30 protein-coding genes are annotated in these 42,174 nt (G+C 60.3%); 26 read left to right on the plus strand and 4 right to left on the minus strand.

The annotated features are described in order from the left end of the window. Nucleotides 1-357 precede the first annotated feature (357 nt). Nucleotides 358-2,604: a methyl-accepting chemotaxis protein gene (locus GT019_RS12420; protein WP_235947833.1), complete on the plus strand. Its 2,247-nt coding sequence runs from the start codon at nt 358-360 to the stop codon at nt 2,602-2,604. Nucleotides 2,605-2,701: 97 nt separating this feature from the next. Here GT019_RS12420 and GT019_RS12425 read toward each other — a convergent pair whose 3' ends face one another. Continuing rightward, on the minus strand, nt 2,702-4,702 hold the full coding sequence (locus GT019_RS12425) for a S9 family peptidase (protein WP_161743496.1): 2,001 nt from the start codon (nt 4,700-4,702) through the stop codon (nt 2,702-2,704). A 461-nt stretch (nt 4,703-5,163) separates the two neighbouring features. Between GT019_RS12425 and GT019_RS12430 the strand changes: the two genes are divergently transcribed. The 15 genes from GT019_RS12430 to GT019_RS32470 all read left to right on the plus strand — a co-directional run bounded on the left by GT019_RS12430 (nt 5,164) and on the right by GT019_RS32470 (nt 26,544). Then, nucleotides 5,164-7,008, plus strand: a complete 1,845-nt coding sequence (locus GT019_RS12430; protein WP_161743497.1) for a sensor histidine kinase — start codon at nt 5,164-5,166, stop codon at nt 7,006-7,008. Continuing rightward, entirely contained in the window at nt 7,005-8,540 is a 1,536-nt protein-coding gene (locus GT019_RS12435) for a response regulator transcription factor (protein WP_161743498.1), read from the plus strand. The genes GT019_RS12430 and GT019_RS12435 overlap by 4 nt, the downstream gene beginning before the upstream one ends. 156 nt (nt 8,541-8,696) lie before the next feature. Then, nucleotides 8,697-9,650, plus strand: a complete 954-nt coding sequence (locus GT019_RS12440) for an ABC transporter permease (RefSeq protein WP_161743499.1) — start codon at nt 8,697-8,699, stop codon at nt 9,648-9,650. 12 nt (nt 9,651-9,662) lie between these two features. Beyond that, the gene (locus GT019_RS12445; RefSeq protein ID WP_161743500.1) at nt 9,663-10,538 is read left to right on the plus strand and encodes a carbohydrate ABC transporter permease; all 876 of its coding nucleotides are present in this window, start codon (nt 9,663-9,665) and stop codon (nt 10,536-10,538) included. 46 nt (nt 10,539-10,584) lie between these two features. After that, nucleotides 10,585-12,252, plus strand: a complete 1,668-nt coding sequence (locus GT019_RS12450; protein WP_161743501.1) for a type 2 periplasmic-binding domain-containing protein — start codon at nt 10,585-10,587, stop codon at nt 12,250-12,252. A 302-nt stretch (nt 12,253-12,554) separates the two neighbouring features. Continuing rightward, nucleotides 12,555-15,530 carry a sugar-binding protein gene (locus tag GT019_RS12455; RefSeq protein ID WP_161743502.1) on the plus strand — a complete coding sequence of 992 codons (2,976 nt, stop codon included), beginning with the start codon at nt 12,555-12,557 and terminating at the stop codon, nt 15,528-15,530. A gap of 248 nt (nt 15,531-15,778) precedes the next feature. Next, a complete protein-coding gene (locus GT019_RS12460) occupies nt 15,779-16,378 on the plus strand; it encodes a histidine phosphatase family protein (protein ID WP_161743503.1) in 600 nt (199 codons plus the stop codon). 208 nt (nt 16,379-16,586) lie between these two features. Continuing rightward, entirely contained in the window at nt 16,587-17,489 is a 903-nt protein-coding gene (locus GT019_RS12465; protein WP_161743504.1) for a hypothetical protein, read from the plus strand. Between the two features lie 56 nt (nt 17,490-17,545). Beyond that, nucleotides 17,546-18,313, plus strand: a complete 768-nt coding sequence (locus GT019_RS12470) for an ABC transporter ATP-binding protein (RefSeq protein ID WP_161743505.1) — start codon at nt 17,546-17,548, stop codon at nt 18,311-18,313. Further along, a complete protein-coding gene (locus tag GT019_RS12475; protein ID WP_161743506.1) occupies nt 18,285-19,037 on the plus strand; it encodes an ABC transporter permease in 753 nt (250 codons plus the stop codon). Before GT019_RS12470 ends, GT019_RS12475 begins: the two co-directional genes overlap by 29 nt. A gap of 11 nt (nt 19,038-19,048) precedes the next feature. After that, the gene (locus GT019_RS12480; RefSeq protein ID WP_161743507.1) at nt 19,049-20,548 is read left to right on the plus strand and encodes a sensor histidine kinase; all 1,500 of its coding nucleotides are present in this window, start codon (nt 19,049-19,051) and stop codon (nt 20,546-20,548) included. Next, complete coding sequence (locus tag GT019_RS12485; RefSeq protein WP_161743508.1) at nt 20,526-21,212, plus strand: response regulator transcription factor; 687 nt, start codon at nt 20,526-20,528, stop codon at nt 21,210-21,212. The genes GT019_RS12480 and GT019_RS12485 overlap by 23 nt, the downstream gene beginning before the upstream one ends. 271 nt (nt 21,213-21,483) lie before the next feature. Further along, nucleotides 21,484-23,556, plus strand: coding sequence for a serine hydrolase domain-containing protein (locus GT019_RS12490; RefSeq protein WP_161743509.1), 2,073 nt, complete (start codon nt 21,484-21,486; stop codon nt 23,554-23,556). A gap of 305 nt (nt 23,557-23,861) precedes the next feature. Then, nucleotides 23,862-24,971 (plus strand): betaine/proline/choline family ABC transporter ATP-binding protein, encoded by a 1,110-nt coding sequence (locus tag GT019_RS12495; protein ID WP_161743510.1) that lies wholly within the window; start codon nt 23,862-23,864, stop codon nt 24,969-24,971. Nucleotides 24,972-24,984: 13 nt separating this feature from the next. Next, entirely contained in the window at nt 24,985-26,544 is a 1,560-nt protein-coding gene (locus tag GT019_RS32470) for a glycine betaine ABC transporter substrate-binding protein (protein ID WP_161743511.1), read from the plus strand. A gap of 154 nt (nt 26,545-26,698) precedes the next feature. Here the strand turns inward: GT019_RS32470 and GT019_RS12505 are convergent, their stop codons facing one another. Further along, nucleotides 26,699-27,769 carry an ABC transporter substrate-binding protein gene (locus GT019_RS12505; RefSeq protein ID WP_161743512.1) on the minus strand — a complete coding sequence of 357 codons (1,071 nt, stop codon included), beginning with the start codon at nt 27,767-27,769 and terminating at the stop codon, nt 26,699-26,701. 409 nt (nt 27,770-28,178) lie between these two features. On the opposite strand from GT019_RS12505, the gene GT019_RS12510 reads away from it, so the two are divergent. The 7 genes from GT019_RS12510 to GT019_RS12540 all read left to right on the plus strand — a co-directional run bounded on the left by GT019_RS12510 (nt 28,179) and on the right by GT019_RS12540 (nt 37,934). Beyond that, complete coding sequence (locus GT019_RS12510) at nt 28,179-30,032, plus strand: sensor histidine kinase (protein WP_161743513.1); 1,854 nt, start codon at nt 28,179-28,181, stop codon at nt 30,030-30,032. Further along, a complete protein-coding gene (locus tag GT019_RS12515; protein WP_161743514.1) occupies nt 30,007-31,557 on the plus strand; it encodes a response regulator in 1,551 nt (516 codons plus the stop codon). The genes GT019_RS12510 and GT019_RS12515 overlap by 26 nt, the downstream gene beginning before the upstream one ends. A gap of 256 nt (nt 31,558-31,813) precedes the next feature. Then, nucleotides 31,814-33,205: an ABC transporter substrate-binding protein gene (locus GT019_RS12520; RefSeq protein WP_161743515.1), complete on the plus strand. Its 1,392-nt coding sequence runs from the start codon at nt 31,814-31,816 to the stop codon at nt 33,203-33,205. Nucleotides 33,206-33,299: 94 nt separating this feature from the next. Beyond that, nucleotides 33,300-34,166: a carbohydrate ABC transporter permease gene (locus GT019_RS12525; RefSeq protein WP_161743516.1), complete on the plus strand. Its 867-nt coding sequence runs from the start codon at nt 33,300-33,302 to the stop codon at nt 34,164-34,166. Further along, nucleotides 34,163-35,068 carry a carbohydrate ABC transporter permease gene (locus GT019_RS12530; protein WP_235947837.1) on the plus strand — a complete coding sequence of 302 codons (906 nt, stop codon included), beginning with the start codon at nt 34,163-34,165 and terminating at the stop codon, nt 35,066-35,068. The genes GT019_RS12525 and GT019_RS12530 overlap by 4 nt, the downstream gene beginning before the upstream one ends. 177 nt (nt 35,069-35,245) lie before the next feature. Next, a complete protein-coding gene (locus GT019_RS12535) occupies nt 35,246-37,378 on the plus strand; it encodes a GMC family oxidoreductase (RefSeq protein WP_161743517.1) in 2,133 nt (710 codons plus the stop codon). Between the two features lie 7 nt (nt 37,379-37,385). Next, the gene (locus GT019_RS12540; RefSeq protein WP_161743518.1) at nt 37,386-37,934 is read left to right on the plus strand and encodes a GNAT family N-acetyltransferase; all 549 of its coding nucleotides are present in this window, start codon (nt 37,386-37,388) and stop codon (nt 37,932-37,934) included. Nucleotides 37,935-38,110: 176 nt separating this feature from the next. Here the strand turns inward: GT019_RS12540 and GT019_RS12545 are convergent, their stop codons facing one another. Beyond that, nucleotides 38,111-39,091, minus strand: a complete 981-nt coding sequence (locus tag GT019_RS12545; RefSeq protein WP_161743519.1) for a GntR family transcriptional regulator — start codon at nt 39,089-39,091, stop codon at nt 38,111-38,113. A gap of 191 nt (nt 39,092-39,282) precedes the next feature. Between GT019_RS12545 and GT019_RS12550 the strand changes: the two genes are divergently transcribed. The 3 genes from GT019_RS12550 to GT019_RS12560 all read left to right on the plus strand — a co-directional run bounded on the left by GT019_RS12550 (nt 39,283) and on the right by GT019_RS12560 (nt 41,264). Next, nucleotides 39,283-39,771 (plus strand): HPP family protein, encoded by a 489-nt coding sequence (locus tag GT019_RS12550; RefSeq protein WP_161743525.1) that lies wholly within the window; start codon nt 39,283-39,285, stop codon nt 39,769-39,771. Nucleotides 39,772-39,788: 17 nt separating this feature from the next. Beyond that, nucleotides 39,789-40,694: a pyridoxamine 5'-phosphate oxidase family protein gene (locus tag GT019_RS12555; protein ID WP_161743520.1), complete on the plus strand. Its 906-nt coding sequence runs from the start codon at nt 39,789-39,791 to the stop codon at nt 40,692-40,694. A 72-nt stretch (nt 40,695-40,766) separates the two neighbouring features. Continuing rightward, nucleotides 40,767-41,264 (plus strand): hypothetical protein, encoded by a 498-nt coding sequence (locus tag GT019_RS12560; protein WP_161743521.1) that lies wholly within the window; start codon nt 40,767-40,769, stop codon nt 41,262-41,264. Between the two features lie 79 nt (nt 41,265-41,343). Here the strand turns inward: GT019_RS12560 and GT019_RS12565 are convergent. Then, the coding region (locus tag GT019_RS12565; RefSeq protein WP_161743522.1) for an S-layer homology domain-containing protein at nt 41,344-42,174 on the minus strand (831 nt) is incomplete at its 5' end.

Raw genomic sequence — 42,174 nt, forward strand, 5'->3', positions numbered from 1 at the left:
CCCTCCAAGTGGCACTCAAAACTTCATGTTAACACGAGGTTTTTTTGAGTGTCTACTTGAAGGGGATAATACCACTGAGTCAGCGGCTTTTTTGCGTGTAAGAAGCGGGTTTCCCGGTTATGGCCGGTTAGAAGAGAGCGATCTCGCCTCACGCAGTGTTATGCATGTTAGATAAGATTACATAAATTTCGCGAAATAAGCACCGCATTTATTGTTTTAGATGATTTAGTGGATATATATGGAATAATGCAAAGCAATAACGCTGTGATGCGATAAGGCGATGTACGATTTAATACTCCGAAAATATTCCATGTTATAATCAATAACATGTCTCGCAACATTAGGAGCAGTTTTCAGATGAAAGAATGGGAGTGGACCATGTTCGACTGGCTTGGTTTTCAACAGAGAATGAAATTGCGGGCATCGTGGCGGCTTAACCGCAAGCTGAAGGACGACGTGAAGGAGGTTTTCGAAGGCATCGCGGAGACGCGCAAGGAGCTATTGACTTCCTGGACCCAAGATTATTGGCGGCATCTCGATTGGCTCGGAACGCAAATCGCATCCGCTGCCGATCTATCCGAAGATCGGAGCAGCCCGACCGGCGCGACGGATAAAATGCTGGCATCCGCTTATGCCAAAGGTTCGGATTGGACGGAACTGTTCGTGCTGGACGAGGAATGTCGGGTGATCGCGAGCACGTTCAAGCCGCACGTAGGAACCGCCTACGGCAACGAAAGCGCGCTGGCGCCGGGTTTGAAACATGCGGGAGGCGCAGCCGCCCGCCGCTGTCTGTTCGGCCCGTTCGTCGATGCGCGGACGCTGGAGATCGGCCCTCGTTCTTCTTCCTTCCACGACAAAGTGACCTTGATGTTCATTTATCCGCTCGTCGCCGATGGCCGGACGCAAGGTTATTTGTGCGGACGCGTGCCGAACGACGTCATCGGCGATTTGATTCAACGGGAGTCGGGGCATATCTACCCGGATTCCGGCGATAATTACCTGTTTATGGCCAAGCCGTCCTTGAACGGCGGCGTCGCGCCGGGGACGGCGCTTTCGCGGAGCCGCTTCGAGGACAGAACCTTTACCGGCGGGGAAAATTTGAAGGACGGCGTGACGACGGCTTGGGGGATCGTGTCCGTCGCGGAGCATACGGAGCTGGAGCTGGTGTTTACCGACCCCGCGGACGGCGAGCTGCATACCGGCATTCGCAATACGATCCGGGACGGCAGCCATTTGTACGTGGAGCATCCGGGCTATTGCGACTACCGGCATATACCGGTCATCGGCAAAGGAGTGACGTTCCAGCTTCCGCACTGTCCCGACGTGTGGGGAATGATGTGCGAAGCGGATCTGGAGGAAGTGTACCGCATTCGGAGCATCGGCTGGCGCCATTTTCGCCTGCAGGGAGCAGGGCTTGCCGTTCAGAGCCTGTCGTTTGCGGCGGCCGGTTATTTCATCGCGCGCGCGGATTCGCCGGCATTGGCCGCGGTGACGATGTTCGCGCTATGCCTGCTGTCTGGGCTGATCATCGCGCGGCTGGTGAACCGCAAAGCAACCGCGCGCGTGACGGGCAATTTGCGCGGCATCATCCGCTTCATCCGCAGCAACGCGGAAGGCAAGGGCGACTTGACCCAGCGCTTGGCGCCGGGCGAACTGGACAACGACGAGACCCGGGAACTCGCGAAGTGGATCAACAATCTGATCGACACCATCGAAGGGATCATGATTCAGGTCAAAGCCGCTGCGGGAGACGTGATGTCCAGCCAGCAAGTGCTGCTGGAGACCGCGCAAACGACGGAGCAGTCGACCGAGCAGGTGGCGCACAACGTGAACGGCATGATCAGCAGCATTCGGGGACAACTGGAGGACATCGACGTGGCGACGGATGCGTTTGACCGCATGCAGGTCACGCTGATGGAGCTGGAGCGGGAGTCGTCGAGGCAGATCGGGGTCGTGCTTGAGGAAGTGGATCGCATCGGCGGGGAAATGCATCATATCTCGACCAAAGTAGGCGAAACCCATGTGACGATCCGTCAGTTCATGGCTACGATACAACAGATCAGCGGCATCTTGCTCGCGATCGAGGACATCTCCCAGCAGACGAACCTGCTGGCGCTCAATGCGTCCATCGAAGCGGCGCGCGTCGGCGAGCAGGGCAAGGGCTTTGCCGTCGTCGCTTCGGAGATTCGCAAGCTGGCCAATCGGACCCGCCAGTCGACGGATGAAGTCGTGTCGATCATTCAGCTGATTCAGCAAAATGCCCATCAGGCGTATGCGTCGATGGACGAGGGCTCGCTCGTCATCGAACAGAGCAATCGGCTTGCGGAAGCGGCTTCCGACAAGCTTGCGGCCGTCAAAGCCGAGGAAGGCAAACGCTCCCGTGCCGTGGAAGAGGCCATAAGCGAAGTAGTCGGCTTGATGAACCGCATCTCGGCCATCAGCCAGGAGAATCGGCGCGTCTCCCGCAGCGTGGAAGACAACGTTCAACTGTTGACCGGGGATATCTCCCAAGTCCGTCATACGTCGCAGAGCGTCAAAGCGATTACGACCTTGCTGCAGCATCTCGTCGGCCAGTTTCGCATGACGGAATCCCGGCTGCGGTAACCGATGCCACCGAGTTTGGATCGGCAAAGTCGACAACATCAAGAGGCAGCCGCGTTCGGCTGCCTCTTGATGTTCTATGCCCGGTGAGCAGAATGGCTTATCGTTCGATATGCTCCTCGAACCAGCGGACGATATGATGCAGCCGCCTTGTCCGCAGATGGGGATGGCCGCTTCTCGACAGGTTATGGTCCGCGCCGGGAAAGCGGATCAGCTGCGTTTGCTTGCCGAGCCGCTTCAAGGCGACGAACAATTGCTCGCCCTGCTCGATCGGGCAGCGGAGATCCTGCTCGCCATGAAGGATGAGCAGCGGCGTGTCGATATGCTTGACGTAGGCGAGCGGCGAATGCCGCCACAGCTTGTCCAGATCGTCCCACGGGTTGCCCCAGATTTGATCCTCCGTGAACATAGGGCCGATATCGCTGACGCCGTAGAAGGAAATCCAGTTCGAGATCGAGCGCTGGGTGACCGCCGCGCGGAACCGGTTGGAATGGCCGACGATCCAGTTCGTCATGAAGCCGCCGTAGCTGCCGCCGGTCACCCCGAGCCGGGAAGCGTCGATGAACGGGTAGGCATCGAGCACGTAATCCGCGGCTTCCATGAGATCCTGGTAATCGCGTCCGCCGTAATCGCCTCGGACCGTATTGACGTGAGACTGGCCGTAGCCGTGGCCGCCGCGGGGATTCGTATAGAATACCGCAAAGCCGGCCGCCGTCAGCAGCTGGAATTCCAGCATGAAGGTATGCGCGTACATCGCTTGCGGGCCGCCGTGAATCTCGAGCACGGCCGGAACCTTGGCGCCTTCCTTGAAATCGTTCGGCTTCATGAGCCAGCCTTGAATCGGCCAACCGTCCGAGGCTTGGAACGTAAAGCTTTCGGGAACGCTGAGCGCGAGCTCCGACCACAGATTCTCGTTGCAGCGGGTAAGGCGACGTTCCTCCGAAGAAGAGGAATCGAAGCGGAACAGATCGCCGGGCTGCAGCGGATCGGCGGCGGCGAATACGATATTTTCCTCCGGGGTCAGGTCGAATTGATAAATCTCGCGTTCGCCGGCGACGACGAACTCGCAGGATGAGCCGTCAAGCGCGAAGCGGCCGATATGGACGCTGCCGTCCCGGCTCAATTGAAGATAGACCGACCGGCCGTCCTTGCTGAACAGCGGAGGGGAGCCCGCGCCGGCTCTCATGTCGCTGATGGCGACATGGCCGAGCTGGACGTCCAGCTCCTGGAACAAGACGCGGACATCTCCGCCGGTCACCGGCACCAAGCGGATTCTGTCCAGCGTGGCGAATCCGAAGCCCAGATCGCCGGCGATCAGGAGGATCCGCTCGCCGTCCGGCGTGAAGGCGAGCGAATGAATGTCCAACGTTCCGTCGGTGATCGCGGTTGCGGACCCGCCCGCACGATCCATGACGAACACCTCGCCCGTCAGCCGGAGATCCGGATCGGGATAACGTTCGGAAGCGACGCTCGCGCTATAGGCGATGCGCGCGCCGTCCGGGGACCAAGCGAAGGCGCTCACGTCGAAGTTTCCTTCCGTCAGCCGCGTGCAGGCTTCCGTTGCCCGATCGACGAGATGCAGGTGGGTTCGGCGGCCGTTCCATAGCCCTCGTCCGTCGGCCTTGAAGTTCAACCGGTCGAAGATTTGCTCTTCGAGGGGCTTGGCTGTCCCTTCGCCTGAGCTTTCTTGATCGGCGGCATCGCCAGGCGCGGCGGCTTCGCCCTTGACGAGCAGGAACCTGCCGTCGGGCGACCATTTGAAGGCGCCGGCGCCGTGCTTCAGCGCGGTGACGGGACGCGCTTCCCCGCCGCGGGCGGGCATGACCCACACCTGCGGCTTGTCGTCCTTCTTGCGCAGGAACGCAAGCTCCGAGCCGTCCGGCGACCAAGCCGGCGCGGCATCCGCCTCGCCGGACGTGAACGGAATCGATTCGCCTCCCTCGGCGTCGAGCAGGCGGATATGAGAGCGGTAGCCGTCATGCTTCTCGTTGACGGACTTCAGCACGTAGGCGATCGCCCCGCTCGCGGGAGATACCGCCGGATCGTTGATCCAGTTCATCTTGTACAAATCCTCTGCAGTCAAGTAACGTTCGTTGCCCATGAATCTTCCTCCTCGTCGTCTGATCCTCTCCATTATCCCAAATTCGCATGCAAAAGGCACTAGTTTATCCCAATTATTACCATACTAGATGTCATTTTATCTAACATCAATATCGAGGCGTCGAGATTGTCCATCCTGCCGCGAGCCGGATGGGGGGGAGGAGATGGCATGCATCGCCGCGAACCGGCATAAACGGATCGGGAGCGAATATACATGAGGTGCGGAGATCGCGGCGAGCGCTTAGGGGCCTGGCTGCGGCAAGCCGGATTCGGAAAGCGCTTGCGCGCCATGCCGGGGGCCGGCAATCGAATATGCGATCGATGTCCATTCGACCATTTGTCCATACGACCATAAGACCATACGACCATACGACCATACGATCATACGAACCGTGCGGCAGTTCATGCCGCACGGTTTTTGAATCGTGAAGGCCAACCCTTGATGCGAGGCGGTGCGGGGCGTTGCGTAAACCATGGAAAAATAGCTTTAAAGTCAAGCTGCTGCTCGGCATATCGGCGATCATCCTCTGTACGTTCACGATGGCCGGCGTCGTCTCGTACCGGACGCATCTGCGGCTGTTCGAGGACGAGGTAAGCGGCCGGTACGTGAAGGCGAGCGAACAGGCCATGGCCCAGCTCGACCTGCGCCTCCGGGAGCTGACGCGCATCTCCAGCTACGTCGTCTTCAACCCGACGATCGAGCGGAACGTGACGAAGCTCTCGCGCGACCGCAATGTCGCGCCAGCGGACCGCTACGCGATGCAGAGCCAGATCAGCACGGAGCTTGGCCAAGTGAAATTCGACGCGCCGCAGGTGCTGTCGCTGTACTTGTTCGATTTGACCGGCCGCAATTATTACTACGGCTTGATGCGGGAGTCCGTCGAATCGATCGAAGGCGACGCGTTCCGGGACATTCTCGGCAAGGTGCAGGCTTCGGGCGGCGAGATGGTGTGGATGAACAAGCGGCTGCCGAGCCATATCGAGAAGAGCGGGTACCGCGACGTGATTATCGCCGCGCAGTGGATGCGCAGCAAGTTCATCATCGAGAGCGATTCGGAGCAGCTGGACGCCGGCTATGCCGCGGAAGGCGAGGGGGGCATGTACGGCATGATGGTGATGGTGATCGATCAATATTTTCTGGCGCGCTCGTTCCGCGAGATCATCGGGACGGACGGCGCGGGAAGCGTCTATTTGTTCGACCGGCACGACAACCTGCTGTATACGAACGACGAACGAACGGGCGCGGTCGAAGCGGCGGCATTAAGGCAGAGCAGTGCCGACGGGATCGAGAAAGCGGGCGGAGCCTCCTATTACGTGACAACGCATGAATCGCCGGAATCGGGGTTCACGCTCGTCAGCCGCATCTCGATGGCGGATTTTCTCAAGAAGAGCCAGCTGATTCTGAAGATCAGCCTCCTCTCCGGAGGCGTCAGCGTCCTGCTCAGCGCCGTGTTGATCTTCCTGCTCAGCCACCGGCTGCTTCGCCCGCTGCGGGAGCTGGTGCCCGCGATGAAGACGATGCGGGAGGGCAAGTTCGACATCCGCGTCGAGCCGCGTTCGAGCGACGAGCTCGGGCTGATCGCCGACAGCTTCAACGCGATGGCGGCGAACGTGAGCTCGCTCATCAAGGAGGTCTACCTGCGCCAGATCGGCGAACGGGAGGCGGAGCTGAAGGCGCTGCAGGCGCAGCTCAATCCGCATTTTCTGTATAATACGCTGAACGGCTTGTACTGGAAGCTGTACCTGCAGGACGACCGCGACACCGCGGGACTCGTGTCCTCGCTGTCCGGTCTCCTGAAATATTCGCTCGAGCGGGTGCGGACGCGGACGACGCTCCGTCAGGAGATGGAGCAGATCCGCCAGTATCTGCACATTCAGGAAGCGTTCGTGAGCAGCGGCTTCGTCGCCCGCATCGAGATGGACGAGGAGGTTGCGGATTGCTTGACGCTGCGCCTCTTCCTGCAGCCGATCGTGGAGAACGTGTTCGTGCATGCGTTCCGCGATTCCGGCAGCGAGCCGAAGGCGCTGCTCATTCGGGCGTACCGGCTCGATGCGTGGTTGAAATTGGAAATCGCCGACAACGGCTGCGGCATGAGCGCGGAGGAGATCGGACGCATCCTGTCGGACGAGCCGGCGGATGGGCGGATGCCGCTTGGCGTGCGCAGCGTCATGCGCCGCATCGATCTGATGTACGGCCCTCCTTGCCGGCTGGATATCGAGAGCGTGCCCGGCGCGGGAACGACCGTGCACCTGCTGCTGCCGTTCGAGACGGCGGGAGCGGACCAAGAAGGGGAGGCGGACGCATGAACGGGACGCTGCTGATCGTCGAGGACCAGGCGTTTTTTCGCAAAGGCCTGCGCAAGCTGATCGAGGAGCATGCCATCGGCTGGACCGTGATCGGCGAGGCGGAGAACGGGAGGGAGGCGGTCTCGCTGATCGCGAGCCATCCGCCCGACCTGATCCTGACCGACATCCGGATGCCCGGCATGGACGGAATCGCGCTGGCCGAGCACGTGCACCGCAACCGGCTCGACATTGCCTTGATCATGTTGACCGGGCACGAGGATTTCAAATACGCCCAGGCGGCGCTGCGGTACGGGGCGATCGATTTCCTGCTGAAGCCGTGCAACGAGGAGACGCTGATCGGCGTGCTTCGCAAAGCCTACGAGCATGTCCAAGGAAAGCGGCAGCAGCAGCAGCGTCTGCTGGCCGGCGAGCGCTCCAATCAGGAGAGCCTGCTGCGGGCGCATCTGCTGCGGCTCCCGCACGATAAGGCTGCTGCCGCCCAAGCGGTGGAGCGCTGCCTGCGCCGGGAGCTGCTGTTCGTGCGCGTGGCGAGTTACCGTCCGGCGGATAAGCAATACCGGCAGCAGGATATGGGGCTGCTTCAATTCGCGCTGTTCAACATTATCGCGGAGCTGCTCGAAGGAAGCGGTTCCCGGTGGTCGTCGATTCCGCTCGCGTTCGATCGCTTCGCGCTGTTCGTGGACGGACCGTACCCGGAGGGATTCGAAGCGTCCGCCGAAGCGAGCGTGAGGCGGTTCTTGGGTCTGCGCATGGAAGTGATGCCGGCCGGCCGCCTCGAGAAGCCCGGGGACCTGCTCGCGGCCTACGAACGGTTTCTGCCGGGTCCGGAGCCGCATGCCGGATCGTCGGATATAGCGGCCGGCCCCGCGCTGGACGCGCCGGAGCGGCAATCGAAGGCGAAGGAGCTGCAGGTGCAGTTGTCCTCGGAGATCGCGCTCGGCCGGCCGGACCGCCTGAAGCGCATGCTCGAACAAGCGATTCGGCGCCTGTCTTCGCTTGTCCCCGAGGACGCCAAGCTGGAGGCGCTGACGCTTGCGCTCGCCATGAAAGCGGCGGCCAGGCAATCGTTCGACGCCGGCGCGGACGACCCCGCGTTCGGCGGAAGGCTGGAGGTGCTGCGCCAGACTTCCGGATCGGCCCAAACCGCGGCGTGGGCGGAACGGGAGGCAGAAGCCTTTCTCGCGGCGTACGGGGACTGGAGATCGGGCAAGAACCGGAACGCCGTGATGCGGGCGCTCGATTACCTGGAGGGGCATTATATGGAATCCTGCACGCTGAACGAGATGGCCGAGCGGTTCTACATCAGCTCCGCCTACTTCAGCAAGCTCTTCAAGAAAGAGACGGGCGACAATTTCAGCACCTACTTGACCCGGCTCCGCATGCGCAAGGCCGCGATGCTGCTGCTCAATACCGACATGAAGGTGTTCGAGATCGCCTCCGCCGTCGGCTACGACGATCCGAACTATTTCACGAACGTGTTTCGCATGCTTTACCGTCTCTCGCCCAGCGATTACCGCAAGCGGAAGCCATGATGCGATCGGGCACGGCCGCGTCGTTCCCGCGCGCGCCGATGCGCAAATATTTATAGGTTTTCGGCAATTAATTCAAGGTTGCCGCGCCTGCGCTCCCTTAAAATGAAGCCATGCACGAAACGGTGCATCCATGCTCCGAGGGGGTGAGTGCCAACGATGGGCGTACACGCGACCGGAACGGAACCGGCTGCGCCGAAGGCGCGGCGGCGCGGCGGCGGGATCGGCGCGATCAGGCGCAGCGTGCCGCTGTATATCATGTTCGTCCCGGGAGTCGTCTTCTATCTCCTGTTCAAGTATTATCCGCTCGGCGGCCTCGTGATCGCCTTCAAGGACTACAACATGTACGACGGCATCCTCAAGAGTCCGTGGGTCGGGCTCGATAATTTCCGGATGCTGTTCAACCAGGCGCAGACCGTGCAGATCATCGGCAATACGCTGCTGCTCAGCGTGCTCGGCATCGCGATCGGGTTCCCGGTGCCGATCCTGCTGGCCGTCATGCTGAACGAGGTCCGGCGGACGTGGTTCAAGCGGTTCGTTCAGACGCTGGTCTACCTGCCGCATTTCTTCTCTTGGGTAATCGTCTCCGGCATCGTGCTCGAGATGTTCTCGCAGGAGTCGGGGATTATCAACCATTGGGTCGCGGGCGTCTTCGGGGAGCCGTATCCTTTCCTCTACAAGCCGCTTTCCTGGCTGGCGGTCTTCATTGGTTCGGGCGTTTGGAAGGAAATGGGGTTCTCCGCGATCATCTATCTCGCGGCGCTGACCGCGATCGATCCGCATCTGTACGAATCGGCAAGCATCGACGGCGCGAGCAAATGGAAGCAAATCCGCCATGTGTCCATCCCCGGCATCATGCCGACGATCGCGCTGCTGCTCATCCTGCAGGTCGGGAAGGTGATGGACGTCGGCTTCGATCCGGTCTATATGCTCTCGAACGAAAGCGTATCGAGCGTCGCGAACGTCATCAGCACCTACAACTACTCGGTCGGGATTCAGCGCGCGCAGTTCAGCCTGACGACCGCGATGGGGCTGTTCGAGAATGCGGTCGGGTTCGTCCTCGTCACCTTCGCGAACCGGATCGGGCGCCGGTTCAATCAACAATTATGGTAGGAGGCGAGGTCCGTGAAAAGCACATTCGGCGATAAGCTGTTCTACGCGTTCAATTATGCCGTGCTGACGCTGATCGGCCTCAGCTGCCTGTTCCCGCTGCTCCACATCGTCGCCTTGTCGCTGAGCGAAGCCCATGCGGTCGATTCGGGACGCGTATCCGTCGTACCGGTCGGCTGGGCGACGGCGTCGTACAAGGCGCTGTTCGACAACACGCGGATCCTGCCCGCTTTCTGGAACAGCCTGGAGATTACGGTCGTCGGCACGGCGCTGTCGATGGCGGCGACGGTACTGACCGCGTATCCGCTGTCGCGCGCGTTCTTCTACGGGAGGCGGCCGCTGACGCTTGCCATGGTGTTCACGATGCTGTTCGGGAGCGGACTCATCCCGAACTACCTGGTCATGAGCCAATACGGGCTGATTAATTCCTATTGGGTACTCTGGCTGCCGGCGCTCATCAATACGTTCAACGTGCTCGTCATGCGCACCTTCTTCGAGGGGATTCCCGGCGAGATCGAGGAGGCGGCGCGGATCGACGGCTGCGGCGAATGGACGCATTTGTTCCGGGTCGTGCTTCCGCTGTCGCTGCCGGTGCTCGCGACGATCACGCTGTTCAACGCCGTGGGCTTCTGGAACGCGTTCATGAACGTGCTGATCTACATCAACGAGACGCGGAAGTACAACCTGACGGTGCTCGTGCAGCAGATGATCCGGCGCGATTCCATCTTGGCCGGGGTGATGTCGGCCGATCCGGGCGATATCGCGAACGTGACGAACGAAGGCATCAAGGCGGCGGGCATCATGGTCATGATCGTGCCGATGCTGCTTATCTATCCGTTTCTGCAAAAATATTTCGTCAAAGGCGTCATGCTCGGCGCGGTCAAAGGCTGACGCTCAGCGCGGACCGGCTGTCCGGACGTCCCGAAAGGAGTACCCGATGATACGGAAACGAAGACAATGGCTGTACGCCGCCACGGTGCTGGCGCTGGCGATCGCCGCGGGATGCGCGAATAACAACGAGCCTGCCCCGCAGCGGCAGAACGAGCAGCAAAATCAACCGGATAACGGACCGGACGCGCCGACGGCCGAGCGCAAGGCGATTTCCTCCACGATCTACGACCGTTCGAACGTGCCGTCCACCGAAGGTACGACCGAAGAGAACCGCTGGACGAAATGGATCAACGCGAACGGGCCGGTGGACGTCAAGTACGTCGCCGTTCCCCGTTACGAATCGCGCCAGAAGCTGAACGTGCTGTTCGCCTCGGCGAGCGCGCCGGACCTGATCTTCGAGTACGACCAATATATCAAGAATCCGCTGTACGACCAGAAGCAGCTGATGCCGATCGACGACATGATCGACAAGTACAGCACGGATTACAAGGCGATGCTGGCGGAGTATCCGATCCTGAAGAAGGTCGGCACGAAATCCGACGGCAAGCTGTACGAGTTCGCGCGCTTGAACGAGGTCGTCCCGATACACGCCATCCTGATTCGCGAGGACTGGCTGAAGAAGCTGAATCTGCAGGTGCCGACGACGACGGAGGAGATGTACCGGGTCGCGAAGGCGTTCACGGAGCAGGATCCGGACGGCAACGGGAAGAAGGACACCTATGGCATGGCGCTCAGCCTCCAGTCGGGGATCGTCATCGACCAGGTGTTCCAGGCGACGAACTGGATCGTCAAGGACGGCGGCGTGACGCGGAACTGGGATAATTTCAAGGCGGTCGCCGAGTTCAAGAAACGGCTGTTCGACGAAGGCATCGTCGACAAGGATTATTTGAACGACAAGAACGGCGTGAAAGCGAAGCAGGACTTCATCAACGGCAAGATCGGGATCTATCCGATCCAGCTCGATTGGTACAGCTTCACGATCAACGAGCTGGCCTCGCTCAAGAAGAACGTGCCGGACGCGGTCGTGACGCCGATCCCTTATCCGGCAAGCCCGGCGGGGCAGTTCAATCCGGCGTATACCAATCCTGTGCAGGCGACGGCAGTCGTCAACGCGCATGCGAAGGACCCGGAAGCCGTCATGCATTACGTCGATTTCCTCGTTAAGCCGGAGACGGTGAAGATGCTGAAGTACGGCGTCGAGAACGAGCACTGGAAGCTGGGGCCGAACGGATGCCCGCAGGTGATCGACACGGACAAAACCAAAACGGAGGTCAGTTACGACGTCGACCTGCAGATGCTGAGCTCCGGCATTCTGGACGCCAAATGCGGCAAGATCGCAAATAAGTTCAATCCGGACAATCCGATCGAGAAGGAAGGCCTCGCCATGTTCACGAAGGCGATGGACATCTACATGGATCCGAATAAGCCTTACGTCGAGATCACCCATCCGGAGCATATGCCGCAAATTCCGAAGGACATCGACGCCATCTCGGCGAATCTGACGAAGCCGATCGCCGATATCTGGGTCAAAGCGATTCTGGGCGGCAAGGATTATACGCCGGAGAAGGCGCTGGCGGATGCCAAGGCGACGTGGGAGAAGGGCGACGGCAAGAAGGTCGAAGCCTGGTTCTCGAATTGGTGGACCAACGACAGCCAGAACGCGTTCTTGGCGAAGGACATCATCGACATGATGAGGCAGCAAACCGGCAAATAGCGACTGTGTTGCAAGAGGCGGAGCGGGAGCAATAAAGCCGCGGCGGCGGGGCTGGTACGTCGAGCGTCAAACCGCGGCTGGCGGCGTTGCGAAACCTAACGCGCGAGGACCGGGGGGAACAGCTCCCCTGCGCGCGGCTCGGCACGGCTGGCGCGCGGGCGCAGGCGGTTCGGCCCGTCACGCGCAATGCGGGAAGCCAGCGGGAGGCAGCGACTTGTCTCCCTTTTGTTTTCAGCAACATTGCAAACGCTTACAAACAAGCTGTGCGGCATCTGGAGAGACTGATAATGGGGGAGTTCGACATGGTTCGAAAAATAGGATGGATGATCGCGTCTGCCGTTATGGCAGCGATGCTGCTGCTGCCTTCGGCGGCGTTTCTCGCGGATGAACCGGCCGCGGATGAGCCGGCCGCCGAAAGGACGGCCGCACCCGGCGCCGCCCAAGCGCCGAACGGTTTCGTCGACGACTTAAACGGCTTTGGCATGGCGTACCAGCGCGGCAACCTGTACACGGAAAGCGGGACGCCCGCTTACTACGGCAACGACGCGAACCGCGCGGTCCGCAGCACGACGAGTACCGGTTACGTCGTCTATAAGACGGATTACGACATGACCTCGTTCGCGGTATACAGTTACTTTTTCACCGGCGTTACGGTCGTGCCCCATCGCATATTCGCATCCGTCGACGGAACGGCCTACGCGGAAGCGGAGGCGAACGTCTATACGTCGGGGGAGCCGGCGAGCAACTGGCAGCTTTACGCGTTCGAGGGGCTGTCGCTGCCGGCAGGAACGCGGTACTTGAAGATCGAATTCGCCGGCGACGAGAAGTCGTGGACGCCGCAGCTGGCCAAGGTCGTGATCAACCGCAATACGGTCTCGGTCACGGCAAGCCCGAATACGGGCGTCATCGGCTCCGAGCCGATCTCGGTATCGCTGCAGACGCCGTCGGTCGGCGCCGCCGTGTATTATCGAACGAACGCCGACCCCGTATTCAAGCCATATGCGGAGCCGCTCTCTCTGACGGGCTTCACCAAGCTCGACGCTTACGCCCAGCTGGACGGCATGGAGCCGAGCCCGATTCGCGGCTATACGTTTTTCTCGCAAGCCGATATGCAGATCGACCGGTACGGTCAAGTCATCGGCGCGAGTTTCGCGGCGAAGGTGACGAGCGACGAGCAGCTTCGGCACGATGTCTCGGTCGACCGGGCGTATTACGGCAGCCTGCGGAAGCCGGCCGATTTCGACGGCTTGGGCGGACTCGCCGGAAGCCGGAAGCCGCTCAAGCTGAAGGCTACCGGGTTTTTCAGCGTTCAGCAGGTCAAGGGCAAGCCGCAGCTGGTGACGCCGCAGGGGAACGTGTACTTCAGCATGGGCGTGAACGGCATCACGAACAACGAGACGTATACCAAAGTGACCGGCACGACCGACCGTCAAAAAATCTTCGAGTGGGTGCCGGACTTCAACGGCGAATACAACGGCGCCTTCATCGGCTCGAAAGACAACTTCTCGTACTTCATGGCCAATAAGTACCGCAAAGCGGGCGAGATGCCGACGTTCAACCAATTCTTCGCGGAGGCGACGGACCGGATCAAGAAGTGGGGCTTCAACGGCATCGGCGCATGGACGCCTTCTCCGCAGGCGCAGGCAAGCGGCATGCCCTATACGCTCGTGCTGCCCTTGAACGGCATGGCCAAACCGGCGGAACTCAAGGTGTTCGACATCTTCGCGGACGGCGCGGCGCAAGCGATCGACGCTGCCTTCGCGAATGCGCTGCCGGCATTGAAGGACGATCCCAACCTGATCGGGTATTTCGTGGACAATGAATACGCCTACGAGAAATTCATCAGCACCGTGCCGCGGCTGAAGGCCAGCACGACGGGGCTGAAGAAGCGCCTCGTGCAAATGCTGCAGGAGAAGTACGGCGATATCGCCGCGTTCAACGCCGGCTGGAATACGGCGTTCGCCGGCTTCTCCGACCTGAACGAAACGCCGCTGTACATCGATACGCAGCAGGCGTCCGACGACGTCGATCAATTCTTCCGTCTCTATCTGGACACGTATTACGGAACGGTGAAGCAGCTGTTCGAGAAATACGATCCGAACCATCTGCTGCTCGGCGACCGCTGGCTGACGCTGCCGATGCAGAGCACGAAGATCCGCGGCATCCTGGCCGAAGAGGCCGGCAAGCACATGGACGTCATCAGCATCAACCATTATTCGCCGAACCTCGATACCGCCATGCTGAAGGACGTGTACGAGAAATCCGGGCACCGGCCGATCCTGCTGTCCGAGTGGAGCTACGGCACGGCCGAACAGGGGCTTGCTCCGATCGTGCCGGGGTCGGCCGCTACCGAGCAGGACCGCGGCTGGCGATACCGCAACTACGTGGAAGGCGCCGCGGCGCTCGGCTTCGTCGTCGGCGCGCATTGGTTCGATTATGTCGATCAGGCGGCGGGCGGAAGGTACTTCCAGGGCATCGGCGGGGAGCATTACAACACCGGGCTCGTCAACGTGGCCGACCGGCCGTACAAGACGTTTCTCGACGCCGCGATGAAGACGAACAAAAGCGTCTACGACGTGCTGCTCGGCAAGAAGCAGCCGTTCTATCACGATTTCGGGGATACGCCGGGCGGCGGCGAAGGGAAGAACCTGCAGATCGAGATCCCCTATACGTCGGAGCCGATACCGATCGACGGCGTGTTGAACGGCTATGCCGGCGAAGCGGGATCGTTGACGCTGACGGCGGAGAATCTCGCATCGGGAACAGGCGGCGAAGGCATCACGGGCGACTATCATTTGGCCTGGGACGAGAACAACCTTTACCTGACGGCGCTCGTGAAGGAACCGACGCCGATGATGAACGGCTACCAGAACGGCAATCTGTGGAAGGGCGACGGCATCGAGCTGTTCACGGGCCCGGGCGAATTGGCGCTTGGCGGCAGCCTGCAGTTCAGCGACCGGCAGCTGATCATCAGCGCCGCCGCCGTGAACGGCACGAATTACTGGCAGTGGTTCAATACGGGCCATCAGCCGGCGATTACGATGAACGTCCAGCCGACCGGCGACGGCCTAGGCTACGTGCTCGATGCGGCCATCCCGTGGACTTCGCTGAACATCGATCCGGCGAACGGCCGGGAGTTTCTGTTCGACGCGGGATTCGACGACAGCGAGGACGGCATCAACCGGGCGCGCCAATGGGTCTGGAACGGCACGAGCAAAGACAATCTCGACCGCGGCTTGTGGGGATTGGCGAAGCTTGTCGGGGAGCCGGCGCCGTAACCGGAAACGGGCAATCCGCTTCTCGTGCCGCTGGCGCAACAGGCTGCTTCTTGTAAATGATAGGCCGAGTAGAGTCCGCGTGAATCGCGCGGGCTCTATTCGTTGTCGGCGATGCCGGAGGGGATCGTCATTTCGCGCTTGGCAGAAAGAGGGAAAAGAAGTAAATTAGAAATATATCTAATTAGATGGATATTTAATTAGCTTGTGATTTATTCTTTTTCCAAACGATAAACGAAGGAGTTGAACCAATGGACACGGATTTTTACCTCGTCAGGCATGGCAAAAAGGAACCGGGAACAGGCGATGTTCCGCTATCGACCGAAGGCATCTCGCAGGCGCAGGCGACCGCGCGCCATTTTCGAGCCATGCGGATCCATCGAATCGTAAGCAGTCCTTTATTAAGGTCTGCGCAAACCGCCGTCATACTCGCAAAAGAAACCGTGGCGCAAGTATCCGAGGATATTCGCCTGCGCGAGCGCGCCAATTGGGGAGACTTGCCCGGACAGACATTCGAAGCATTCGTCGAGTCGTGGGAACGCTGCACGCTTGAACGCGACTTCTCCCCTCCGGCAGGCGATTCCGCGAGGAAGGCTGGCGAACGCTTAGCTTCGTGCTTGTCGGACTTGGCCGCGGAACATCCCGGGGAAACGATCCTGCTCGTGACGCACGGCGGGTTGATTACCGATTTCTTGGTGAATGTAATTCCCGAGGCAGCGCTGATGGCGATACGCCCGAATTTTATCGCGGAACAAAGCAAATTGGTATCCGAGTGCTCGATTACGATCGTAAGCTGCCGTAACGGGACGTTTGCGTTGCGCGATTTCGCTTCCGTCAATCACTTGCCGTAAGCTCGATCCTGTCTGAGGACGCTCCCCGCGGAGTGTCCTTTTTTTCTGCTGACGAGACCTTCCAACAAACTTCTCGCGGCAGTTTAGAATTTTTTAAGCATTTGATTAGCTCGCCTTAATCTCGCTTTCTCGGCAGTTTAGAATCGAAGGCTATCCTATGTCGTAGGGAGCAGAGAGCGCTCCATAACCATTTGGGAGGGAAAACGGTATGAAGAAGAAAGTCATGTTCATCGGCGCCGGCCTGACGATCGGCAGCGCGCTCCTGGTCACGTCCGCGTTCGCGAATATGGGAGGGGCGGACGGCTACGAAGCTTACAAATCCGCCATTAAACAGACGGCCTCGGTCGCGAGCGCAACCCACGGGATCACGTTGTCGGTTCAGGATAACGGGAACGAGCTGATCTCCGCGACGACGACGGTCAAATCAAGCGAGACGGACGGCGGCGTCAGCGGCCAAGCGGTCATCCGGGCCGGAGCGGAGCCGCAAACCTTCGATTTCTACGATCAAGCGGGCGAGCAAGTGTTCAAGGCCGGCGGCAGCGACACGTACTACGTGGGTTCGAACGCGGACTGGTCGGATCGCCGGGACCATGCGCCGAAGGATGCCGCGTTCGGCAAGGAGATGGAGAACGTCGTCGACGCCCTCGTCGGCAATTTGAAGAACCAAGTCGCCCTGAGCCGGTCCTCGGACGGCGGGCAGACGGTCGATCTGAAGCTGACCGGCTCGCAAATTCCGGCGGCCGCCAATATCATCGGCTCGATCCTCGCGAAGCAAGCGATGAACGCGCATCCGGAGCAGGCCGGGCAAGGGACGCCGGGCTCCAACCCGTTCGGACTGGATGTGCGGCAGATCGCCGCGGCGCTGCCGAAGCTGACGGACGACATCAAGATCGCCGAGGTCGCGCTGCATGCCGAGATCGACGGAAGCAATTACCTCAGCAGCCAGAAGGTCGACTTCACGATTACCGGCAAAGACGCATCCGGCTTGGCGCATAAGGTCGTCGTCGGCGCGGACATGGCGCTGTCGAACATCGACGCGACGACGCCGGATCGGATCGACCTGAGCGGCAAGAAAACGGAAGCCATGAAAGAATGGCACCGCGGCCGTTGATCGGAAGTCGGGAGGGCGGCCGCAAGGCCGTTCTCGCCATATTAGGAGGGATCACGATGAACGCAGAGATCGCGTTGGACATTCAAGGGCTTTCCAAGACTTACCGCAACAAGCGCGGCATCGACGATATCACGCTGCAGGTCGCGCGCGGCGACGTGTACGGCTTCTTCGGGCCGAACGGCGCCGGCAAGTCCACGGTCATGAAAATCATCGCCGGCCTGATCAAACCGGACCGCGGGCATGTCCGGCTGTTCGGGCACGACGTGGGCGACCAGTACGAGCTCGCCATGAGTCAGGCGGGCGTGCTGATCGAGAAGGCCGAGGCGTTCGAATATATGAGCGGCCGCCGCAATCTGGAGCTCGCGGCCAGGCTGTACCCGGGGCTGCCCAAGACGAGGATCGACGAGGTGCTCGAGCTGGTCGGCCTCGCGGCAAGCGGCCGGGAGAAGGTCGGCCACTACTCGCTCGGCATGAAGCAGCGGCTCGGCATCGCCTGCGCGCTCGTGTCCAAGCCGAAGCTGCTTATCCTGGATGAGCCGACGAACGGCCTCGACATCGAGAGCATGGTCGAAGTCCGGGAGCTGATCAAGCGGTTGGCGGCGCAGGAGCGGACGACGTTCTTCGTCTCGAGCCATCTGATCTCGGAGATGGAGATGATCTGCAACCGGATCGGCATCCTGCACGAAGGCAAATTGATCCGCGAAGGCGGCATGGCGGAGCTGCTGCAGGAATCGGGACAGTCGCTCGAGACGTACTTCGTCGCGCAGCTTCGGATCGAAAGGGAGGGCGCGCGCCATGAATCTGCTGCTGTCCAGTACCATTAACGAGTGGACGAAGCTGCGGTCGCGGAAGAAGACGGTCTTCTTCCTGGCGTTGATCGCGCTGCTGCCGTTCCTCGGCCTGCCGGCCGTCATGAAGCTGCAGGGCGGCTTCGGCATCGCGGCCATCGCCGGCTCGGACTATCCGATCACCGTCTTGAACCTGCTTGCTTCGTTCGTGCTTCCTCTGCTGATCTTCATGTCGGCCGCGGATATGTTCTCGGGCGAGTTCGGCGACAAGACGATCCGGTCCGTGCTCGCCAGGCCCGTGAGCCGGTTCAAGATCTTCTTCGCGAAGCTGATCGCCGCGTTCTCGCTCGTCGCCGCCGGCCTGCTGCTCGGCTGGATCTCCTCGGCGATCGCCTCGTTCTTCCTGCCGCATGCGGACGGCCTGCCGCGCGCGCTCGCCGAATCGGCGCTGGCGCATGCGGTCACCGCCTTGCCCCTGTTCGCGATCTGCGCGGCCGCCGTCGTCGTCGCGATGTTCTTCAAGCATGCAAGCGGGGCGCTGGCGATTTGCATCCTGGTCTATGCGGCCGCCAAGCTGCTCGGCTTCGTGCTGCCGCAATACGCGGCGTGGCTTCCGACCGCCTATATGGATTGGCACGAGCTTTGGATCGGCAGCGCGGCGACCGCCGGGAGAATCGCGACCGTCTTCAGCTATTTGCTGGGCTGTGGTATAGTTTTGAGTACGCTTGGCTATTGCGCGTTCGATAAAAAAGAAGTGTAGGGGACTCGTCTATGTCGATCCGGATTCGGCTGTTGTTATCTTACCTGGCGATGCTGATCGTGCCGCTAGCGCTGCTCGGCATATCCGTCGTTGTCATCGGCTTCGCCGTGTTCGGCGACCTGCGCTCCGTGTTCCCTTTGGATACCAATAACAAGAACATCGTCGCGGCGATTCTGACCGAAGAGGCGGATATCGCCGCCGACATCCGTTTGCGGATAAGCGGGAATCCGGATTCGCTGCGGGACGAGACGCTGATGCAGGCCTATAGCGACAGGCTGGGCAAGCTCAACATGGGACTGGTCGCCCGGATCGGGGGCCGGGAGGCGTTCGCGTCGCCCAAGTTCCAGGGAACGGACATCGCGGCGGAGCTGCCTGCTTACGGCGCCGTGCAAGAACACAGGAGAGACATGGCGGCCGGACACAAACGGGATTGGATTCTGACGCGACAATACGACATTGCCTTCGCGGACGGTTCCAAAGGTAGCTATTACATCCTGATGAACCTCGATTTCGTGGGCTTTCTCTTCGCCAAGTTTTTCAAGCTGTTCTTTATCGTGCTGCTCGTCGTGCTGGTCGTGATCAACGGCATTCTGACATATTTCGTTTCGCGCAGCATCATCCGGCCGCTCCGGGCGCTCAAGCGAGCCGCCGGCGAGATCAAGGAAGGCAACCTGAGCTACCGGGTGACGCCGGAATCCCGGGACGAGATCGGGCAGCTGGCCGCGGCGTTCGAAGAGATGCGGCTTCGGCTGCAGGATTCCGTCGGCGTGCAGCTGCAGTACGAGGATAACCGGAAGAACCTCATCTCGAATATTTCGCATGATCTGAAGACGCCGGTGACCGCCATCAAGGGATACGTGGAAGGTATCATGGACGGGGTGACGGACACGCCGGAGAAGCTGGACCGGTATTTGCAGACCATTCACGCCAAGACCGTCCAGCTGGACCGGATGATCGACGAGCTGTTCATGTTCTCGAAGCTGGATCTGAAGCGGCTCCCGTTTCATTTCGAGGCGGTGGAGCTGCGTTCGTTCCTCCAGGATTGCACCGACGAGCTGCAGATGGACGTCGAGAAGCGCGGCATGAAGCTGATCTACGAAACGTCCGGACCGCTGGAGCCCGCGCCCGTCACGGCGGACCGCGACAAGCTGAAGCGGGTGCTCGTGAACGTCATCGAGAATGCGGTCAAGTACATGGACAAGGAAGACGGCCGGATCTGGATCGGGCTGAACGACGAGGACAATGCGTACCGGATCGTGATCAAGGATAACGGGCCCGGCATCCCGGCGGACGCGCTGCCGCATATCTTCGATCGGTTCTACCGGGCGGATCCGGCGCGGAACGCCAATACCGGCGGCAGCGGACTGGGGCTTGCGATCGCGGCGCATATCGTGGAGGAGCACGGCGGCACGATCAAGGCGGCCAGCGAGCCCGGCATCGGCACGGTCATCATGATTTCCATGAAGAAACTCGAAGGGGGCGGCGGGCGTGAAGCGAATCTTGATCATTGAAGACGATACCAGCATCGCCGAGCTGGAACGGGATTACTTGACGATCCACCAGTTCGACGTGCATATCGAATCGAGCGGAGACAAAGGGCTGCGGCAGGCGCTCGAGGGACGGTACGATCTGATCATCCTCGATCTGATGCTGCCGATGGTCGACGGCTTCGAGATCTGCCGCACGCTGCGCGGCCAGCTGGATATCCCCATCCTGATGGTATCCGCGAAGAAGGAAGACATCGATAAGATCCGCGGATTGGGTCTCGGCGCGGACGATTATATCATCAAGCCGTTCAGCCCGAGCGAGCTGGTCGCCCGCGTGAAAGCCCATCTCGCCCGCTTCGAGCGCCTGTCCGGCGGCGGGCAGAAGCGGGAGGAGATCCGCATCCGCGGTCTGCTGATCGACAAGGCGGCCCGGCGGGTATTCGTCAACGACAAGGAAGTCGCTTTCACGACGAAGGAATTCGATCTCCTCGCCCACCTCGCCGCGAATCCGAACCGGGTGTTCAGCAAGGAGCAATTGTTCGAGCAGCTGTGGGGCATGGATTCGATGGGCGACATCGCCACCGTCACGGTCCATATTCGCAAGATCCGGGAGAAAATCGAGGTCGATCCTTCGAATTCCCAATATATCGATACGATCTGGGGCGCGGGCTATCGGTTCAAAGTGTAGGCGCAAGCAATCTTAATAGGAATGCGAAGGACGTAACCCGAGCCTAGGCGCGGAAATGTCCTTTTTTTGTTGGGCGGAAGGTAGGCTCCCTGCTAGGGACGCAGGGTTATAGAGCGAAACGGGGTTTACGGTCATCTATTTTACAACCTATTCAAATAAAGGGATCTTTTAGGCGGTAATCTCGTATTACTAGAGACTCTGCCCAAGCGAATGCTTTCAAAGGAGGATGGTAGATTCGGGGAGCATCGCAAAACAATTCGAGGAGGTTCGCATGCGAAAAAGAAGATTCTGGATGCCCATCGCCGCGCTTGCGGTAACGATGCTCGTTCCGCCGGGGGCGATGGCCGCAGGCCAAAGCGATACGACGACGACCTATGAGGCCACGCGGAAAGCCGCGACGGAGAAGGCCGCGCTGCTCACGGGAACCTACAATACGACCAGCGTTCAGTATGCGCTGATCGATCAAGGACGCATCGTCGTCTCCGGCCAGTCCGGCCGCAACGACGAACAAGGGCTTAAGCCGCTTACGAAGAAGACGATGTACGGCATCGGATCGACGAGCAAAATGTTCATCGCCGCTGCCGTGATGAAGCTGGCGGACGAAGGCAAGATCGACCTGGACGCGCCGGTCGTCCAATACATCCCGAATTTCACGATGAAGGACGAGCGGTATAAGCTGATCACGCCGCGCATGCTGCTGAATCATTCTTCGGGGTTGTACGGATCGACGTTCGTCAACGCGTTTCTATTCGAGGACAACGATACCTACGCGCACGATACGCTGCTGACGCAGCTGGCGGATCAGAAGCTGAAGGCCGATCCGGGCGCTTACTCGGTGTACAGCAACGACGGCTTCACGTTAGCCGAGCTGTTGGTGGAGCAGGTCGGCGGCTTGGATTTCACGACCTATATGCACCGCAATTTTACGGAGCCGCTCGGCATGGAAGATACGAAGACGCCGCTCGATCCGATCGATGAATCGCGGACGGCGGGGCTCTATTACCCTACCTATAAGGGCCAAATGCCGAACGAGTCGGTCAATGTCATCGGGACCGGCGGCATCTATTCGACGGCGGAGGACTTGGTCCGATTCTCCCAAATCTTCAACGGGCATGCCGAGGACATCCTCTCCGCCAAGGCGTTGACCGCCATGGAGCAGGAAGAGTATAAGCGCGGGATGTGGCCCGATGATGCGGATACGTCCATTAATTACGGGCTCGGCTGGGACAGCGTCAACCTGTTTCCGTTCAGCGATTACGGCACGCAAGCGCTTACGAAGGGCGGAGACACGATATTCTACCACTCTTCGCTCGTCGTGCTTCGCGAATATAACATGGCGGCCGCCGTGGTCTCTTCGGGCGGCTCCAGCACGACGGATCAGCTGCTGGCCAACGAGATCCTGCTGAGCGCGCTCAAGGAGAAGGGCGCCATTGCCGACATCAAGCCCGGGAAGTCGTTCGGCGCGCCGGTCAAAGCGGCGATGCCCGCGGAATTGATGAATGCGGCCGGCGTCTACGGCGCAACGAACCAATTGATCAAGATCGACATCGGCAGCGCAGGCAGCTTGACGTTATCCTCGGTGCAAGCGCCCGAAGCTCCGCCCGAAACGTATACGTACACGGCGGACGGTTCGTTCAGGAGCGCGGACGGGAACGCGAAGCTCGACTTCGTGAAGGAAGACAACGGCCGAACGTACTTGCGGCTCCGGGCTTACGCTTCGCTGCCGGGACTCGGCCAAACGGCCTTGTCGCAATACGCGGCGGAGAAGCTGGAAGAGAACGATCTGCCGGCCGCGACGGCTGCAGCCTGGAAGGAACGCGACGGCAAGAAGTACTTCTTGGTCAACGAGAAGTACTCGTCGCTCGCGTACTTGCTGCTGCCGGCGCTCAAGATCAACTTGTTCGCGGATGCGCCCGGCTATGTGCTGGATCAGAAAATAACCGGCCCGGACGCCTCTGCAAGCGATCTGCAAATTCCGACGATGGCGGGCCGGGATACGCAGGCCTACAGCTTCTTCAGGGAAGACGGCATCGAGTACCTGACCTCATCCGGCAGCATCTACGAAAGCGAAGAGGCCGTGAAGCCGATCTATCCGGGCAAAAAATCGACGGCGACGATTCCGGCGAGCGGTCTGGCCAAATGGTACGCGGTATCCGAGAAATCCGTAGGCAAGACCATGCAAGTGAAGCTGCCGGCTAACGGCTCGTTTGCGGTTTACGACGCGCAGGGAAATTGCGTGCATTTCAGCATCATCGGCGGCAATCATACATTCGTACTGCCCGAGAACGGCGCTGTCGTGTTCGCCGGGGACGCCGGATCGAAGATGGCGATCACCATTCAGTAAGCATGAGATAACGGGGGAGATCGTCTGTCGCGGACGATCTCCCTTTTTTGCGCGCGTCCAAGCGAACAACGAGGAGCGGTTGCCCCGTGCGACGGTTCCTTTTTGCATTAGCGAGTCGAATGACGACTGAACCTGAATCAGGCGCGAAGGTCAGGACGGTCAGGACGGTCAGGGCGGTGAAAGCGGCCCTTGCTGCTCGTAATCCGCGACGCATTCCGCGTCGTTTACATTAGAATCGGCATTTCGGGCATGATAATCGTAAAGTTTGCCAATGCGCGCAAAAATCGGAAACGGAGGTGCCTGCCATGATCCAGTTCAACGATGTCGTGAAAAAATACAAGGACGGCCCGGCGGCGCTGAAGGGCATCAATTTGGAAATCAAAAGCGGCGAGCTGGTCACGCTGATCGGCCCGAGCGGCTGCGGCAAGACGACGACCATGAAGATGATCAACCGGCTCGTCGAGCCTTCCTCCGGCACGATTTTGGTCGACGGGCAGGACATCTCGAAGATCAATTCGATCGAGCTCCGCCGGAATATCGGCTACGTGATCCAGCATATCGGCCTCTTCCCGCACATGAAGATCAAGGACAACGTGGAAATCGTGCCGAAGCTGAAGAAAATGGACAAGCGCGCCTATGAACGAAGAACCGACGAGTTGATGGATATGGTCGGACTCGACCCGAGCAGCTACAAAAACCGTTATCCGGCGGAGCTTAGCGGCGGCCAGCAGCAGCGCATCGGCGTCATTCGCGCGATGGCGGCGGAGCCGTCCATCATCCTGATGGACGAGCCGTTCAGCGCGCTCGATCCCATCAGCCGGGAGCAGCTGCAGGACGAGCTGATCCGCCTGCAGGAGGAAGTGCGGAAGACGATCGTGTTCGTCTCCCACGACATGGACGAGGCGCTTAAGATCGCCGACCGGATCGTCCTCATGAAGGACGGGGAGATCGTCCAGGCGGATACGCCCGAGCGCATCATCCGCCGCCCGCGGAACGATTTCGTCCGCACCTTTATCGGCGAGGAACGCTTGAACCAGTCGGAGAAGCTGGCGGTGGAAGACGTGATGCTGCCGAATCCGGTGACCGTCCATCTGGGGAGAGGCATGGCGTACGGCGCGAAGCTGATGCGCAAGCACCGCGTCAACGGACTGCTCGTCATCGACAAGAACCGGGTGCTGAAAGGGATCGTCACGAAAGAGATATTGGAAGAGCAGTTCCGGCAGGAGGATCTGATCCTGCAGGATATCATGATCGCCGACGTTCACGCCGTCCCCGTCGGGACGGGCGTCGCCGAAGCCGTGGACCTGATGAAGCAGCACGGCATACACAACCTGCCGGTCGTGAACCGCGAGGGACAAGTGGCGGGGTTGGTCACGAATTCAAGCTTGATCGATGCTTTATTGAAACAGCTCTGATGCGGAGGCAGCCATGAATCTTTGGGACGTATTGGTCAATCGGAAGGACGATATCCTTCGCGCTACGTTGGAACATATCCAAATCTCGCTCATCGCGCTCCTCATCGCGATCGTCATCTCGATCCCCGTCGGCCTGCTGCTGACTCGGATGCCGAGATTGGCTGCGCCGGTCATCGGCATCGCCTCTCTGTTCCAGACGATTCCGAGCCTGGCGTTGCTCGGTTTCATGATTCCGCTGCTCGGGATCGGCTTCACCCCGGCCATCGTGGCCTTGACGGTGTATGCCCTGCTGCCGATTCTCCGGAACACGTATACGGGGATCATGAACGTCGAGAAGCCGATCAAGGAAGCCGGCATCGGCATGGGCATGACGAGCTTCCAGGTGATGTGGAAGGTGGAGCTGCCGCTGGCGCTGAACGTCATCATGGCGGGTATCCGCACGGCGACGGTCATGATCATCGGCGTCGCCACGCTCGCTTCGCTGATCGGCGCGGGCGGGCTCGGCGACTTGATTTTTCGGGGCATATCCACCGTCAACACGGAGCTGATCCTGGCCGGCACGATTCCGGCCGCGCTCATGGCGCTGCTGTTCGATTACATGCTGGGGCGGATGGAGAAGGCGCTGACCCCGCGCGGGGTACGGCCGAGATCGCGGAAGCCGAAGTTCGTCAGAGGCTTGGAGATCGGGCTCGGCGCGCTGCTGGTCCTGGCCGTGGCAGCCGGCTTGGTGTCCAGGTTCGGGCAGGGCGGCGGCGCCGATTCCGTCGTCGTGGGCGGCAAAAACTTCACGGAGCAGGATATTCTGGTCCATATCATGTCGTCCTTGATCGAGGCGAAGACCGACTTGCAGGTCGTTCGCAAAACGTACCTCGGCGGTTCGGAGGTCACCCACAGCGCATTGATCGGCGGGGATATCGACCTGTACCCGGAGTACACCGGAACCGGATGGACGGCGGTGCTGAAGGAAAAGCCGATCGGCGGGGATCCGGAGCAGACCTACGATAAGGTGAAGCAAGCCTACGAGCAGCAGTTCAAGGTCACGTGGCTGAAGCCGCTCGGCTTCAACAATACCTACACGCTGGCCATGCGGAGCGACCAGGCGCAGAAGCTCGGCGTCTCGACCTTCTCCGAGCTGTCGTCGCGGGCGTCCGGATTGGTGCTCGGCGCGACGCATGAATTTCTCGAGCGGCCCGACGGGTATCCAGGACTGCAAGCCGCGTACGGCATCAAGTTCAAGGAGACGAAGGGGCTGGACCCGGGGATCACGTACGCCGCCGTAAGAGACGGCAAAGTCGACGTCAACGACGCCTTCTCCACGGACGGCCGCATCCCGGCCTTCCATCTGAAGGTGCTGGCGGACGATAAACGGTATTTCCCTCCGTATTACGCCGTTCCGATCATTCGCATGGATACCTTGCAGGCGCATCCCGAGCTGGAAGAGACGCTTGATCTGCTCGCGGGCAAGCTGAACGAGAAGGCGATGTCCGAACTCAATGCCAAGGTGGATCTGGAAGGCCGACAGGCGCGCGACGTGGCGGAGGAGTGGCTGAAAACCGCGGGGCTGCTGCCATGATCGAATGCCGGAGGAGAACAGGCAGGTCGCCGAAGGACGGCCGGCTGCAAGCTGCCCGTACCTCAAGCCAACAACGAAAAAGCATCGGCATTTATCGGCTGCGCGATAAATGACCGATGCTTTTTACGGTTTGGCGCGTCTGCCGAGCGGAGGCTTATTTCGACTCGAGCAGCGTTTGGGTGAGGGCATCGATTTGGCCGAGAACGGAGACCGGATCGAAATAGAAGTAGGTTTTGTAATCGAGCGGAATCAGGTGGCCCTGCTTGACGGCAGGCAGGCTTTTCCATATGCTGCTGTCGGTCACCGCCTTCAGCTGCGCTTCCGTCGTTCCTTCGTACGTGGAGAGAAAGATATAGTCCGCATTCGCGATCTCGCCCAGCTTCTCCATGGAAATTTCTTGATACTGCACGCCGTTGTCGATGACGTTCTTCTGCACCCAATCCGGCGCTTTGAATCGGAGGGCGTTGTAGATGACTTCGCCGCCGCGTCCGTAGTTGTCGCCCATGACCGCGAGCGTCTTGCCGTCGGCTTCGAGCAGCACGGCCGTCATGCCCGGCTTCACCTTGCCCTTCAGCTTCTCCCGGGCCTGCTCGGCCTTGCTGTCGTACTCCGCTTCCCAGGCTTCCGCCTCCTTGGTACGGTTCATAAGCGCCCCGAATTGCTTGACTTCGTCGTGGATGTTCTTGATGGATTCGTAGGCGATGAACATCGTCGGCGCGATCTTGGCGAGATCGTCGTATTCTTCGGAGAGCGTATCGTTGATGACGATGAGGTCGGGCTTCAGCGCCAATACCTTCTCGGCGGAAGCCGGCGAACCGATGTCGGCGATCGACGCTTCCTGCTTCGTTAGGAAAGGGCTGCCCATCCACCATTCCTTGCTGCCGCCGACCGGTTGAATGCCTAGCGCCAGCAGCGTGCCGGAATAGTAGCCGGCGACGATCCGCTGCGGGTCGGCCGGAATCTCGATCTCGCCTTTGGTGGTGTTGACGGTGCGGGTGGCGGCAGCGTCCGTTTGGCGGGCATTGGCGCCGCCGGAGCCGTTCGAAGCGTCGTTTGCCGGTTTATCGGCGTCATTCGCGGATGGCGGCGTATTTCCCGCATTCGCCGCGGAGGACGGAGGAGCATCGGTGTTCGAATTGCCGCCGCAGGCGCTGACGGCGGTCGTCACGGCGAGCAGCGAGACGGCAAGGATGGTAAAACGGGCGGTACGGTTGAATGAACGCATGAATCGAATCCCCTTTGATATTGAGAATCATTATTAATTGAATGATAACAATTATCACTTCTTATGTCCAGAAATTACTGGAAAGGGGATAGCGCGGCAAGCTTCGGCTCCATGGCGCGCGGCGAGGCTGAACCTGGGCGCGAAGTCGCGCTGCCCCTTAAGCCGAACAGGGAGGATAGTTCGATCGCGTCGCGAATATACCACATAGCCAAGGCGCGAAGCACGCAGACTGGACGGCCGCAGCGCGTAGTCGGTAGCCCCGGATGGCCATCCGCGGCTCCCAGCACGCAGCCCCGGATGGCCGCAGCCCGCAGTCAGCGGCCCACAGTCCGCAGCCCCGGATGGCCGCAGCCCGCAGTTCGCACCTCCGGATGGCCGCGCTAACGGAATCGATGGAGGGTAACCGAAAATGGACAAGCTGCCGCGTTGGAAGGATTATTTGCTGAAAACGAAGCTATTCCTCGCGTTCTCCGCGGCGTCGCTGTTTATCGTCGCGCTGACGTGCCTTATTTTTTACCATCGAAATGTAAGCGATTTCAGAACGCAGACGGTCGCGCTGTCGGATACGATCACCCGTCAATACAGCCGCACCTTCGAGCTGTACGTCCAGGACATCGAGAAGCTGTCCGTGTCCATTATCGGCGACCCCGTCATTCAGCAAAGCCTCATCGACCATTACAAGTCGACCGACGACGTGGAGCAAAATCAGATCGAGCTCCAGGTCAACAACCGCCTGTTCACGCATCTTCAGCCGCGTCCTCAGCTTCAGAGCATCTATATCTTCTCGTTGGACGATTTCGCGTATTACGTCTCCAAGGCGAACGGACCCAAAACCAGCTTCAACCTGCAGGACGAATCGTGGTACGCGGACCGTGACGCCGTCGTGCGGAACAAATTCCTGCTCCTGCCCGTTGCCGAGGAAGAGACGGGCGGCGGCCGCAAAGCCCAGGTGATTTCCTTCGTCCGCAATATCAACCGGATTCCTTTCCGCGAAATAACCGCTTATATGAAGATCAACATCAACGTCAATATCTTCAAGAACATGTTCGTCAATTCCGACTCCAACGAAGTGGAGCGAAACATGCGGGTGTTTATCGCGACGGACGACGGCAGCATCGTCTACGATGGCCGAAGCGAGCTGACGGGGCGCATGGACGCGGGTCTGGCGATGTCCGCGTTCCGTCAGCCGGGGCGTTCCGGCGACCTGGTCTGGCAGGGCCGTCACTATCTGTACACGCTGGAGAAGTCGACGTACACGAAGTGGAATACGGTCATCCTCATTCCGAACGAATTCCTGCTCTCGAAGCAAAAGAAGGCGCAGTACATCCTGCTGCTCGTCGGCATGCTGGCGATGCTGCTCATCGCCGCCGTCTCGTATCTGCTGTCGCATCAGATCACGCTGCCGCTCCGTTCCATGATGACAAAGATGGCGCGCGTCGAGCTCGGAGACCTGAGCCAGCGCATGACCGTCGAGGGGCGGGACGAAATCGGCCGCCTGAGCCGGATCTGCAACAACATGCTGGACAGCATCACCCGGCTTATCTCCGAGGTGTACGAATCGAAGCTTGCGGAGAAGAGCGCCCAATTGTCGGCGCTGCAGGCGCAGATCAATCCGCATTTTCTCTATAATACGCTGAACATCATGAAATCCATCAGCCGCATCCGGGGCATCGAGGAGGTCGCGGAGATGTCGGAGTCGCTGGCCGAGTTGTTCCAGTACAGCATGAAGAACCTGCAGCATCCCGTGCCGCTGCGGGACGAGCTGGACCATATCCGGAACTATATGAACATCCAACAGCACCGCTTCAGCAACCGGTTCGAGCTGTTCATGGCCGTCCCGGACGAGCTGCTGGACGCGTCCGTGCTGAAGCTGACGATCCAGCCGCTCGTCGAGAATGCCGTCATCCACGGGCTCGGCAAAGTAAGGGCGGGCGGATGCATCGCGATTCGCGCGAGCCGGCGGGGGCCGTCGCTGATCGTGGAGGTATCCGACAACGGAGCCGGCATGGACGGGAACCGGCTGCACGAGCTGCGGTACGCGCTTCGGCATCCCGGCCGGCCGGACGATCGCCGGGAGGAGGCGCACGGGATCGGACTCCGGAATATCGGACAGCGGATTCAGCTCCTGTACGGGGAAGATTGCGGCATCGAGCTTGCCGGCAATCCGGGAGGGGGCCTGACGGTGCGGCTGGTCTTCCCGTACCGGCGGCATGATCTTGAGGAAGGAGCGAAGAACGATGAATATCTACCTCGTCGAGGATGAGCGGTGGGCGCTCGCGGAGCTGGTCGAATTGTTCAAGCGTTATCAGCCCGCGCATCGCGTGCTTGCGTTCGGCAGCGGAGAGGACGCGCTGCAGGCCGCGGCGACGGACCCTCCGCAGCTGGTGCTGACCGATATCAACATGCCGGGCATGGACGGACTGGAGCTGATCGAGGAGCTGATCGCCCGGCATCCCGACGTGAAAGGCATCGTGCTGAGCGTGCACGATCAGTTCGCGTACGCGCAGCGCGGCATGAAGCTCGGCGTGATCGACTACCTGCTGAAGCCGGTCAAGAAGGACGTGCTTTACAAGGCGATCGACAAGGCGATGCAAGGCATCGCGGACGACGGCAGGAGCAAGGACGACCGTACCAATTGGTCGCTCATGCAGCAGCTGATCGCCGCGGAATCGCCGGAAGCAGGGACGGCCGCGCCGCTGGCGCATCGACGCTGCGGGCTGGCGCTGCTCCAGATCGACAACAAGCCCGGTTCGGCCGGCTCCGGCGATGACGCATGCGCGGGACGCCGCGCGGCCGCGTTGAAGTCGCATTTCCGTCATCCCGGCCTGCAGGGACAAGCGCTTCACTGCCTGACGATCGACGCGAAGCGCAAAGTTTTCCTGGCGCCCGCACCCGACGACGGTCTGGCAGAGGCTTTCCGGTCCGGCCTGTCGGCGATGCACGCGAGTCTATTGCGCGAAGGGATGCAGGCGCATGTCGCATACGCTTTCAAAGCGGAACGGGAAAGTCTGAATCACAGCTACGAAGGGCTGCTTAGACGCTTCGAGGCGCAGGTACTGTTCGGACAACCTACGTGGATCGAGCCGGCGGCCCGGAGCGAGAAGATCCGGCAGACCGACCTCGCCGCCGTATGGGAGAAGGTGCGCGTCCTGCAAACGCATCTCAAGCAGGGGGACGTGCGCAAGGGCAGGGAGACGATCCGGAAGATCGGCGACGAGCTCCGCATGAAAGCCGTGACCATGAAGCAGCTGACGCTGTTCGTGAACGATCTGTTCTATTCGCTGAAATACAACCTCGAGGCATCGGCGCGCGGCGAGATCAACCTGGGCAAGCTGCAGGAGGACATCAGCATACTGAACGAATTCGCGACCTACGAGCAGCTGACCGGCTGGCTGGCCGATCGGGCGTTCTCACTTGTCGGCGAGCGCGAGCCGACCGACCAGAATCCGAAGGGGCTCGTCCCCGTGCTGATGAGTTGGATTCATGCGAATTATCCGCATGAGCTGTCGCTGCGGCAGTTCGCGTCCGACAACCACGTCAGCCTGGGCTATCTGTCCCGATTGTTCAAGTCCCAGACCGGCCTCACGTTCTCCGAATACGTGATCCGCCACCGCATCGCGAAGGCGAAGGAACTGCTCGACGAAGGCGACGCGCGTCTGTCCGACGTATGCGGCTTGGTCGGGTACGAGGACGCGAAGCATTTCAGCGAACTGTTCAAAAAGTTCGTCGGCGAGCGGCCCCACGCGTACGCGAAGCGAAAAAAGGAAAATTCGCCCCCTTCTTTCTGACAAAAGCGCAGGTGTTCGGTCAAGAAGGTTCCCTCTACAATGATGGTATAGGGAACCCGGGCCCTTGGCAGGAGACACATATTGCAAGCGCATACATCCGATTCGATCGCGAAATCGAGGGGTTAAGGCGCAGCGGCTGCAGCCATCCGTTGGCGGCACGGCGCATTATGCCGGCGCGAACCAAGCCGGCGACCGCGGCGCATCGCGCGCTTGCATGGATTTCGAGGAACGGACCGACTAAGGAGGTTGTTCAGGAATGAGAAGAACGAAACGGCATACGCTAGCCGCGCTCACGAGCCTGCTGCTGGTCATCGTCCTGCTTACGGGCTGCGGCGGGAGCGGCGGCAGCAATAACGCCGGCGCGAACGAGCCGGCGACGACGGACGACGCGGGATCGGGCGGCACGAACGATGCGGCGGGTTCGGACGGCGCGAACAAGCCGGCAGAGAAGCAGACGCTGACGCTGATGGTCGGCAATACGGGCACGACGCTGGAAGCGCTCAAGAACGTCGCCGCCGAGGCGGAGAAGAAACTGAACATCGCCATCGAATTCGACATCAAGCCGGACGGCACGGAAGGCGACAACCTCGTCAAGACGCGCCTCGCGACCGGCGACATGGACGACCTGCTCGTATACAACACGGGTTCGCTGCTGCAGGCGCTTAATCCGGCCGACAATTTCCTGGACATGGCGAACGAACCGTTCATGACGGACGTGATGGACGCGTTCAAGACCGTCGTCACGATCGACGGCAAGGTGTTCGGCGCGCCGGTCGGCTCTTCCTCGGCCGGTGCCATCCTGTACAACAAGAAGGTTTACTCGGAGCTCGGCCTGAAGGTGCCGACGACGTGGGCCGAGTTCATGGACAACAACGCGAAGATCAAAGCAGCCGGTAAGACCGCGGTCATCGCGTCCTATAAGGAAACGTGGACCTCGCAGCTGTTCGTGCTCGGCGACTATTACAACGTCGCGACGCAGGTGCCGAGCTTCGCGGCGGACTATACGGCGAACAAGGCGAAGTATGCGACGACGCCGGAGGCGCTGCGCGGCTTCGAGAAGACGGCCGAAGTATTCAAGGCGGGCTATATGAACAAGGATTTCCTCGCGACGACCTACGACGTGGCGCTCAAGATGCTCGCCGACGGGACCGGCGTCCACTATCCGATGCTGACGGGCGGCCTCGACACGATCATGCAGAACAGCCCGGACAAGATCGGCGACATCGGCGTGTTCCCGATTCCGAGCGACAAGGCGGAGGTGAACGGCCTGACGGTCTGGATGCCGAGCGGCATGTATATCAACAAGAACAGCAAGAAGATCGAAGCCGCGAAGCAATGGGTCGCCTACTTCGTCTCCAAGGAAGGGCAGACGGCGTTCTCGTCCAAGGTGAAGGCAGCGGGTCCCTACGTCATCAAAGGCATCGATCTTCCCGCGGATTCGTACGAAGGCGTCAAGGACATGCAGCCGTACTTCGACGCGGGGAAGACGGCGCCGGCGCTCGAATTCGTCTCGCCCGTCAAAGGGCCGAACCTGGAGAATATCACGGTTGCGGTAGGCAGCGGGATCAGCGACGCCTTGAAGGGCGCGAAGGATTACGACAAGGACATCGAGAAGCAAGCGCAGCAGCTGGACCTCCCCGGCTGGTAAGCGTTCGAAGCCGCGCGGGCGACGGCTTGATTCCGGGATCGGGCCCTGCAGCGTCCATGCAGGGCCTCTTTCCCTACGAAAGAGGAGAGAACCTATGACCAAAGTGTCCATGCGGACGTATTCCTATCTGTTCCTTCTGCCGGCGGGCATCATTTATTTCGTCTTCTACCTGCTGCCGACCGTCTTGTCTTTCTTCTTCAGCATGACGAGATGGACCTTGACCAAATGGGATTTTATCGGCTTCCAGAACTACGCGACCTTCTTCTCGGAAACGTCGCTCAGCATCGGCTTCAAGAATACGGTGATCTACGCCGTCGTGACCTGCGGCCTGAAGGTCGTTTTCGGCCTGCTGCTCGGCGCATTCCTGACCTCGCGCGTCATGTTCAGAAATTATTTGCGGTCGGTCGTCTTCTTTCCCACGCTCCTCAGCACGATCGCGGTCGGCATCGCCTTCTCCACCATGATGCATCCCTCGCATGGCGTGTTCAACGCGGCGCTGGCTTTGATCGGTATGAGCGGGCCGGATTGGCTCGGCAATACGAAGCTTGCCCTGCTGTCCGTCGCGTTCGTCGACGTCTGGAAGGGCGTGGGGATCGCCACGGTCATCTTCATCGCCGGCATTACGGCCATTCCGCAGGAATATTACGAAGCGCTCAAGATCGACGGCGGCAGCAACTGGTCCGCCTTTCGCCACATAACGGTGCCGCTCAGCCGGCCTGCCATGAACTCGGTCATCATTCTGGCGTTCATCGGCGGTCTCCGTTCGTTCGACCTGATTTGGGCCATGACCAAGGGGGGACCGGGCTTTACCACCGACCTGATCGCCTCGATCATATACAAGCAGTACCAGGCCGGCTTCTACGGTCTGGCGACCGCCGGCAACGTGATCCTCTTCGTCTGCGTGTCGGTGCTGGCGTTCCCGCTGTATAAGTTGCTGACGAAAAGCGAGGTGGACCTATGAGCAAGGGAATGAGCAGTCCGATAAGCAGGCGCTTGGGACGCGGCGCGGAAGCCGCGGCGAGCCGGACGGGGGGCAAGGTCGGCCGGCGCCTCGCGCTCGGGGCGGTTGCCTTGTTCCTCAGCACCTTGATCTTCTGGGTCCCGTTCTACTTCGTCATCATCAATTCGCTCAAGGACCAGACGCAATCGGCGGATCTGTCCATGGCATGGCCGACGAGCTTTCATTTCATCGCGAATTACAAAGCGGTGCTGACCGCGTCCGAGCATATGCTCGTGCGCGCCTTCCTGAACAGCGCGCTGCTGACGGTGCTCTCGATCGGCATCCTCGTTCTCGTCGCCGCGATGGCGGGCTTCGTCCTGCAGCGCAGGGAAGGAGGGAGGGCTTCGTCGCTCATCAATTTCCTGGTGCTGGCCGGACTGATGATTCCGCCGGCGATCGTCCCGACGATCTGGGTGCTGGACGGCATCCATCTGTTCAAGACGCTTGCCGGCATCACCTTGGTCGAGGTGTCGCTGCATTTCCCGTTCGCCGCGATCCTGTACAAAGCGTTCGTTGCCTCGCTCCCGAGGGAAATCGACGAGAGCGCGATGATCGACGGCTGCGGCGGCGGCCGCTTGTTCGCTAGCATTATCTTTCCGCTGCTCAAGCCGGTGACGTCGACGATCATCGTCCTGACCTCCATCAACGTGTTCAACGACTTCGTCAATCCGCTCTATTTCTTCCCCGGCGCGGCCAACGCGACGGTGCAGCTGACGCTGTACAACTTCATGAGCCGGTTCACGACCTCTTGGAACCTGCTGTTCGCCGACATCGTCCTCATCTCGATCCCGATGCTGATCCTGTTCGTCTTCTTCAACAAGAAGATCGTGGCGGGCATGACGGCGGGCGCGGTGAAGGGCTGAGCGAGTCCGAGCCTGCCCGGGACGGATTACTATTTTCCCATCGTAAACGGATGATCCGCATGCTATTATGGAAGCGTTAAGCATAGGATGGTCAAATCGAGAGGGACAGCTGTGGACCCGTATAGGAGAGAAGTTCATGAAGATGAGCGTTCACGAGGCACCGGGCGGTGTCGGACGATGACGACAGGCGGCCGAAAGTCGTTATCCGCCGAGGTTGAGCTGATTTTGAAAGCGGTTGCGGACCGCATGATTCCGGGGGACGCGTGGCCGTCGGCGACCGATGCGGGCGCGTTGACCTACTTGGAGCGCCAAGCCGGCGAGGATCCCGCGCATTGGGCGACCGTTATCGAGCCGGGCTTGCGCGCGTTGAATGCGGAAGCGGCTGCTCGCCATGGCCGGCCCTTCGCGGAATTGCCGGCCGGAGAGCAGGACGTCCTGCTGGATGACGTCCGGCATGGGCGCGTTCGCGACTGGCCGGCTCCGGCGAGGCCTTTTTTTGACGCGTTATTGAGCCTCGTCGCGGAGGGTTATTACGGAACGCCCGAAGCAGGCGGGAATCTTGGCGGCCGATCATGGGACATGATCGGATTCCGTCCGGGACCGCTCCCCGGAATCCCGCATCCGGTCCCGGAAACCGACCTGCCGCAGCGGTCGTTCGAGGAGCTGCGGGACCGGTACGACGCCGTCGTGATCGGAGCGGGGGCCGGAGGCTCGACCGCCGCGGCCGTGCTCGCCGAATCGGGCCTGCAGGTGCTGGTCGTCGAACGCGGAAGCTGGCTGCGCTACGGCGAGGTCGGCCGCGATCACCTGCGGAACCATCGCTTGAGCAAATACGGGCATAACACCGGTCCTTCCCTGGAGGGCCATCCGCGGACGATGCTCATGCCGGACGGGGAAGAGCGGATGACCGCGCCGCACGAAGGCGATTACCATAATAACGCGATGACGGCGGGCGGCGGGACGAGGGTGTACGGCGCGCAGGCATGGCGGTTTCATCCGGAGGACTTTCGCATGGCGACGCGTTACGGCATCCCGGACGGCAGCTCCTTGAGCGACTGGCCGATCGGTTATGCGGATCTTGCTCCCTATTACGAGCGCGCCGAGTGGGAAGTCGGCGTCTCGGGCGACGGGGAGGCCCATCCCGGTCGCGGCAAGCGGGAGCGTCCGTACCCGATGCCGGCATTGTCCGGAACGAGGGAAACGGAAGTGCTCGGCAAGGCGGCGGCGAAGCTGGGCTGGACGGCCGGACCGGTGCCGCTGCTCATCAATTCCGTCGAACGCGACGGAAGGCCGGCCTGCGGGCGATGCGGCCAGTGCGTCGGGTTCGCCTGTCCGACCGACAGCAAGAACGGCGGCCAGAATACCATGCTGGCGAGTGCCCTCGCTACCGGCAATTGCGACTTGATCTGCGATACCATCGTGGAACGCATCGATACGGAAGGGGGCACGCATGCCGCCGGCGTTCGCCTCGCGCGGGAAACCGAAGGCGGGATCCTTCGCCGGCAGGTCCGGGCGGGACAGGTGGTCGTCGCGGCCGGCGCCATCGAAAGCGCGCGCCTGCTGCTCAACTCGGCCAGCGACGCGGAACCGGACGGGATCGGCAACCGGTTCGGACAAGTCGGCAGGAATCTGCAAGGCCATCTCTATGCCGGCGCCTACGGCGTGTTCGACGAACCGGTTCAGGACGGACTCGGGCCGGGCGTGAGCATCGCCACTTTCCGCTTCGACCACAGCGGCGAAGCCGGAGTGATCGGGGGCGGCTTGCTGGCGAACGATTTCACCCGGCTGCCGCTCGTCCATTGGTACCGCGCGCTTGCGCCGGATGCGGCCCGCTGGGGAAGCGCGGGCAAGGAAACGATGCGCGACAGCTTCTTGCGGACGAGCCAGATCCAAGGCCCGATCCAGGAAATCCCGACCGCCGAGTCCAGGGTGCGGCTCTCGGCTTCGGTGAAAGACCGCTTCGGCCTCCCGGTCGCGAAGCTCTCCGGCAGCGTCCATCCGGAGTCTCTCCGGGCGTCGTCGATGCTCGCGGAGCAAGCGGAGAAGTGGCTTTGGACCGCCGGAGCACGCCAGGTATGGCGCACGCGCGCGGGCACCGGGCTGAGCGGCGGCCAGCATCAGGCCGGGACGCTGCGCATGGGCAACGACCCGACGACGTCCGTCACCGATCCCATGGGCCGCGTGCACGGGTACGACAATCTCTGGGTGAGCGACGGCTCCGTTCACGTGACCAACGGCGGCGTGAATCCGGTGCTGACCATTCTTGCCCTCGCTTTTCGTACCGCGGATAACATCGTGAAACAGGGGTGAGCGAGGCATGATCTACGTCGAGACGGCGAGATTGCGATTGCGCGATTGGCAAGATTCCGACTTGGAGCCGTTCCGCCGGCTGAATGCGGACGAAGAGGTGATGGCGTACTTTCCCAAGACGCTGTCGGCCGAAGAAACGGCGGCGTTCCTTCGCGCGATTCAAGCCGAGTTCGATGCGTGCGGGTACGGGCTATACGCCGCGGAAACGAAAGAAAACGATGCCTTTATCGGGTTTATCGGCTTTCATCGGGCGACGTTCGAGGCGGATTTTACGCCGTGCGTGGAAATCGGCTGGCGGTTGGCCAGGAGCGCGTGGGGGAAAGGCTATGCCACCGAAGGCGCGGAAGCTTGTTTGACTTACGGATGGGGCGAACTGGGTTTCGCCGACGTGTACAGCTTCACGGCCGAGGCGAACGCTCCTTCCAAGAATGTCATGCGTAAAATCGGCATGCGCTTCGTCAAGCATTTCAATCACCCGAAAATCGGGACAGAGAGTCCGTTAAGCAAGCATGTCTTATATCATGCCCGGCAAAATGACGAGAACGATAGACGTTGATCAACAAAGAAAACCGCCCCTTCATCACATTGGGCGGTTTTCTTTTTGCCGTTCGGCGGCATGAGGGGGCACAGCCGTCATGCGCCGTCTCGCCACGCTTGCGGAGCCGCAAGGTGCCTGGAAGCGGACGCGTCCGGTCCAATCCGGGGCGACTTCGCCCCAGTCGGGTCGGGCATTTATCGCGACTGCAGGGCGATGTCCTGCAATAAACTCGCGCTGCTCATCTCCAGCTTCATGGGGAACAGCTCCGTTTTGTCGGGGAGCATTTTCTTCAGTTCCGGGAATACGGCGGCAGAGGCATAGATCTTGTCGAAGGTATCGACCGCGCCGCTCAGATAGTCGCGCTCGTCCATTCCCAACGTTTCCACCCGGAGGGCGGTGATCCCCGCTTCGCGAATGCGGTTCGCCATCCATTCGCCGCCGGTTTTCCCCAGGCATACGAAAGCAACATGGCTGCCCTGCTTCAGCGACGCGATCTCAAGCAACAGCGCCGTATCGACGGTCGCCCCGATCACGACGACCTTCTTGTCGAAGCGGGAACAGAGCGCTTTGGCCTCGTCCGCATGATTCAAGGTCGTGACGATGATATCGGAACGCAGGATCGCCTCGCGCGCGGCATCTTCGTTACCGGCGGCGTCATCGAGAAAGAACGTTTCAATGTCGCCGTGCGTGGCTTGTTCGATCTGCTGGCGATAGAAAGGATGATCATGGCCGTTGCATTCCAGCAACAAAACGCGCGGCTTGCCGGCAGGATGGGGCGGCTGAAGCAACGTATAGGCAAGCCCCGCCAGAAAGAAGGATTTCAAATCGAATCCGGCGGCCTCGGCTTCGCGCACGGTGCTGTCGATCAGCTGCTGCATCGGTTTCCGTTCTTCCGCGAGCTGCTTGGTCTGGTTCCCGGCGGTGATTTGCGTGCCGCGTCCCTTCTGCATGATCACGAGCCCTTCGTCGCGCAATTGGCTGTATACCCAGTTGATCGTATTGCGATTGAGCTCGAGCTCGTCCGCCAATTGACTGGTGGAAGGGAGCAGGTCGCCGGCTTCCATCTGCCCGATGCCGATGAGCCATTTCAATTGTTCTTTGATCTGCGTATTCACGTTGAACGTCAAATGGGGATCGACTTGCAGGAGAAATTTTTTCTCTTCGATCGTAGACACCTCATTTCATGGTTGACTAGTTCTATTATAACGCTGTTTGCCGCATATTCCAACTTGGCTAAGAAATAATAAGTAAATTAGGGTTGACATACTGAACAATAAATTATATAACTAGGTAACTAGTTTATTAATTTTATGGTGGTGGATGCGTGGATAACAAAGACGAGACGCAAACGAGGTACTGGCTGAAGATGAGCGGGCTAGGAAGGAGTCCTTTGAAGGTCGTTCCAAGGAATGCGCTGATCGGCGCGATCGGCGGATTTGCCGTTATCGGTCTGTTGGCGCTGCTCTCCGACCTGACGCCGTGCATCTGGATGATGGCTCCGTTCGGCGCGACATGTGTGCTGGCATTCGGCGTGTGGGACGCGCCGTTGTCCCAGCCGCGCAATATCGTCGGCGGGCATCTGATATCGACGCTCGTGGGTTTGACCTGTTGTCATCTGTTCGGTCAAAGCAACTGGGTGTTGGCGATTGCCGTAGGTCTGGCAATCGGCCTCATGATGTTGACCAAAACCACGCATCCGCCGGCCGGCGCCGATCCATTGGTCGTGATTCTTAGCGGAAGCGGCTGGAGTTTCCTGGTTGCGCCGGTATTGATCGGATCCGCGTTGATCGTGCTGGTTGCCGTTATCTTGAACAATCTGGACAAGAACCGCAGGTATCCGACATTCTGGTTCTGAATTTGGAGGGAAACGATATGCAGGATGTGTATCATGAAGGCGAACGGATGGTTCAGAACCGCTCCGGGGAAGGCGCGATCGCCGCTCAGCACGCGAAGATGATCAGCAGCAGCTTCTCCAAAGGAATCGTGAATTTCCTCCAGACGCAGCAGTTCGCGGTATTGTCGTCCACGGACGGGGAAGGAAAGGTCTGGACGACGTTTCTGACCGGGGAGCCGGGTTTCGTCGAAGTGCTCGACGAGCAGCGGGCGTTGATTCGGGCGGAACTGATCGCGGACGACCCGCTCGCTTCCGCGACGGGCGAACAGAAGCAGGTCGGGCTGCTGATCATCGATACGAAGCGGCGGATCAGGCTGCGGATCAACGGTACGGCCGCGATGGAAAGGGAACGGTTCATCGTGACCGCGCATCAGATTTACGGCAACTGTCCCAAATATATTCAGAAGCGAACGCTCCGTCCGGAGCAGGACGTCCACAGGCTGCTGAAGTCCGAGCGGCGCGCCAAGGAGTTGAACACGCTGCAGACGGACTGGATCGCGCAGGCGGACACCTTCTATATCGGCAGCACGAATGACCGGGGAGAAATGGATGCTTCGCACCGGGGAGGAAATCCGGGGTTCGTTCGCGTCGAAGATGCGCATACGCTGCTCTTTCCCGATTATTTCGGCAATTCGATGTTCAATACCTTGGGAAACATTCAATCGAATCCTTTGTCGGGCCTGTTATTCATCGACTATGAGCATGGACATTCACTTCATCTGACCGGCGCGTCCGCCATCATCTGGGACGAAGCGACGATCGCGGCTTTCCCCGGGGCGGACCGGGTCGTTCGGTTCGAGATCAGGGACGTTGTCCAGTTGGATAACGCGACTGCGATGCGGTGGGAGGATACGGAGATGTCGCCATATAATCCGCTGGGTTGAGGGGGGCGATGGGAGGCAATACGCATAAGCGCGAACAAATATTTGGTCATCATTCAAGCGAATCGGCAGGTTATGGGGAAAGCCATGCACGGACTGCTATACGACCAAGAGCTGCCGATCGCTAGCCGAGCCGTTTCCCGGGCGGATGGCCCTATCCGTCCGGGATGGCTTGGACCGCATCCTGCCGATCGATTAAAAGGAGCTTCTATATGGATAGGTCTGGTTAATAGGGGCAAGCTAATCTCGTACCTTGCCGTCATTGCATTGATTATCGCGATGATCGCCGCTTCGGCGTTACTATATCATGACGAACTCCACGGACGTGCGTTTCCGCTGCTGCCGTTCGTCTTTCCTTCGGATAGCGCAGCGATGCTGCCGCTCAGTGCGCTTATCGCTTCCGTATTCCTGTTCGGATCGGTATGGGCGTATAAGAAACTCGAAATGAAACCGAACGGACGCCGAACAGAAGCGCAATTGAAACAAGTCATCGCCAGGCACAAGGAGGCGGCTTCGAATTCATCCAATGGATTCGAAGCCGTCTTATTGGCGTTGGTGCCGGGATCAGCGTGAACGTCGCGGCGGCGAAGCAAAAAAAGGAGAGGACGATTATCGTCCTCTCCGGGCATGCGTTATACGGATACGAATTCGATTAAGCTTTCACGAGCTCGTGGACGCGTTTGACCATGGCCGCAGCATCCTCGCGGGTCAAGCCGTTCTTGGGATTGAAGTTGCCGTTCGCGTCCAATGCGACGATCTTCAAGGCGATCGCCGTTTGAATGGCGCCTTGGTTCGCGGCATCGATCTTGTCGCCGTCCTTGATGTCTGCCGGAACGAGGTTCAGCATCGGCAGCAGACCGCCCTTTTGGAGCGTGTGGACGAGCAGGTACGTGAACGATTCGCGGGTCACGCCGGCGTTCGGATCGATCTTGATTTGCAGGTTCGCTTTCGGGCCGGCGGCATCCTTGATCAGCTGCACGGCTTCCACCGCCGTGATCGTCTCGTTATGCGGCGCGGACGGCGCTTGGTGAGCCTTCAGGTATTGGACGGCTTGATTGACGATCGCGGTCGCATCGTCCAGCGAGAGGCCGGCTTTCGGATTGAAGTTGCCGGCTTGATCCAATTTCACGAAGCCGAGGGCAAGCGCCGTCTGGATCGCGCCTTGGTGGTCGACGTCGATGTTATCGCCGTCCTTGATGTCCGCCGGAACGAGTTTCAGCATCGGCAGTTGGCCGCTCGTTTGCAGCGTGTGGATCAGCAGGTACGTGAACGACTCGCGGGTCACGACGGCGTTCGGATCGATCTTGATTTGCAGGTTCGCCTTCGGACCGACGGCTTGCTTGATCAGCTGCACGGCTTGCTCGCCCGTAATCGTCTCGTTATGCGGCGCTTGGTGAGCCTTCAGATATTGCGTGGCTTGGTTCGCGATCGCGGTCGCATCGGCAACGGTGAGGCCGGCTTTCGGATTGAAGTTGCCGGCTTG

Source organism: Paenibacillus glycinis (genome assembly GCF_009909185.1).
Classification (GTDB): domain Bacteria; phylum Bacillota; class Bacilli; order Paenibacillales; family Paenibacillaceae; genus Paenibacillus_Z; species Paenibacillus_Z glycinis.

Bases quoted from the DNA above. Each gene is read 5' to 3' on its own strand.
- GT019_RS12540 (WP_161743518.1), top strand. From the start codon at position 37,386: ATGATCTACGTCGAGACGGCGAGATTGCGATTGCGCGATTGGCAAGAT.
- GT019_RS12535 (WP_161743517.1), top strand. From the start codon at position 35,246: ATGACGACAGGCGGCCGAAAGTCGTTATCCGCCGAGGTTGAGCTGATT.
- GT019_RS12530 (WP_235947837.1), top strand. From the start codon at position 34,163: ATGAGCAAGGGAATGAGCAGTCCGATAAGCAGGCGCTTGGGACGCGGC.
- GT019_RS12455 (WP_161743502.1), top strand. From the start codon at position 12,555: ATGGTTCGAAAAATAGGATGGATGATCGCGTCTGCCGTTATGGCAGCG.
- GT019_RS12475 (WP_161743506.1), top strand. From the start codon at position 18,285: ATGAATCTGCTGCTGTCCAGTACCATTAACGAGTGGACGAAGCTGCGG.
- GT019_RS12470 (WP_161743505.1), top strand. From the start codon at position 17,546: ATGAACGCAGAGATCGCGTTGGACATTCAAGGGCTTTCCAAGACTTAC.
- GT019_RS12505 (WP_161743512.1), bottom strand. From the start codon at position 27,769: ATGCGTTCATTCAACCGTACCGCCCGTTTTACCATCCTTGCCGTCTCG.
- GT019_RS12450 (WP_161743501.1), top strand. From the start codon at position 10,585: ATGATACGGAAACGAAGACAATGGCTGTACGCCGCCACGGTGCTGGCG.
- GT019_RS12520 (WP_161743515.1), top strand. From the start codon at position 31,814: ATGAGAAGAACGAAACGGCATACGCTAGCCGCGCTCACGAGCCTGCTG.
- GT019_RS12510 (WP_161743513.1), top strand. From the start codon at position 28,179: ATGGACAAGCTGCCGCGTTGGAAGGATTATTTGCTGAAAACGAAGCTA.
- GT019_RS12495 (WP_161743510.1), top strand. From the start codon at position 23,862: ATGATCCAGTTCAACGATGTCGTGAAAAAATACAAGGACGGCCCGGCG.
- GT019_RS32470 (WP_161743511.1), top strand. From the start codon at position 24,985: ATGAATCTTTGGGACGTATTGGTCAATCGGAAGGACGATATCCTTCGC.
- GT019_RS12425 (WP_161743496.1), bottom strand. From the start codon at position 4,702: ATGGGCAACGAACGTTACTTGACTGCAGAGGATTTGTACAAGATGAAC.
- GT019_RS12480 (WP_161743507.1), top strand. From the start codon at position 19,049: ATGTCGATCCGGATTCGGCTGTTGTTATCTTACCTGGCGATGCTGATC.
- GT019_RS12555 (WP_161743520.1), top strand. From the start codon at position 39,789: ATGCAGGATGTGTATCATGAAGGCGAACGGATGGTTCAGAACCGCTCC.
- GT019_RS12435 (WP_161743498.1), top strand. From the start codon at position 7,005: ATGAACGGGACGCTGCTGATCGTCGAGGACCAGGCGTTTTTTCGCAAA.
- GT019_RS12550 (WP_161743525.1), top strand. From the start codon at position 39,283: ATGAGCGGGCTAGGAAGGAGTCCTTTGAAGGTCGTTCCAAGGAATGCG.
- GT019_RS12525 (WP_161743516.1), top strand. From the start codon at position 33,300: ATGACCAAAGTGTCCATGCGGACGTATTCCTATCTGTTCCTTCTGCCG.
- GT019_RS12560 (WP_161743521.1), top strand. From the start codon at position 40,767: ATGGGGAAAGCCATGCACGGACTGCTATACGACCAAGAGCTGCCGATC.
- GT019_RS12420 (WP_235947833.1), top strand. From the start codon at position 358: ATGAAAGAATGGGAGTGGACCATGTTCGACTGGCTTGGTTTTCAACAG.
- GT019_RS12490 (WP_161743509.1), top strand. From the start codon at position 21,484: ATGCGAAAAAGAAGATTCTGGATGCCCATCGCCGCGCTTGCGGTAACG.
- GT019_RS12465 (WP_161743504.1), top strand. From the start codon at position 16,587: ATGAAGAAGAAAGTCATGTTCATCGGCGCCGGCCTGACGATCGGCAGC.
- GT019_RS12440 (WP_161743499.1), top strand. From the start codon at position 8,697: ATGGGCGTACACGCGACCGGAACGGAACCGGCTGCGCCGAAGGCGCGG.
- GT019_RS12460 (WP_161743503.1), top strand. From the start codon at position 15,779: ATGGACACGGATTTTTACCTCGTCAGGCATGGCAAAAAGGAACCGGGA.
- GT019_RS12515 (WP_161743514.1), top strand. From the start codon at position 30,007: ATGAATATCTACCTCGTCGAGGATGAGCGGTGGGCGCTCGCGGAGCTG.